This is a genomic window from Mesorhizobium sp. A556, assembly GCF_054489545.1.
On record NZ_JBTMXA010000008.1, the window covers coordinates 1 to 55,944 of the forward strand.

Consider the following 55,944-nt stretch of genomic DNA (forward strand, 5'->3'; position numbering starts at 1 on the left):
CGGCGGTGATGCCGGAGCATTTGCCGGCGGCGCCACCGGCGCGATTGCGGGTGCCATCATTGGTGGCCCGGTTGGTGCCGCAGTCGGCGGAGTGGCGGGCACCATCGCAGGTGGTGCGACCGGCACGGCCATTGATCCGCCCGAAAATGTGCGTGCTTATGTGGCCGCGCATCAGGAAGCACCGGTCTATCTTGATGGAGAGGTTGTGACGGGAGCGACCTTGCCTGACACAGTCGTTTTGGGAGATATTCCCGACTACGAGTACCGCTATGTGAATGTGAATGGTCAGCCAGTCTTGGTCGAACCGCAATCGCGTAGGATCGTTTATGTGATGCGCTAGCAGGGCCAACGACCAAAAAAGCCCACCGCTCCGGGGTACAGAGCGGTGGGCTTTACTTGGGGCGGGAATCAATACGAGGCCGCAGTCGCAATGTGGCTGGGGATGGTGAAAACTGCGTTAACGCAACTGATCTCAGCGATTTGTATCAAATACGGCTGTGGATATTTACCAACGCTTTGGGTGCCACTGCCATCCCACCAAAGGGCGCGGTGTGGCGCGGTCGGGAGGTGGGGCATCACTCGACTGAGCCGGTCTCTAGCAACCATCGCGCCCACCCCTCGAAATGAAAACGCCACCTGTCGGAATTTAATAAAAAGCTGCTGTGGATATTTGCACCCCGGTCACCGGCTGCTGCCACAACAGTAGGCGGGCACGACGGAGAGCGGATTTGACCAGCGACTTTTCAGCCGCCCGGCTGCACCTTGAGCGCGCCTATGACTATCTTCGTGGAAACGACGAAACAAGCCGAAAGGTTTGCGTCGCTCTGGACCTGTTGATCGAGGCAGTTGCCACGTCAGAGCATGCCCGCCCAAGCGGCCAGGTCGTGCAGTTCCGTAAGCACCCAAAGAAGCGCTCAGACGGCCGTTAGGATCAAAGCCCGCGCATCCATCAGGACACGCGGGCGATCAATATTGCTGGCGTCGGGAAGATGGTCAGGCGTCCGGTTGCGAATTGTGGAGGATGGGCGTTAGATCGGGGATGGTGAGCAACCCCCAAGATCCACGAGAACTGGCCGCCAGCGCTTTGTGCCGACGCCATGGCCGTCATCCGCCTCTACATCCGTCGCCGGGCCAGGTACGTGTGTGCGGCCAATGAATTTTACGTCGCGGCTAACCGGTTAATCGACACTCCAGAAACCCCGGACGATGTGCTGGATTTCATAGAGAAGTTGAATTATTCGATCAACCCATACACCGCGCTGGTGTTTGTCAGGGTTCTTCAGTCGAAGGAAAAGAGCAGCACACCAAGGCGTCCGCCGCTCAATCTGCGTACGATGCCCCCCCGAGTGTCATCGCAGATTTTGTGATTGCTGCTGACAAGTGGGTTGATGCGGTGGTCGCGCGATCACCCATGTTTAGCTGGATATTGAAGGTTTATCTAAACAGCAAGACCATCGAGCCGACCGCCACGACGCTGGCTAACAAAATACACCACAAGGCGCTACCGGCTGCAGCCTAACCGCCCCCCAACCCCGGCTCACCACCGGGGCTTTTTGTTTCAAAAATTCTCGAAGTCTGGCCGCCCGCATTCGCTGCTCTATGTCTCCACATATCCTGACGATCAAAGGATATGGAGGTTTCTATGGATCGGCGATCATTTTTAACCGGAATGCTCGGTATTGCAGGTGTCACGGCCCTTGTTGGCATAGCTCCGCCTGGTAGCGCGATGGCTGGCGTCATGCCCGGCGATGGTATTCGCGACGAACTGGACGAGCCCGCAACCGATTTATTCGATGGCGAAGGAAATCAGCCGGAGTTGGAGCCGGTCCAGTATCGGAGGGAGCGGGAGCGCCACTGGCGTCGTAATCATCGGCGTCATCACCGCCCACATAGACGGCGTGTTTGGAGAAGGGTCTGCCGAAGCTATTGGCGTCACGGCCGCCGCCGCGTTCGCTGCTTCCGCAAGCGTGTTTGGGTTTGGGGTTGAGCACGATCAAATATCGAGAGCCCTGCTTCGGCGGGGCTTTTTCTTGCACTACAGCCAGTAGACCGTAGAGACTACGCCTAGAAAGACAGCGACTGCGCACCAGGGCAGATGGCGCTTGATGAAACGAGCGCGGCGCTTTCGCCTTGTCTCGTCATCGAACTGGTATTTTCGCGCGCCCCGCCAATTCGCTGCATATTTGTCTTCGGCCATACCTGCCCATAGCAGTCGGGCGTTTCCAGCCCGTTTCCCCGTTCTGTAAATTGCCAGCGATCCTCGCTTCGTCGGGGCTTTTTGTTACGCGCGATAACGAATGGCTACACGCGGATAGTTCTCAATAATGAAACTATTACCTAGATGTCGTTCACTAATCGTTGACAGTCTGTGCCAATCCCCGGTCTGGCGATCAGCACTCCAGCCTACCATCTTCGTATTGTCCAAGCGACATCAACCGCCCTTCGCCAGTGAGGCTTGAAGGGCATGACAACGAAGATTTAGGAGTGTTTGACATGAACAAGATCATTTTTACCGCAGCCACTGCCCTTCTGGTTTCTGCTGGTGCCGCGTTCGCCGGTGGCAGCGGTCAGTTCCCCGCCTACGAGCCTGTCGCGACGGCGTCTATCGATTATGGCACGACGGCTTCGATCTCGGACGGTCAGAACAGCACTGTGAAGGTTCAAGATTCGGACCGGGGCGTTTTTGGGCGCTAAGCGCTTCTCTAAAATTATGAATAATTGAGACAAAAACGGCGGGGCATCGAGTGGCCCGCCGTTTTACTGTTTGTAGCGCCGCGTCGGCCCTAGACCGCTTCCTCACGTTGGACGAGGCCCCAGGCTCCGCCTACATCAAACCCACCCACCAAAAACAGCCGGCCGCAATCGCAAATCCGCAAACGGACAAAATGAGATCCCTACTGCTCGCCCGATTGTGCCGCTCCATCCCCGGCATTATGTCCGGGATGAATTTCGCGTAATCCCCTGGCTGCCAATCCGATGGTCCAATGTCCGGGCCAGGATCGCTGCCACGGGCGACTTTCTGCCGGCGGATGAATCGATAGGCGGCGGCAGTATCGTCGAAGAATGCGTGCCCGTTGCCCCGCGCGACGAACGCCGGCTTCACGCTGCATCTCCGTTAAGGAAGCCGATTACCTCGGCGATCCGCCCTGCATCGTCCAGTCGCACGACATCGGTGCCGCCCGCCACCACCGGGCCGTCGGATGGCGCCAGCGTCCAAGAAAAGCGCGCGAACCGGCCATGGCCGTCCGGGGTGCCGCGCAGGCTGAAGGCGTGGTCGGGGAATTGCGCACGCGCGCCTGCGATCATTTCGGCGATCCCATCGCGACCGTCACCCGCCATCATCGGGTCGGCATAGCGTGCATCGACGGCCCAGCCATCGGTCAGGCGTGTGCGGCGGGAGGCGTCGTCGGAGTCATTCCACAATTCAAGATAGGTCGTGGCAATGCTGGTGGGATCAATCATCATCTTATCTCCTTTGTTGATGCAAGAAGGATGACGCAAGTCGAAGAGCGATGCGATTACCTTGCAGGTAATGGCGTCGACGCGCCGTCCGGTTAGGATGCGCGATGGCTACCGAGGCTGAGCTGCTTGCATTGCCCCCCGCGAGCGCGCAATCGGCTGCTCCTCGCGGGTGGCTAAGTGGCCCCGTGCGCACGACGCACGGGCCGTTGCACCTACTTCAAGTATTCGTCAGCTTTGACGATCTTGCCGTAGGCGAAGCCCAGGGCAGACATGAACGCGGCGTGCACATGATCTGCCGGAACGGTCATGCCGTTAAACTCGGCGTCACGGGTTGCGGCAGCATCTTCGACGACGGTAACATTGTAGCCTTGGTCAGCAGCCGCACGCGCAGTAGCGTCGATGCACATGTGGCTCATTGCGCCGATGATAACGATATCCTTGACGCCCTCAGCGTCCAGCTTGGCCTTGAGGTCGGTGCCACGGAACGCGTTCGGGAAGTTTTTCACCACCACCTGTTCGCTGTCCCTGGGTGCCACAGCCTGGATGATCTCGGCGCCGTGCGAACCCACGACGAAGAACGGTGCGCCCGCGGGGTTCTCATGCCGGACATGGATGACAAGGAGGCCTTTAGATCGAGCATCCTCGATCACCTTGGCGGCATTCTGGACGGCGGCATCAACGCCGACAAGCGGCCAGGATCCGGAAGTGAGATAGTCGTTCTGGAAATCGACGACGACAACAGCTTGCTTGCTCATGGTTTTATCCTTTCGATAATCCTCTTATGGACGGCGAGCGGCGAACGTACCATTGGCGCAATCGACAAAAAGCGGGTTGGAAACGACACATGCCTGAATCTATCGACATCGGCCTGCTGGAATATCCTGGCGCTCAGGAGGCCGCTCTCTTCGGTCTGACGGACCTCTTCGAGATCGCTAATCGCCCTGATCGACCACGCCTATCGCCATCGCCCCGGTATTGGTAATGCGCCACCGCACGTCGCTGTCAGCCGGCACCATCTGGAACTTGTTGATACGGACGTCGAACCAGAGACCGCCGCGCGGGGGCAATGCCTCGCCTGAACTGATCCGATGTCCCCTGCCTGAATACTGGGACGCGCGATATTCGGCGAAGACCTGGACATTACGGGAAACGTATTCGGCGGGCTGCCAACGCAGGGCCTGAAACCGGACCCTTGCACATAGCCGTCGGCGCTGGCTGCGCCGACGCCCAACTTGTTGTCGTTAGCCATTGGCCCATTGGGCGGCAGCGTCCCTGGCGAAATCGCGATAGGAGCGCGGCGCATGGCCGAGCAAGGCGGTGAAGCGTCCGAGTTCGTCCGCTGTAGCGACCGCGCCGTCCGTCTGATAGCGGCCGACCATCAGGCGCAGGTCCAGAGCGTGCCAGGCTGGCATCGTCGACTTGAGGCGCTGCTCCATCGTTACGAGATCATCGCTGCCGTAGCGGATGGCGCGGCCGAGCGCCTCGCTCCAGATAGCCGCGATACTCTCACCCGTCAGGGCATCCGGCCCGGCCAGGGTATATATCTCGCGGGGCAGTGGCGTCGCGCTCCGTTCGCGGCGCATCAACTCGTTCGCCGCCGCCTCTCCTATGTCGCGGATGTCGACCATCGAAACACCCTTCGCGCCGATCGGCATACCGTAGACCCCGAACTTCAATAGCGGGTCCTTCAGCCGAATGTCGTTCTGGATGAAATAGGCTGGACGTAAGATCGTGGCGGGAAGGTCGAACGCCTCGATCATCCGCTCGACCGTGTACTTGCCGGCGAAGTGCGGCACGTCGGCATAGGCTTCGCCCTTGAAAACAGACAGATAGACGATGCCCTTGACGCCGGCTTCGCGGGCGGCGGTCAGCGCCAGCATGGCCTGGGTCAGTTCGTCGGCGACGGCGGGGACCAGCAAGAACAGCGTGCTCACGCCGTCCAGCGCCGCGCGCACGGTGTCCACGTCGGCCAGGTCGCCGCGAACCGGCACCACGCCCGAGGGCAGTTTGGCCGCATCGGGCGAGCGTGTGAGCGCGCGGACTTCCACCCCGCGCCCCTGCAGGCAACTGAGAACCTGGGTGCCGATGGTACCCGTGCTGCCGGTAACGAGAATGCTCATGTCGGCTACTCCTTTTGTGAGTTGCGGAGTTCCATCCGCCATGACGAGAAAGATAGATGTTCCATTATCGTAAAAAAGGTATCATGATTGGAACGCCTCGTCCCGAATTCGGAACAATCCTATGGATCTGCAAGCCTTGTCTGACTTCAATCTGGTCGCCGCCAATGGCGGCTTTGGCCGGGCCAGTCGCGTTTCAGACCGACCCAAGTCCACGCTGTCGCGCCGGGTCGCGGAGCTTGAGCAAAGCCTTGGTGTCCGGCTGATTGAGCGCGGGTCCCATAATTTGCGGCTGACAGAGGAGGGCCGTGCGCTGCACGAGCGCACTGCCGGGCCGCTTTCTGAAATCTCGGAAGCGGGTGAGGAGGTGGTGCTCGGCGCCTCGATCCCGCGGGGTCGGCTACGGGTCAGCGCCCCGGTCGTGATCGCGCATGTCGCGTTCGGCCGAATCGGCGCTCGTTTTGCGCTCGCCTATCCCGAAGTTCAGCTCGAGATCGTAGCAGAGGACCGTCAGGTCGATCCCGTGGAGGATGGCTACGATCTGGTCATCCGGGTCGATCCGTCGCCGGACGATCGTCTATTCGGCCGCCGCTTCCTGAACGACGAGCGCCTGGTCGTGGCGCATCCTGACCTGCCTCGGCCCAGGAACTGCCCGGACGATCGAGGCGATTCCTCGGTGAGGGCCGTCCTGCTGAGCAACACGCCGGCGGACGCTACCTGGCGCCTTCGAAGCGGCCAAGCAACTGACATCGTTCTCAAACCCGAGTCGGTGCTCCGTCTGTCATCGTTGTTGATGGTACGTGATGCCGTGCTCGCCGGCGCTGGGGCCGCGATGCTGCCCAGGCTGCTCGTTGCCGATGATGTCGCGGCGGGCCGGCTCATCCTTTGGGGCATTCAGGCCGGTCCTCCGGTTGAGCTTTGGGCGCTGCAAAGCTCCCGACGGCTCGTCGGGGCGAAAGTCCGCGCTTTCTTGAACGTGGTCGAAAAAGCCTTTCCCGAAAGGGCCTTCGTGCCACCGATTTGAAACGGCACCGAGAGTGACTCAATTCGGGAACCGAGACATGTACTGTCTAAGACCGGGGCGCGAAGCTGTCGGTCACGCGTCGGCTGACCCAACTTTCGCTACTCGGCCACCGAAAGCCGACAGGCAGGAAGCCACCCATTTGCGGAAATTCATTCGCCTGGGCCGAACTCACGCCCAGCGCCCAAGGCGGACTACCTCTACGTCGCGACGATTGTGACGACGGCGAGATAATTCTTGGCTGTTTTCTCGAAGCGCGTTGCAACGCGGCGGAACTGTTTGAGCTTTGAGAAGCAACATTCGATCAGATGGCGCTGAGTGTAGGCGCTGTCGGCGAAGAGGTGCTTGAGCCACGGCCAGCGCTTGCGCACGGTGTCGAGGGTCATCTGCGCGCCTGCACTGTCGGAGATGTCGGCGGCCGTGAGGTTGACCATCAAGAGACGGCCATCGGTGTAGACTGCAATGTGCCGCTTGCGTCCGGCAATCTTCTTGCCCGCATCGTAACCTCTTGTTTTCGCTTCCGGAGCTTTGACCGACTGGCTATCGATGGCGCCGCCTGTCGGGCTCGCCTCGCGTCCGACCCGTTCGCGATCCAGCATCAGCGCCACGTCGTGGATCGTCTGGAACATGAAACGCCGCACGAAGCATCGGAACCACCAGTAGACGGTTTGCCATGGCGGAAAATCCTTCGGCAGCATGCGCCAGCCGCCGCCCGAGCGGGCCAGGTACCGGATCGCGTTCAACACTTCGCGCAAATCCGACTCGACATGCCGACCGCTCTTCGATCCGACAGGCAGAAACGGACATATCCGTGCCCATTCGTCATCCGTCAGATCCGTCGGGTAGCGCTTCATCTTCTTCTCAATTTCGGCCATCCGGCCACGCGTCGCTGGGGTCCACATCCCAAGCTTGAATCACGTCCAGCCGACCCTTCAAGGCATTCTCAAACGGTCTCTAAGCTGTGCTTCGTATGGTTGGTGGAGACGTAACTTCATTCGGGGCTGGCGAGCCTGTAATCGCTTTTGGGCACGGCACGACACATGCGTTGAGCGATTCTATGCATCCATCTCAGCGAGCAGTGCTTCCACTGTAATATAGACGTCAAACAGTAGGCTTACTCCTGACCCCAGACACCAATGCGAATCAAGGCTGAAGCCGTCGGCGTCGGCCTCCTGATCGCGAGAGGGTTGGCTTGTGAAGATTACGATCATCGGCACCGGATATGTTGGATTGGTTTCAGCCGCCTGCCTTGCAAGCTGGGGACATGAGGTTGTCAGCGCCGACAAGGATGCAGGCAAGATTGCGGCGTTGCGGCAAGGTGTAATGCCGATCTACGAGCCGGGGCTGGACGCCTTGGTAGCTCAGGCAGTCGGGCGAGGGCGGCTTTCCTTTACGACCGACGCCGCACCCGCAATCGCGGCAGCTGATGTGGTGATGATTGCGGTGGGAACGCCGCCAAGGTTGCGGGACGGCGAAGCCGATCTTGCCTTTGTCTACGCCGCCGCAAAGGAGATTGCGGCTTCGCTCGATGGTTTCACCGTGGTGGTGACCAAATCCACAGTCCCGATCGGGACCGGCGATGACATCGAGCGGATCATTGCCAGGGCGCGTCCCGATGCTAGCTTTGCGGTCGCCTCAAATCCGGAATTCCTGCGCCAGGGCAGCGCCGTTGCCGACTTCCAAAAACCCGATCGCGTGGTGATCGGCGTCGACGACGATCGGGCGGCCACGGTGTTGCAGGAACTATACGAGCCGCTGCGGCTTCACGGCATCCCGGTGATGACGACGCGGCGGCGTACCGCCGAACTCATCAAATATGCCGCCAATGCCTTCCTGGCGGTGAAGATTGCCTACATCAACGAAATGGCCGATCTGTGCGAAAGCGTCGGCGCGGATGTGCGCGAGGTGGCGCTCGGCATGGGCCTCGACCGGCGGATCGGTACGGCATGCCTCAATGCCGGTCCGGGATATGGCGGCTCCTGCTTTCCCAAGGACACGCTTGCCCTGCTCCGCACCTCGCAGGACCATGGGGTGGCGCTGCGCATCATCCAGGAATCGATCGTCGCCAACGACGCGCGCAAGCGGCGCATGGCGCTGAAGGTGATCGATGCGCTCGGCGGGGATGCCGAAGGCCGCAGCGTTGCCATTCTCGGCCTGACCTTCAAGCCTGAAACCGACGACATGCGCGAGGCGGCCTCGATCCCGCTGATCGAGGCCCTGCAGCGGGTAGGCGCGCGGATACGCGCCCACGATCCGCAGGGCACGGCCAATGCGCGCGCGCTGCTGGACGATGTCGACTTCTTCGACGACCCCTATGAATGCGCCGCCGGCGCTGACGTCGTCGTGTTGATGACCGATTGGAAGGCGTTGAAGTCACTCGATCTTGGCCGGCTTTCATGCGTCGTGAGCAGCCGGGCCTTGGTCGATTTCCGTCATGCCTTCGATCCTGCCGAGGCGCGCACGCACGGCTTTTCGTTGAGCGCGATCGGCGTGCCGCCGGAAGCAGCCACCGACATGGCGAAGCAGGCCCCGCCCGTCAGCCGCGCCCGCTATCACACGCCTGTCATGGAGAGCAGGTGATATGTCGCCCATGGAAACTTCCGCAAACGACGATTCGACATTCAACCAGGAAGGCCGGAAATACCGGGCCTTGTTCATTTCGGACATCCATCTGGGCATGCGCGGTAATCAGGCCGAGGCGTTGCTGGAATTCTTGAGGCATCACGACGCCGAGACCATTTATCTGGTCGGCGATATCGTCGATGGCTGGCGGTTGCGGTCGGGCTGGCACTGGCCGCAAAGCCACAATGACGTCGTGCAGAAATTGCTGCGCAAGGTGCGCAAGGGCACGAAGATCATCTACATTCCCGGCAATCACGACGAATTCCTGCGGGAATTCTATGGCCTGCATTTTGGCGGCATCGAGGTGCAGGAGACGGCGGTGCACGAAGCAGCCGATGGCAAGCGCTACCTCGTCATCCATGGCGACATATTCGACGTGGTCGTACGGCATGCGCGGTGGTTGGCGTATTTCGGCGACTGGGCCTACGAGACCGCCCTTCGGCTCAGTACCTATATCAATTTCATCCGGCGCAAGCTGGGCTTCACCTATTGGTCGCTGTCTGCCTGGGCCAAGCAGAAGGTCAAGAACGCCGTCAACTTCATCGGCGATTTTGAAGAGACCTTGACTGCGGAAGCGCGGCGTCACGATGTTGACGGTGTGATCTGCGGCCACATCCACAGCGCCGCAATGCGCGATTTCGACGGCTTCACCTACATCAATACAGGCGACTGGGTCGAAAGCTGCACGGCGGTTGTCGAGCATGAGGACGGCCGGATGGAGGTCATCCGATGGGCCGCAATGAGCCGGCTGCTTAACGAGCAGAGATCGCTCGCAGTCGTGCCCTGGCGTCGCCGCGCGGCGTAAGCGGCCATGCGCATTCTTATCGTTACCGATGCCTGGCGTCCGCAAGTCAACGGTGTGGTGCGCACGCTTGAAAAGTTGGGCGAGGCGCTGGAGCAGCGCGGCATCGAGGTGGAGTTCCTGACGCCCGAAGGCTACCTAACCCTGCCGCTACCGTCCTATCGGGAGATCAGGCTTGCACTCGTCTCGGCGCGGCAGATCGCGCAGCGCATCGAGGCCGTGGCACCCGACAGCATCCATATCGCCACGGAAGGCCCGCTGGGATTTTTGGCGCGGCGCGCCTGCCTCGCCAGCGGAAGGACATTCACCACCAGCTATCACACAAGGTTTCCCGAGTTTCTTCGCGCTCGAACGCCGATACCGGAAAGCTGGAGCTACGCCTGCATGCGCCGCTTCCACAATGCCGGTCAAGGGACGTTGGTGGCGACGCCCTCGTTGGCAGCGGAACTGGCCGCAAAGGGCTTCACCAATCTCAGGCCATGGACGCGCGGGGTGGACACGGAATTGTTCAATCCGCGGAAAAAGGTCGGGCCGCAGAATAAACCCGAACTTGATCTGCCGCGCCCGATCTTCCTGTGTGTCGGCCGGGTAGCGGTGGAAAAGAACCTGCCGGCTTTTCTCGATCTCGACCTGCCGGGCAGCAAGGTGGTGGTGGGCGACGGACCGGACATTGCCCGGCTGAAGGCGCGCTACCCGGACGCGCATTTCCTCGGCACGCGCCTCGGCGAGGAACTGGCCGGTATCTATGCGGCCAGCGACGTCTTCGTCTTTCCCAGCCGCACCGACACGTTCGGCAACGTGCTGCTCGAAGCGCTGGCCAGTGGCTGCCCGATCGCGGCCTTTCCGGTGACCGGGCCAATCGACATCGTCGGCGAGACTCGATGCGGCATGCTGTCGGAGGATTTGCGCGCGGCCGCACTCGCAGCCCTTGATGTATCGCGAGAGAGCGCCCGCAATCGGGCCCTTGCCTATAGCTGGGCCGAATGTGCCTCGCAGTTTCTGTCTCATCTTCGGCCGATCACAGATCAGGCGGCAGCCTGAATTCCCCGAATTCAAAGAGAGGACACCCCCGATGTCAGGCGCTGTCACGCTTAACAAGGTCGCCATGGACCCGAGCGGACCTACAAGGCTCGACCACGCCGTGCGGCAGAACCCGCTATTTTCCAGGGCCGGTCTGTCCGAACGCCTTTTTGCCCATGTCTTCAAAGGGCTGGTCTATCCGCAGATATGGGAAGACCCCGATGTGGACATGCAAGCCCTGAAGATCAGACCCGGCGACCGCATCGTCACCATTGCTTCCGGCGGGTGCAACGCACTGTCCTATCTGATTGCCGATCCGGCGAGCGTCGAGGCGGTCGATCTCAACACCGCGCATGTGGCCTTCAATCGGCTGAAGCTTGCGGCGGTCGCCAATTTCCATGACTACGAGACCTTCTACCGCTTCTACGGCAGGGCCGACGATAGAGAGAATATCGCGGCCTACCAGCGCTTCATCCGACCGCATCTGGATGCGACAAGCCGCTCCTATTGGGAAAAGCGGAGCTTGTCCGGCCGACGCCGCATTTCGATCTTTTCGCGGGATCTGTACAGGCACGGACTGCTTGGCTTCTTCATCGGCTGCGGGCACCGCGTGGCGCGTTTTTATGGCACCGATCCCCGCGATATGCTCAAGGCCGGGACCATCGAGGAGCAGCGCCGCTTCTTCGACGCCGCAATCGCGCCCCTGTTCGAAAAGCGGCTGGTACGCTGGGCGACCTCGCGAAAATCCTCGCTGTTCGGCCTCGGTATCCCGCCTCAGCAATATGATGCGCTGGCGACCGCAGGTGGCGCAGGAATGGCTTCCATCCTGCGCGGGCGCCTTGAGCGGCTTGCGTGCGACTTTCCGCTTTCGGAGAACTATTTCGCCTGGCAAGCTTTTGGCCGGAGCTACAGCCATGCCGAGAAGGGGCCGCTGCCGCCCTATCTGTCGCGTGCAAATTTCCCGGCCATCCGCGCGCGCATCGGCCGGGCGAGCGTCGTCAATGCCTCCTATGCCGAATTCCTCGCCGCCAAGCCGGACGGCTCGGTCGATTGTTTCGTGCTGCTCGACGCGCAGGACTGGATGTCGGACGGGCAGTTGAACGAACTCTGGCGCGAAATCACGCGAACGGCGGCACCGGACGCGCGCGTGATCTTCCGCACCGCCGCCTCCGAAAACCTGCTGCGCGGCTGTGTCGAGCCGGCGATCCTGCAGCGCTGGGATTATCGCGAGGCCGAATCTCTGGCACTGCACGCACGCGACAGGTCGTCGATCTATGGCGGCTTTCACCTGCATGTGCTGAAGGCGAATTAGACATGGCGATGCAACTCGACCATGGCGGCCTGATGGACCGCGTCTATCGGCATCAGCGCCATGTATATGACGCGACGCGGCGCTATTATCTGCTCGGCCGCGACACGATGATTGCCGGCCTCAAGCCGCCCAGCGACGGCTGTGTGCTGGAGATCGGCTGCGGAACCGGCCGCAACCTGGTCAAGGCGGCGCAGCTTTATCCGCAGGCGAAATTCCATGGCATCGACATCTCGCAGGAAATGCTGGTAACGGCGGGGAAATCAGTCGCGCAGGCGCAACTGCAAGGGCGGATACGTTTGGCGTGCGCGGATGCGTCCCGCTTCGATCCGGTCAAGGTATTCGGTCGCGAAAAGTTCGACCGGATTTTCATTTCCTATGCGGTGTCGATGATCCCCGACTGGCAGGCGGTCCTGCGCGATGCGGTTGCACATTTGGCACCGGGCGGCGAACTTCACATCGTCGATTTCGGCGACCAGCGCGATCTCCCGAACTGGTTCCGGGCAGCGCTTTATACGTGGCTCGGCTGGTATCATGTCACGCCGCGCAACGAATTGTTCGAAGTCAGCACGAACATCGCCGTTAGCCTTGGCGCGACAACGGAGACGAGGCGTCTCTATCGCGGCTTCGCCTGGATTTCGATCATTCGTCGGTTATAGCCGGAAGTGTCCAGATGCGCGCCACGCCAGGGGTGCGTTCAAGTCCATGTGGTTTTTGCATGACAGCCATCGGCCACACGTTCGCCTTCCGTCAGGGCGAGCGGCTCGACTTCGAACTTCAGCCCGGTGTCAACGAGGTTTTTGCTTGCGCTTGTCGGGGACGCTTGGTCGTGAACGTATCGCGAGCAGCAGTGACGTTCGCCGGAATTTGCAATGCGTGATGACATGCCATGGCATACGAAAATTTCGCACCGAGCCAATAAAGCACAATCAAGAAAACTCCCATTGCCAGTCGTCATCGACCGCGCATGAAACTGTCATGCGACTGTTACATACGGACGCTATTGGCCTCAGCAGGCGCTCAAAGACGGGCGTCGAGAGATCATCTTCCGAACAGGAGCAGGCCACATGAAGAATTTCCTTCTTACAACATCGGTTGCGGCAATCGCGCTGGCAGCAACCGCCGGCTACGCCGCAGCCCGCGATCAGATTCAGATCGCCGGCTCTTCGACCGTGCTGCCCTATGCCAAGATCGTCGCCGAGAATTTTGGCGAGACATTCTCCGATTTCAAGACCCCAGTGGTCGAGTCGGGCGGCTCGTCGGGTGGCCTCAAGGAATTCTGCAAGGGCGTCGGCGAAAACACCATCGACATCGCCAATTCCTCGCGCCCGATCAAGGAGTCCGAAGTCAAGGCTTGTGCCGACGCCGGTGTGACCGACATCCAGGAAGTGCGCATCGGCTATGATGGCATTGTCTTTGCCACCGACATCAACGGTCCGGATTGGGCGTTGACCCCGGAAGACCTCTATAAGGGGCTCGCCGCGCAGGTAGTCGTGGATGGCAAGCTGGTGGCCAACACCGCCACCAAGTGGAACGAAGTCAATCCGAACCTGCCCGATTGGGACATTGCCGCCTATATCCCCGGCGAAAAGCACGGCACCCGCGAAGTGTTCGAAGAAAAGCTGCTGGCCGAGGGTTGCAAGAGTACTGGCGCGCTCGACGCGATCAAGGCGACTGGCCTTGACGACAAGGCTGCCGGCGCTGCCTGCATCGCCGTGCGCAAGGACGGCAAGGCAATCGACATCGATGGTGATTACACCGAGACGCTGGCGCGCATCGACTCCAACAAGACCGGCGTTGGCGTCTTCGGCCTCGCCTTCTATGAAAACAACGCCGACAAGCTGAAGGTCGCGACCGTCTCCGGCATCTCGCCATCGACTGAGACCATCGCCGCCGGCGAGTACCCGGTGTCACGTCCGCTGTTCTTCTACGTCAAGAAGGCGCATCTCGGTGTCGTGGCTGGCCTGAAGGAATATGTGAGCTTCTTCCTTTCGGACGAAATGGTCGGCCCTGAGGGTCCGCTTTCCGACTATGGCCTCGTCGCCGCGCCGGATGCCGAGCGTGACGCCCAGCGCGAGGCTTTCGACGCCGGCAAGACCATGTAATAGCCTGAAAAGGGCGTGGGATATGCCCACGCCCTTTCTATTGGAACCGATCACGCCTTTGAATTCGTCTTGAGTTCAATCTGGTGTGATCCAGGAAGTGCCGACATATGAGTGCAGCCTCCGTCTTCCTCATCATCCTCGTTATCGCGATCGCAGCATTCGCTGTCGCCTATCGGCGAGCCGGTGCTCTGCGTCCCGAAACGGGGCAGAAACTGCATTCGCGGGCGGGCTATCACGGCTCCTATGCCCTGATCATGGCAGTGCTGCCGGCCATTCTTTTCCTGGCGCTGTGGAGGGCGGGGAGCCCGGCCTATGTGGAAAGCTCCGTCTGGAAAAGCCTGCCAGAGCAGGCGCGTACAGCCACCGGCAGCAACGAGTCGCTGCTGATGGGCATGGTCACCAGCATCGGGGACGGCGTTCGCCGCCTGGACGATACCGAGTTGGAGCAGGCGAGGGGCGGCAGTGTCGACCTGCGCGAATTGTTTGCCTCCAAGGGCGTGGCGCTCGCCTCCAGCGGCGAACCCTACATGATCCCCGCCGCCGTCGCCTACAACGAGATGACTGACGCCTCGATCCGCTACTCGACCATCGGCGCCATCCTTCTGGCGCTTGGGGGCGCTTTCTACGGCCTCAGCGGCATCTCGGTACGCAGGCGCGCCCGCAACAATGTCGAACGCATCATGCTGTGGGGTCTGATGGCGGCCTCTACCATCGCCATATTGACGACAGTCGGCATCGTGCTGTCGATGCTGTTCCAGACGATTTCGTTCTTCAAGTCCGTCCCGCTATCGAATTTCTTCTTCGGCACGGTCTGGGACCCGCGCTTTGCTGCAGCTGGCTCGGGCGGCGCGACGGGACAGTTCGGGCTCATACCGCTGCTTGCAGGCACGCTCTACATCGCCTTGGTGGCGATGTTGTTTGCAGTGCCGATCGGCCTGTTTGCGGCTATCTACATGGCCGAATACGCGTCCAGGCGGGTGCGCTCGATCGTCAAGCCGGTGCTTGAAATCCTCGCGGGCATCCCGACCATCGTCTACGGCATCTTCGCGCTGGCGACGGTCGGCCCCTTCCTGCGAGACCTCAGTGCGGCCCTTGCCGGCGGCCAACCTTTCATCCTTGCGCAAAGCGTGCTGACGGCCGGTCTGGTCATGGGCATCATGCTCATTCCCTTCGTATCTTCGCTGTCGGACGATATCATTACCGCTGTGCCGCGCGCCATGAATGACGGTTCGCTCGGCCTTGGCGCAACCCGTTCGGAAACGATGCGGAGGGTGATCTTGCCGGCGGCACTTCCTGGCGTTGTCGGCGCGCTGCTGCTCACCGCCTCGCGCGCCATTGGTGAAACCATGATCGTGGTGCTCGCCGCGGGTGTCGCAGCGAAGCTCACCATCAATCCGGGTGAGGCGATGACGACAATCACCGTCAAGATCGTCAACCAGCTGACCGGCGATCTCGAATTTACCTCGCCGCAAACGCTTGTGGCATTTGCGCTCGGCCTCACGCTCTTTGCGATCACGCTCGCGATGAACGTCTTTGCCCTCTACATCGTCCGCAAATATCGGGAACAGTACGAATGACCGATCTGTCGCTTTCACCAGATACGGCGGTCCCGCGCGCAAGGCGCGATATAGGCCTGAAGCGGCGCTACGCAGCCGAATCCCGGTTTCGCATCTATGGGGTACTGGCGATTGCGCTCGGCATCTTCTTCCTGCTGGCGCTACTGTTTACAGTGTTCAAGGGTGGCTACACCGCGTTTTGGCAGACCTCGATCAATCTGCCGATCACCTTTAGCGCCGAGATCATCGATCCCGACAACCAACGAGCGACCGATCCGGCCAAGCTTGCCAGCGCAAACTACCCGCTGCTGGCACGCAACGCGCTAGCCGAGGCACTCGGCGTCGATGCAGAAAGTGCCAGTAGCGCTGACCTTAAACTGGTGTCGGGCATGATCTCGCAGGGTGTGCGCACGCAGCTTCGCGACATCGTTGTGGCCGATCCAACAGTGATCGGTACCACGCGAAATGTGTGGGTGCTTGCCGCTGCCGATGTCGATTCCGCCCATAAGGGCCAGATAGACCTTTCGGTGCCGGAGGCTAGACGGAAGGTCAAGGACCGGCAGGTCGAGTGGATGAACGCGCTTTCGACACAGGGCGTGATGGTCGAGCGCTTCAATAGCGGCCTTTTCACCCTTGGGGCGTCGAGCAGGCCGGAAACGGCGGGTATGGGCGTCGCACTCATCGGTTCGCTTTATATGATGCTGATCGTATTGGTATTGGCGCTGCCGGTCGGCGTGGCTGCTTCGATCTATCTGGAGGAGTTTGCGCCCAAAAACCGGATGACCGACCTGATCGAGGTCAATATAAATAATCTCGCGGCGGTCCCCTCGATCGTGTTTGGCTTGCTTGGCCTTGCCGTTTTCATCAACTTCGCCGGGCTACCCCGTTCAGCCTCGCTGGTCGGCGGGTTGGTGCTGACGCTGATGACCCTGCCCACCATTATCATCGCGACACGCGCCGCGCTGAAGGCTGTACCACCCTCGATCCGCTCTGCCGCACTTGGGATCGGCGCGTCCAAGATGCAGATGGTTTTCCACCATGTACTGCCGCTGGCGGCGCCCGGCGTCCTGACCGGTACGATCATCGGTCTGGCGCAGGCGCTCGGCGAGACTGCACCGTTGCTTCTCATTGGCATGGTGGCCTTTGTCGCCGATTATCCGGCGACGCCGATGGATCCGGCCACCGCGCTGCCGGTGCAAATCTTCATGTGGGCCAACGAGGCGGAGCGGGCCTTCGTGGAGCGCACTTCAGGCGCCATCATCATCCTGCTTCTGTTCCTGGCAGCGATGAACATTGTCGCCATCATTCTGCGCCGTCGGTTCGAACGCCGGTGGTAGTGGAGAATAAGGATATGAATATGCTGAAGGACGCTGCGATGGAACAGAAGCTTGCGCCGCCGCAGGCACAGCCGGTGATCAAAATGCGAGGCCGGTCCGTTACCGTTCACTATGGCGAGAAACAGGCGCTCTTCGGCCTCGACCTCGACGTGCGCGAAAATCAGGTAACGGCGCTTATCGGACCTTCCGGCTGCGGCAAGTCCACCTTCTTGCGCTGCCTCAACCGTATGAACGACACGATAGAGAACTGCCGGGTCGGCGGCGACATTTCGCTCGATGGCGAAAATATTCACGACAAGGCGATCGACGTGGTGGAACTGCGTGCACGCGTCGGCATGGTGTTCCAGAAGCCCAACCCGTTCCCGAAATCGATCTACGAGAACGTCGCTTACGGACCGCGCATTCATGGCTTGGCCAAACGCAAGGCGGATCTCGACGAGATCGTCGAAACCAGCCTGAAGAAGGCGGCTATCTGGAACGAGGTGAAGGACCGCCTGCATGAGGCTGGCACCGGCCTTTCCGGTGGCCAGCAGCAGCGCCTGTGCATCGCGCGCGCCATCGCCGTGTCGCCGGAGGTGATCCTGATGGACGAGCCGTGCTCCGCGCTTGATCCGATCGCCACCGCACGCGTGGAGGAACTGATCGACGAGCTGCGCCAAAACTACACGATCGTCATCGTCACCCACTCCATGCAGCAGGCGGCGCGTGTATCGCAGCGCACGGCGATGTTCCATCTGGGCTATCTGGTCGAGGAGGGTAATACCGAAAAGATGTTCACCAACCCCGACGACAAACGTACGCAGGACTACATTACCGGCCGCTTCGGCTGACGGCAGGGGAAGCATCATGAGCGAACACATCGTCACATCCTTCAGCGAAGATCTCCAGCAGGTGAGTAACCTTATTGGCGAGATGGGGATTCTTGCCGGCTCTATGGTCGGTGGTGCGACCAGAGCGCTGTTAACTTCCGACACGGCGCTGGCTATGCGGATTGTCTCCGAGGATACCCTTATGGATGCACGCCAGCACGAAACAGACGATCGGGCGATCACACTGATTGCGAAGCGCCAGCCGATGGCACAAGACCTCCGCGCCGTGATCGGCGCAATCCGCATGGCCGGCGACTTCGAACGCATTGGTGACCTTGCCAAGAATATCGCCAAGCGCGTCGGTGCGGTGGGGGAAAGTGGCGTGCCGCGCGGCCTGTCGCACTCGATAGACGGGATGGCGCAACTCGTGCTCGACCAAGTGAGTAGCGTCGCCGACCGCTACGCCGCGCACGACGCGGCCGGACTGGCGACACTCCGGGATCATGACGAGCAAATAGACGTCAAATACACCTCGGTGTTCCGTGAGTTGCTGACTTACATGATGGAAGACCATCGCAACATAACCGCATGCACGCATCTTCTGTTTTGTGCCAAGAACCTGGAGCGCATCGGTGACCACGTCACCAACATCGCCGAAAACGCCTATTTCGTGCTGACTGGCGAGCAGTTGCCGGCCAACCGGCCAAAGTTCGACGACACGGCCACGGCTACGCCGACGACGTGAAGGCGGGGAACTTGCAGAAAAGAGACGGGCGATGATCGCCCCCCGTGTCATGGTGGTCGAGGACGAGGAGTCGCTTGGCGTCCTCCTGCGCTACAACCTCGAATCCGAGGGCTATCAGGTCGAAGTGGTGACGCGCGGAGATGAGGCCGAAATCCGACTTCAGGAGAATGTGCCCGATCTGCTCGTGCTCGACTGGATGGTGCCGGCAGTATCCGGCATCGAACTATGCCGACGCCTGAGGATGCGCCCCGAGACAGAGCGGCTGCCCATCATCTTGCTGACGGCGCGCGGAGAGGAAAGCGACCGTGTGAGAGGCCTTGCGACCGGTGCCGACGATTATCTGGTCAAGCCATTCTCGACGCCGGAATTCAGGGCGCGGGTCAAGGCGCTGTTGCGCCGTGCCAAGCCGGAAGTTCTTTCCAGTGTGCTCAAGATCGGCGATATCGTGCTCGACCGTGAAACGCACCGTGTCTACCACAAGGATAGCGAGATCCATCTCGGACCGACCGAATTCCGGCTGCTCGAATTCATGATGCGTTCTCCTGACCGCGTATTTTCGCGCGGACAATTGTTGGACAATGTCTGGGGTGAGGCGATCTATGTCGACGAGCGCACCGTCGACGTTTATGTCGGACGCTTGCGCAAGGCGGTTAACGATGGCGGCGTGCAGAATGTCATCCGCACCATTCGCGGCGCCGGTTACGCGATACGCGAGGGGTAGAAATAGGCCACCAGACAATTAATTCTCTTTTCGTTTATGGGCTTCGCCTGGGAATTGAAAGAAGCGACTGGACGCCACTTACCCATGGCAAGCCTAGAATACCACGTTGACGACGGGGCGTGATCTCTCGGGACGCGCATGCGGCAGATCACCGAATGTGACCGGGCTGTATACTTATTGCGACCGAAGGGCCGCTTCCTGTTTGGTGCGCGGGATTACCCGATTTTGATGGGAAAGCTCGCGACGCCAAGTCTTATCGCGCAGGCAGTCTCACCATCGGTGGGCGCACTTTTGATTGACTATGGCGGTCCAGACCCGACTTTTGCGGTACTTGCCGCCCTGGCAATCGCCAATGTGTGCACCGTCTTGGCATTGCTTTGTGTATGCCGGTTGAGCGCCAAGTCCACAGTCCCGCACTTAGCAACGATCTACAGGAACAGGAACCCGCTCACACCTGCTACAAGCACCACGATCCAGGCCGGCGTCGTCCAGGCGCTCAGTGCGACGAAGGCACCCGCGGCGATTGCCATTGCTATAGGCGAGGTTATTCCTTGCGTGAAAACCGGATCATAGAGTGCTGCCGAAAGCAGGCCGACGACGGCCGCGTTTATTCCGAGCAATGCGCATCTTGCCAGATGTGCTGTTCGAAGCTTTTCCCAAAATGGCAGGGCACCCATGACAAGCAAAGCTGAGGGAAGGAAAATCGACAGCAGCGCCACGGAGGCGCCGACAAGTCCGGATGGAGGGGCTTGATACACGGTGCCAAGATATGCAGAAAAGCTGAATAGCGGGCCGGGGATCGCTTGCGCTGCACCATACCCGGCCAGAAACGCTTCCCTGCCCACATGACCCGTTTCCACTACCTCCGCCTGCAACAGCGGCAACATTATATGGCCGCCGCCGAACACGAGTGATCCCGAGCGGTAGAAGCTGTCGATCATGTCCAGCATAGGATTTTGGGTGACTGACGCGAGCGTTGGCAGGATGAACAGCAGCGTTGCAAAGCAGGCCAGATAAAGCGCGCCTTGTCTTTTGCTGATGACGATCGCGATCGTGTCATGCTCCATCCTTCCCGAAACGACAGGGCGCAGCCAGAGCAGCCCGGCAGCCGCACCGAGCGCGATGACGAGCACTTGTCCGATAGCGGATGGCATTAACATCGCGACGATCATGCCACCCACTGCTACGGCCGCCCGTTCTCGGTCGGGCGCCAGATTGCGTGCCATGCCGAGCACAGCGTTGGCGACGACGGCCACTGCGGCGGCTTTCAGGCCCTGGATCCAGCCGGTTGAACTTTCCGGCGCGAATGCGGAGAACCCATAGCCGAATGCCACGAGCAGAAGTACGGAAGGCAGGGTGAAGGCGCCCCATGCTGCCAGAAGTCCTGCATAGCCTGCCCGCTGCAATCCGATCGCCATGCCGACCTGGCTCGACGCGGCCCCCGGAAGAAACTGGCACAATGCCACAAGGTCGGCATAGGTGGCTTCATCGATCCATTTCCTGCGCACGACGAAAGCATCCCGGAAATACCCGAGATGAGCCACCGGGCCGCCGAACGATGTCAGGCCAAGGCCGAGAAAGACCCGGAACACCTCCAAGGCCGAGCCTTTAGGCGATGGGTTTTTACACAATTTGGGTTCCAGGCTTTGAAGCGATGGAGCGGATTGTGCCGACGCACAGATCAGCAGCGTCCTCCAGCGATCCGGAGTTGTCCAGCCGGTGCAGGGTCCAGTCGCCGACAGGAATATCCACCTCCAAGGCTCTGGCTAGACGGGCCTCGATCTCTGTCGAGGTTTCGCGGCCGCGCGCGAGGAGGCGTTTTCTCAGGGCAGCGGGCGAGGCCGTGATCTCGACGACGTGGAGGTTGGAGAATTTCGACGCGATGGCATCGAGTGCGCGCCGGGAAGCGTTTGCAACGACGGTGCGCCCCATTCGGTGGTCCTGCAAAAGCGTCGAAGGTAACCCATAAGATAGTCCATGTGCCCGCCATGTCACGCAGAAACGCCCGGCCGTCTCCGCTTCACGAAAAGCGTCTTCGTCAAGGCAATCATGATCCTCGGAACTAGGATCGGCTCTGCGGGTCACCACTCGGCGCGCGAAGACGAAACAATCGTCGTTGGCCAGGCGTTGGCGGGCGATCTCCAGCAGGCTGTCCTTGCCGGCCCCGCTTGGGCCGACCACGGCAACGAATGCAGGGGGACGCATCAGGCAATGCGTTCGCCGCAACGCCAGACGGAACGGACGATCGGCGGCATGCCCGCCTCCGCCTTTACCCGCGCGAGATCAGCCCGCTTGGCTGGCGCTATTTCGCCGCGATCGGCAAGTCCTGCCACCTCGGCCGGATGCTTGGAGATCAGGCGCACCGCGTCCGCAAGCCCGGCTTCTCCGCTGTCGGCCAGCACGAACGCGGATTGAAGGAGGCTGAAAGGTACATAGTCGGAGGAAAGCACGTCCAATGTCCCTTCGCGATACAGATCGAGTGCGGAAATATTGCCTGAATGCGAGCCGCCGCGAACGACGTTCGGAGCCCCCATCAGCACCTTCAGGCCGGACGCGGCGGACGCGCGCGCGGCTTCGACAGTGGTAGGGAATTCCGCGAGCGCCGTCCCCAGCGCCAGCGCTTCGCTCACATGCTCGTGCGTTGCGTCGTCATGCGAGGCGAGCACTATCCCCTCGGCCCGGCATCGCTCCGCGATGACAGGTCGGTTGCGCGGGGAATTCTCGCTAGACTGGAGCATACGCCTTTCGCAGAACATCTCGAATTCGCTATCGGAAAGCTTCATCTTGCGCTGGTAATAGGTCCGATACGTATCGAGGCTCGTGAATTGGCGCTGGCCGGGCGCGTGATCCATGAGCGAGGCGAGGCGCAGGCGCTCATTGTTCTGGATGCTCTCGAAGCCTTCGATCACGTCGCTTGCCGAAACTTCGCAGCGCAAATGGATGTAGTGATCGGCACGAAGCCGACCGCTCTGGACGGCAGACGCGATCGTGTCCGCCATTTCACGCATGTCGGGGCCGGTGATCCCTGCATTCTCGTCCGAGCCCACCCGCAGCGCATCGAAAACGGTGGTGATGCCGGACGCCGATACCTGCGCATCATGGGCCTGGATGGAAGCCATCTTGTTCCAGCGTACCTGCGGTCGCGGCAGGTAATGGCTCTCAAGGTGATCGGTATGGAGTTCTACGAGACCCGGAAGCAGATAGTCTCCGCCCATGTCCTCGCCCGATCGCGCGGCACCTTCGCCGATCTCGGAGATCATCCCGTCGCGTATGACGACATGGCCGTCCACCACCCGTTCCGCCAGGACGATCCTGGCATTGGTCAGTACCAGTTCGTCGGTCATGCGGCACCTGTTGGTATGGAAGAGTGGGCGGGTTGCAGGGGATGCCACGCGTGAATCCCAAAGGGTACGCCAGCTTCGTCTTCAACGAAGATCGCCAGCCCGTCGAAGATGAGCGGGGCATCGATGAAATTGGCAAAGCGTTCGCGAAGCCGCGCTTCGATATCGGCGGCATCCTGCGAGGCGATGTCGCCGGTCACGGTCATGTGGAAACGAAACTCGTCCAGCACATAGGGATAGCCCCAGTCGCCCAGATGCCGCCGTTGCCGGTCGGTAAGGAGGTCCGGACGGCGCCGTGCGGTTTCCGCTTCCGACAAGGGTGCGCGAAAAGGCTCGAAAGCATGCAGCGCGGCGCGTTCCAGCAGGGCGAGTGGCGGGCATGGCTCGCCGGGCACAAGGGCGAAGAAATTGCCGATGCGCGAGAGTGTCAGCGGGGGCAGCACGAAGCTTTCCTGCTGTGCAACGAAGGCCGTTAGTGCATCGTTCAGCATGGCGAGATTTGTGCCCTCCGTTAGCCGGAACGGTGCCTTCAGCGTGGCGTGAAAGCCGTAGCGGGCGGGTTCGCCTACCATAGCGTCGATCGCCGGATCGGGCGCGCGCGGCGGCGCTTGCACATAGGCGTCGCGGCCGAGCCATAACGCAGCGGCCTTCGTCAGCGGCGCATCTGGGGATGGCGTGAAATAGATGGCGGCGCGCATCAGATGAAGAACTTGCGCAACTGCTGGGAGAGCAGATCGGTCAGCGTGACGGTCGCCACCACCACGATGAGCATTGCGGATGCCTGTGGATAGTAGAAACCCCTGATCGACTCGAAAAGCACCTGGCCGATGCCGCCGGCACCAATCAGCCCGAGAACCGTCGCGGCGCGCACGTTCGATTCGAAACGGTACAGGACGAACGACAGCCATAGCGGCAGTACCTGCGGAATGACGCCGTACACGACCTCCTGCACGCGTGACGCACCTGTCGCGCGGATCGCTTCGACAGGGCGCGGATCGATCGCTTCCACAGCCTCCGAAAAAAGCTTCGCCAAGATACCGGTCGTGTGGATGAACAGCGCCATCACGCCGGCGAAAGGCCCGAGCCCCACGGCCACCACGAACAGGACCGCAAAGACCATCTCGTGGATGGCTCGGCACAAATCCATCAGGCGGCGTACTGGCTGGGTGACGTACCATGGCGCCATGTTGCGCGCCGACAAAATGCCGAAGGGCACGGCGAGCACGACTGCCAGGAATGTGCCCCACAGCGCGATCTGAAGGGTCGTTGCGGTCTCTGTGAGGTAGTAACGCCATTCCTCGAAATTCGGATGGGCGAAGCCCTTGGCGTATTGCTGCATGTTACCGGCATCGGTGAACAGATAGGTCCAGCGCTGCATTTCGGCCGGTGCCCAGCTCCATATCAGCAGCAGCGCCAACCCGCCCCATATCGCCGTATTCCAGATGCTGCGCGTCCAGTCGCGGCTGATCTCAGCGCGGAAGGCTGGTCGCTCGACGATGTCGGTCATTTCAAGGCCTCTGATTAGCGAGATCGCGCCGGCCGCAGTCATCATGACGGAACGGCCGGCGCGTTGAGTTCAATGCAGGATCGGTGCTTAACTCAGCTCTGGCCGTTCTTCTTGATCAGGTCCTCGTAGCCGGCTTTTTCGGCGTCGAGCTTTGCGATTGCTGCTTTCTTCTCGTCGGCACTCATCTTGTCGTCGCCTTCGATCTTGGCGATCGACTTGGAGAGTTCCATCACCCGGATCGGCAGCAACTGGTCGTTGGTGGAGGCTCGGAAAGGCGCCCAGTTGAGCCCGGCCAGGACTTCCTTTTCCTTTGCGGCGTCGCCCTTTGACTGGTCCGTTCCATAGGTCAGGAAGAAGGACTTGATCTTGTCCTTGGCCTCTTGCGGCAAATCATTACGCCAAACGATCGGATCGGACGGGATCAGCGGCGACTTCCAGATCACCTTGATCTTGGCGAAGGCTTCCGGATTGTTCTGTTCGATCAGCGCAAGGTTTTCGGTGTTGTTGGCCGCCGCATCGACCTGGCCATTGGCGACGGCCATGGCGTTGGTTTCATGGTTGGCGTTGGTGACGTTCTTGAAGCACTTCTTCGGATCGACATTGTTGGCGGCGAAAACGAAGGTGGTCGGCACCAGGAAGCCAGAGGTGGAGTTCGGATCGCCAAGGCCGAAATTCAGCGTCTGGTCGCACTTCAGCAGATCATCGACCGAGTTGAGCTTGCTGTCCTTCGGCGCAAGGATCAGTGACCAGTAACCGGGGTTGCCCGAGGAATCGACGGTCTGGACGAAGACCTCGCCATCGGCGCGATCGACCGCTTCCATGGCCGACTTGTTTCCGTACCAGGCGAGTTGCACCTTGTTGAAGCGCATGCCCTCGATCACGCCGGCATAGTCGGAAGCGAAGAATGGCTTGATGTCGAGGCCGGTCGCCTTTTCCATGTCGGCCAGGAAGGGTTCCCATTTCGGCTTCAGGTTCTGCTGGGATTCCGTGGAAATAATGCCGAAATTGAGTTCCTCGGCGTAGGCCGTGTGTGAAAGAGTAGCGGCCAATGCGGTAACCGCGATGGTCTTGAGTATGGTTTTCATGCCAATCGTCCCTGTGTTGACTGAGTTAATGGTCAGGCTGCGGCGAGGGATTGGGCGCCGGAGCGCACTTTCCCAAGCAGTCGCTTTTTTTCCGGCTTGGCCCGCGCGGCATCGGGCAGGATCAGTTCTTCGGAATTGGCTCCGTAGAGTTCCCTCAGAAAGTCGTTGGTAAGGGCTGTTGAGGGCCCATCGAACACCACGCGCCCGTCGCGCAACGCGATGGTGCGCGGGCAGTAGCGGCGCGCGTACTCCACCTGGTGCAGCGACACCACGCACGTGATCCCGTCATCCCGGTTGATGGCCGTAAGGACTTCCATGACTCGGCGGGCCGAGGACGGGTCGAGCGAAGCGATCGGCTCGTCGGCGAGCATGATGCGGGAGCGCTGGACGAGCATGCGCGCGATGGCCGCGCGCTGCTGCTGGCCACCCGACAGCGTCGAAGCCCGCTGCCAAGCGACCTCCGGGATGCCGACCCGGCCAAGAGCCTCGCGCGCGGCGCGCTTTTCTGCGGCGGTGAATAGGCCGAGCGTGCCGCGCCAGCCGGGAATGCGTCCAAGATTACCGATCAGTACATTGGTCAAGACCGGCAGGCGCGCCACCAAATTGAACTGTTGGAAAAGGACGCCGATCTCCCGGCGTATTTCGCGAGCGCCACGCGCGAGACAGCCATCTTGCTGGATGGGCTTTCCAAAAACCTCGACAGCACTGTCGGCATTGCGCGAGATATCCAGGCCGCAAATCTGGCGGATCAGAGTGCTCTTGCCCGAACCGGAAGCGCCGATCAGCGCCACCATCTCGCCCCGCCCAATGTTCAGGCTGACGCCGTCGAGGGCCATCTTCTTGCCGAAGCTTTTGGAAAGATTTCTCACAGATATGTCAGGCATTATTTCCTCGCTTGCACCAAGGGAACACCTTGCAGCTTCTAGATTTCTCGGATGACAGAGAGATGACTGGAGGACGACATTTCGACATCCTTTCCCTCAGGCGAGCCGTATTTGCCGAGAAAGGCTTCGCCATCGAGGTTGCGGAAATCGCCCAGCGCAAGACGAAGCCTTTCATGGCTCCAATCCCACCAGGCCAATGCGTCCATCCGCTTGCCAGCTTCCATCGAAAGCCTTTCCCGGATGAGGCGCGCCGGAACGCCACCGACGATCGCATAGGGTGCCACATCCTTCGAAACGACGGCTCCCGCGCCGATCACGGCGCCGTTCCCGACGCGCACGCCGGGCAAGATCGTTGCGCCATGGCCGATCCATACGTCATGACCAATGATGACGCGGTCGGCGCGCCGCCACTCGAAGAACGAGTCCTCATTGCCAGCGTCCTCGAAGTAGTCGGCGGCGCGATAGGTGAAATGATGGAGGCTGGCCCGCCAGGTCGGGTGCCGGGTGGCGTTGATGCGGACAGCAGCGGCAATATTGGCAAACTTGCCGATCTCGGCACACCAAATCTGACAATCCTGCATGACATAGGAGTAGTCGCCTAGTGTCGCCTCCGAGACGCTGCTGCGCTGAGCGACCTCGGTGTAGAGACCGAGTGCCGAGGCCGACACTTCTGCCGTCTCGTGTACCAGCGGCGTTTCCGATAGCCTGGTCATGCGGCGATCTTTTCGGGTGCGAAAGCGGTCACGTCGATGATCTGGTCGGCCACGGCCGCACGCATTTCGGCGTCGTGGAAAATACCAAGCAGAGCTACGCCGGCTCGCTTTTTCTCTGTGATAAGGCCTGCCACCACGTCGCGGTTTGCTGCATCCAGGGAGGCGGTCGGTTCATCGAGCAGAAGAACCGGATGGGGTGTTATGAAGCCTCGTGCTATGTTGACGCGCTGCTGCTCCCCGCCTGAGAAAGTGGCGGGTGGCAAGCCCCAGAGGCGTTCGGGCAGATTAAGCTGCGCCAGCAATTCGCCTGCGCGGGCGCGAGCCGCGGCTCGCGTTTGACCGAATGAAACCAGCGGTTCGGCAACGACATCCATCGCCGCAATACGCGGCACGGTACGCAGGAACTGGCTGACATAGCCGATTGTGTCGCGCCGCACTGCAAGCACGGTGCGGGGGTCGGCGGTTGCCAGATCGATGAAACGGCTTCCATGATTGATGAGAATCTGCCCGGTATCGACGGAATAATTGCCGTAGAGCATTTTCAGGATGGAGCTCTTGCCGGCGCCCGATGGGCCGCCAAGGACATGGCATTTACCGGACGTCAGCGAAAAGGAAACATCAGTTACGACAGGCACACGCAAGCCGCCGCGAAGATGCATGGTGAAGCTTTTCGAAACTTCCGAGACGACAACTGGCGTCGGCATGGCGCTTAGACCTGCAGGATTGAGGAAACGAGAAGCTGGGAGTAGGGCGCGTGCGGATCGTCCAGAACGCGGTCCGTCAAACCCGTTTCGACGACGTGTCCGTCCTTCATCACGATCATGCGGTGCGACAAGAGCCGCGCCACTGCCAGGTCGTGCGTAACCACGATCGCGGCAAGGCCAAGGTCGGCGACAAGACCGCGCAACAGGTCGAGCAGGCGCGCCTGCACGGAAACGTCCAGCCCTCCAGTCGGTTCGTCCATGAAAACGAGGCGGGGGCCGGTTATGAGATTGCGGGCGATCTGCAGGCGCTGGCGCATGCCGCCGGAAAACGCACGCGGTTCGTCGTCGACACGCTCTCCGTCGATCTCCACGCGCGATAACCAGTCGAGCGCGGAACTGCGGATGTTGCCGTAGTGGCGATCCCCGATCGCCATCAATCGCTCGCCGACATTGGCGCCGGCGGAAACGGTCATGCGTAGTCCGTCGGCGGGGTTCTGATGAACGAACCCCCAGTCGGTCCGCATAAGAAAACGGCGTTCCGCCTCGCTCATCCGGTAGAGGTCACGAACAGTACCGTCGCGCATACGGTAGGAAACCGATCCCGATGTCGGCAGGATGCGTGTCGAGAGGCAATTGAGCAATGTCGTCTTGCCGGACCCGGATTCGCCGACGACCGCAATCACTTCTCCCGGCCACAAGTCGAAGGAAACGCCTGTGCAACCGATCCGCGAGCCGTAGAATTTTGACAGGTCGCTAATGCGAAGTAGGGGTTCGTCTTTCATTCCGCAGCCCTTCGCGCGTCGGGCGACAACTGACCGTGAAATCCGTCAGCTTGTCTCTTTTCACAATGATCCGTGTCGGAGCAGACGAACATACGATCACCCTGATCATCGAGGACGACTTCGTCGAGATACACGCCTCTTGCGTCGCATAGCGCGCATGGATGGTCGAAGGTCTGGACCTCGAAAGGGTGGTCCTCGAAATCGAGGCTGACCACTTCGGTGAAGGGCGGTATGGCGTAGATGCGCTTCTCACGGCCCGCGCCGAAAAGCTGGAGTGCCGGCGACATGTGCATTTTCGGATTGTCGAATTTTGGCGTAGGGGAGGGGTCCGTGACATAGCGGCCCGCAACCTTGACCGGGTAGGCATAGGCGGTGGCAATGCGGCCGTTTCGGGCGATATCCTCGTAGAGCTTCACATGCATCAGGCCGTATTCCTGAAGCGCGTGCATCTTGCGCGTTTCGGTCTCACGCGGTTCGAGAAAGCGCAGCGGCTCGGGGATAGGCACCTGATAGACCAGCGTCTGCCCGGCCTCGAGCGGCTGTTCGGGAATGCGGTGGCGTGTCTGGATAATCGTCGCCTCGGCTGTTTTCGTTGTCACCGCGACATTGGTCATCTTGACGAAGAAGGCGCGGATCGAGACGGCGTTGGTAGTGTCGTCCGCGCCCTGGTCGATGACCTTGAGTACGTCGTCAGGCCCGATGATGGAGGCGGTCACCTGCACGCCGCCGGTACCCCAGCCATAGGGCATCGGCATTTCGCGCGACGCGAACGGTACCTGGTAGCCTGGAATGGCGATGCCCTTGAGGATCGCGCGGCGGATCATCCGCTTGGTCTGCTCATCGAGATAGGCGAAATTGTAGGCTACGGTTTCTTCGCAGGGCGCGACGTCATCGTTGGGCGCGTTCATTGTGCGGCCTCGCGTTGCACGTCATCCTGCTCGGCGCGCATCCGACGCACGAGATCGAGTTCGGCCTGGAAATCTACATAATGCGGCAACTTCAGGTGCTCGACGAATCCCGTCGCCTGGACATTGTCCGAATGAGAGATGACGAATTCCTCGTCCTGCGCGGCAGCGACGATGTCTTCGCCCAGTTCTGTTGCCCGCAGCGCACGATCACAAAGAGACATGGCCATGGCCTTGCGCTCGCTCTGTCCGAAGACGAGGCCGTAGCCGCGCGTGAATTGCGGCGGGCTCTTCGCTGATCCCTTGAACTGATTGACCATCTGGCATTCGGTAAGGCGAATGCGGCCGAGGGTGACTGGAAAACCAAGCTCGGGAACGTCGAGTTCGATCTCGACTTCACCGATCCTGATTTCGCCGACAAATGGATGACTGCGGGCATAGCCGCGCTGCGTCGAATAGGCGAGCGCCAGCAGGAACCCTTCGTCGCCTCGCGATAGTGCCTGCAGCCGGCTGTCGCGGCGTAACGGAAACTGCAGCGGTTCGCGCGTAATGTCGCCGGTCACATGCCCGTCAGGCAACTCGCCGTCGGCCTCGATCAATCCCTCGCCCGCCAGAATATCGGAAACTCGGGGAAAGGCCTCGAGCGGCTCATCGCGCAGCGCGGGCTCGGCCACGGGCAATTCCTTGCCGAGTTCGGGATCGAGCAGGCGGTGGGTATAGTCGAAAGTGGGGCCGAGCATCTGCCCACCCGGAAGATCCTTGTAGGTGGCCGAAATCCGCCGCTCCACCTTCATCGCGGCGGTATCGACCGGGAGCGTATAGCCGAAACGCGGCAGTGTGGTGCGAAAGGCGCGCACCAGGAAGATCGCCTCGATCAGGTCGCCGCGCGCCTGGACAATGGCCAATGCCGCGAGTTCCGCATCGTAGAGCGAGCCTTCGCTCATCACGCGATCCACGCCAAGCCCCAACTGCGCGACGATCTGGTCGAGCCGCAAAGCAGGCACATCGCGGCTTCCACGCCTGCGATCGGCCAGAAGCCGGTGCGCGTTGCTGATGGCCGCCTCACCGCCCTTTACGGCGACATACATCCTATGGCTCCATCTATGGCTTGGGGCTGATGCGCGTGGTGCGCGGCAGGCAGGCAACGGCGTCGGGCGCCGCCAGAACAAGATCCACGCCGCGCGGAAAGCGTGCATGGTTCTGCTTCCATTGCTCGACGAAATGGCGCGGCATGGGTGCGGGTGCGATCGTGGCATCCCGCTCTATACCTGGTCCTTGAAGCACGAGATTGCCGCCGGATGTGAGGCTCGACACCTGAACGATCAATGTCATCGAGCGGTCGGGGTATTCCTGGGTGCCTTGCGCGAAATTCTCCAGGCTGATCAGGTTTTCCGGGTCGGCCACAAGCGCGAAATGGGCGTCAGCCGGCGTGTGTGCAAAGGGAGCGGAGGTGTGGAAGGACAGCCAGTCCACGACCGCAGCCGCCCTGCGCAGCGGCGGATCGAGCCAGACTGGCGTGTCGTGATCGCACAGCGTCAAGGCCACTGCGGCCGCTGTCGGAGACAGGGGCAAGGGCGGTTGTACGAGGACGGCGACTGGCTGCATGGTCCCAGGGCGCGCCATCGCGTCCATCACTGCGTGAAAAACCGCTTGCGCGTCAAAGACGGGCGCACGAAATCCGCCGACGATATGGTCGAGTTCCGGCATCAATCCTCTCCGCGTACCATGGTGAAGAAGTCGACCTTCGTCGCGGCCGTTTCGGCGTGCCGCTTCCTATCGGCCGCCCCCGCCTTTTCCAGAAGCGGGGCGACGATCTTGCTTTCGACACAAGCGCGCGTCGATTCCTCGCACCAGTTGCCATCGAGGATCGCAGCCAGACGCACTTTTTCCTTGTCGCGGCCGAGCGCGTAGGCATGGCCGATCTTCCCCGACGGCAGCCGTATCGTCGCGCGCGTCACGGTTGCCTCACCCATATTGAACTGCGCCCCGCCGCCGCCGATGCGACCACGCACGGTCACAAGCCCGGTTTCAGGCCCCCGTAGAGTTTCCGCGTCGAGGGCTATCCCTGCCTGTACCGACAGCGTGTGGAGATCCTCGCGGGAGGCAGAGGCGAATGCCGTCATCGCGATCTTGCGCGCGGCGTGTACGCTCTCTTCTCTGGCCTGATCGGGTTCCATTTCAGCCTGCCTGCAAAATTGTCTAGTGTTCTATACAACTAGATGACATATGCTTACAGCTACCGGCGTTTGATGACGTCCCGATGACATTGCGAGAGAAAATGGCCGCCAGACCCAACAATCATCAGAAGGATATGAGGGCGCGGCGCAGCGGCGTTGCGCTATGGCGGCAGATTGCCGATCAGCTTCGCCGTTCCATCAGCGAAGGCGCGTTCGGGCAGAACGACAGGCTGCCCTCCGAAACAAGTCTTGCTGAACTGTACGCCGTCAACCGCCATACATTGCGCGCCGCGATTGCCGCGCTGGTGCAGGAAGGCGTACTGCGCGCCGAACAGGGTCGCGGCACCTTTATCGAAAGGCGCGGACGCCTCTCCTATCCGATCGGCGCGCGGACCCGCTTTTCCACCGGACTTGGGGATCAGGTGCAGGACACGCGCGGTACTCTGCTCGACCATGCCCACGAAGCGGCCGATGCACACAGCGCCGAGGCTTTGGGAATTGCGGTTGGCGCGCCCGTCATTCGCCTCGAGACACTGAGCGAGGCGAACGGACGGCCCGTCTCACGTTCCACCAGCGTGTTCGATGCGGCGCGTTTTGAGGGGATCCAGCGCGCCTACCGGAAAAGCGGGTCGATGACGGCCGCGCTTCGCGAACTGAACGTGGCCGACTATGCGCGCCGCTCGACATTGATTTCTGCGCGACACGCGAGTGCGGCTGACATAGCGGACCTGCGTCTTTCGCCCGGCGCAATCGTCCTGGTCACCGTCTATGTCAATGTCGATGAGGCAGGCGCGCCTATACAGTTTTCTCAAACGCGCTTCGCGGCAGATTGCGTTGAATTGTCGGTCACCTAACGGTGTGTACGGTGAGAAGGAGAGGCGGCAACGGTAGCAATCGACCATAAAATGGCGAGCAACAGAGTGGTGCGCTCGACAGGGTTCGAACCTGCAACCGCCAGACTAGAAGTCTGGAACTTCTATCCTGTTGAGCTAAGAGTCGGTTCGGAAAGTTATTCAGCTTGAACAGAGCTTTCGCAGCATGAACCTCCTCCTCAATCTCGATAGGCGTTCTGTTGGCATGCCATTTTAGGAACGGGCGGGTGGTTCACCAAACCAGCGTCGCCGTGCTTCCGATAGGCTTCACGCCAACGGTAGAAGCTGCTGCGACAGACCCGGCAGGACTTCGCAAGGTTGTGTTGCAAACTCTTCGGTAACGGTCGGCTGGCATGAGGACATCTCCGTTTTCTGGAGAACGCTGTATGTTCAAAGGCCGACATTTCGACTGATCGGTGATCTTGCTGTGCGTTTGCTGGTATCTGGCATATGGCTTGAGCCTGCGGGATATGAAGGAGATGATGGCTGAGCGCGGCATCAGCATCGACCATTCAACAATCCATCGCTGGGTCGGAGATGGGATTGAAGTCGCTGTCGGGTCAAAGAAATACCGCTCGCCAGGCGAGTTCTGCAAGGCTTCTATTTCTTGCGCTGGACCAGAAACGCAGCCGTTGCCAGCACCACCGATGCGATCATGATCAGGGTCGAAATGGCGTTGAGCTGGGGTGAGACGCCCTGCTTGATGAGAGAGAAGATATAGACCGGCAAGGTCGTCGCGCCGCCGGAATTCAGCAGGTTGCTTGTGATGAAGTCGTCCATGGAAATGACGAAGGCAAGCATCGCGCCGCTGAACACGCCCGGCAGGATCAACGGCAGCGTCACGCGCCGAAAGGCTGTCCAGCTCGACGCGTAAAGATCGCGGGCGGCATCTTCGAGGTCGCTTTCCATGCCCTGCAGCCGCGCCCGGATCGGGAGAAACGCGAAGGGGATGCAGAAGGTGGAATGCGCGATGGTCAGCTTCAGCAGGCCGTTGGAGATGCCAAGCTCGGAAAACAGGATGAGAACGGCCACGGCGACGACGATTTCCGGCAGAAGCAGCGGCAGGTTCACCACCGTTTCCGAAATGCGGCGGTAACGCACCTGCTTGCCGCGCACTAGAACGAGCGCCGCCATCAGTGCGATGATGGTCGAGACCACCGTCGCGATCGTAGCGACGAATAGCGAGGTTTTTACCGCGTTGAGCAGCGCCGTGTTGGACAGGGCCTCCGTGTACCAGTGCAGGGAAAAACCGCCCCAGACGGAGACGATCCGGTTGGAGTTGAACGAATAGAAGATGACTACCGAGATCGGTAGATAGAGGTAGACAAAAAACAGCAGGCTGAATAAGCCCAGCCCCGGATAGCGCCTGACATCGGTTTTGGAGGTCATGCCGTGCGCTCCCGACCTTCCTTGTGCACGGCGCGCAGCCCGCGCCACAGCAGGAAGATCATCACCGCCGCCATCAGCACGATCGAGATGGCCGCTCCAAGCGGCCAGTTGCGAGCCGCGCCGAACTGCATCTGAATGAGCGTGCCCATCATCATGGTCTTGCCGCCGCCGAGGATCAGCGGTTCGAGCACCGCACCGAGGCACGGCACGAAGACGAGGATCGACCCGGCCATCATGCCGGGCTGGCTCAGCGGCAGGATCACCCGGCGCAACGTGGTCCACCGGCTGCCATAGAGATCGTGCGAGGCCTCCACCAGCGCAGGATCGAGCTTTTCGATCGAGGCGAAGATGGGCAGGATCATCAGCGGAATGTAGCTGTAGACGAGCCCGACCTGCATGGCGGTATCGCCATGCAGCAGGCTGTCCATGTCATCGACCAGGCCGAGGAAGCGCAGCGTTTTCTCGATGACGCCGTCGTTGCCAAGAATGATGATCCACGAATAGACCCGCACGATCATCGAGACCCAGAAAGGCAGCGTGACCAGATAGATCAGCATGACCTTCAGCGACGACTTCTGCAGCGAGATGAAATAGGCGACCGGGAAGCTGAGCAGTAGGCAGATCAGCGTCGTCACGGTCGAAAGAACCAGCGTGCGTCCAACCACGATCAGATATTGCGGGTTGAACTCGAGTTCGCCCGTCCAGCCTTCGTTGAACAGGATCTGCTTGTAGGGTGCGGTGGTGAAGACATAGTCGAAGCCGCCATACGGCCCGCGCGTCGAGAACGACACCACCACGATGATGGCAATCGGGATGATCAGGGTGAACAGCATCATCAGATGCGTCGGCAGAAGCCCCAGAACGTTCCAGCCCGGTATTTTGGGGCGAGGGATTTTGAAGCGACGCATCATGCGCCCAGTATCCGGGCTGATTCAGCGGCAAAGCTGACCTTGATCGGCTGGCCCGGTTCCAGCATGCGGTTGCCGGTGGCGTTATTGCCCTTGGAAAGGCGCAGCTTGGTATCGCCGATGTCCACGACATAAAATGTATGGCCGCCGAGATATTTAGCGTCGACGATGGTGCCGTCGACGGATATCTGGCCCTCCAGCGAGGGAAGGTTGATTTTCTCCGGACGGAGCGACATCACGGCCGCACGGCCGACAGCGGCTTGCCTGTGCGGCGCCTTCAGCGTCAGCCCAAGCGGTGTTGTCACCGTTGCCCAATCGCCGTCGACCTCCACCACCTCGGCCTCGAGGAAGTTGGTTTCGCCGATGAAATCGGCGACGAAGCGGTTGGAGGGTTCCTCGTAAATCTCCGAGGACGTTCCTAGTTGCTGGATTTGGCCATCGCCCAGCACGCAGATGCGGTCCGACATGTCGAGCGCCTCCTCCTGGTCGTGGGTGACGAAGACGAAAGTGATACCCGTCTGCCGCTGCAACGTGCGCAGTTCGTCGCGCATCGCCTGCCGGAGCTTCAGGTCGAGCGCCGAAAGCGGCTCATCGAGCAGCAGCACTTCCGGTTCGGGCGCCAGCGCCCTTGCCAGGGCGATACGCTGGCGCTGGCCGCCGGACAATTGCTGCGGCTTGCGGTCGGCGAATTTCTCCATATGGACGAGGCGCAGCATGTCGGCCACGCGCGCGTCGCGCCGGTCTTTCTTCCAGCCGAGGTTTTCCAGCCCGAAGCCGATATTCTGCTCAAGGGTGAGATGGGGAAAGAGAGCATAGCTCTGGAAGACGGTATTGACCCGCCGCTTGTGCGGCGGAAGCCCGTGGATGTTCGATCCGCGCAACGAAATCTCGCCTGTCGAAGGCTGTTCGAAGCCGGCGATCATGCGCAGCAGCGTGGTCTTGCCGCAGCCGCTGGGGCCGAGCAGCGTGAAGAACTCGTTCTCGTAAATGTCGAAGGTGACCGGCTTCAGCGCCTGGTAATTGCCGAAAACCTTGGAGACGCCCTTGATCTCGACTGCCTTGCCCTGCCGAGGCGCGTTGCTGCTGACCATGGGGCTACTCGCAATGGTGGGATCGGAGGGCGGGCGTGGAAAAGCCCGCGCCACCGTGAGGCAGCGCGGGCAGGTTGTACAGGTTACATATCAACCCATTTACCGTCGCGAACGACGTGCAGGTCGATTTCGACAGCCATCTGGGTCTGGCCGTCGGCGTCGAAGGACACCTCGCCCAGAATGCCGTCGTGATGGATGTCACGGATGGCCTTGCTCAAGGCTTCCTTGTCCTCGGTGCCCTTTTCCTTGATGACTTCGAGCAGGATCTGGGCTGCTTCATAGGCATATTTGGCGTAGGAGCCAGCGGGGTCCGCATAGCCCTTGGCGTCATAAGCCTTTTCGAAATTGGCAAGCTTCGTGTTGGTTTGCACGGCAGGCGTTCCGACGATGGTGCCTTCCGCCGCAGCGCCGGCGATCTCGATGAACTTCGGATCGTAGATGCCGGAAATGCCGTACATCGGCAGCGAGCCCATGCCGAGATCGGCCATCTGGCTGCGCACCAGCGCCGCTTCGGTCACGACGCCGCCGAAATAGATCGCGTCCGGCGAGGTCGCCTTGGCCGTGGTCAGCATAGCGCGGAAGTCGGTCGTGCCGACAGCGGCTGCGTCGGAGGAGACGATTTCGCCGCCCGCTTCCTTGAAGAATTCGCTGAACCATTTCGTGTTCGCCGCGCCGTAGTCGGTAGTGTCGGAGATGATCGCGATCTTCTTGACCTTGCCTTCCTTGGCGATGGCGTCGGCAAGCGGCTTGTTCTCGTTGACCAGCGTCGGCGTCACGCGCGTGACGTTGGGAAAATTCTGCTCGGTGATCTTGGGGCTGACGGCGCCCCAGACGATGAACGGCATCTGCGCGCGATTGAACACGGGGATCGTGGCCAGCGCGACCGAGCTGTTCCAGTGGCCGGTAGCTGCAATGACCGCCGGATCGTTGACCAACTTCTGCGCGGCCGACACGCCGACAGCTGGATCGGAAGCGTCGTCGAGGACGACACCCTCGACCTGATGCGGATAGCCGCTCGCATTGGCTTGGTCTATCGCCAGCAGGAAACCGTTGCGCGCGCCGAGCCCCTGTTGCGCGTTGCCGCCGGAGAGAGGCCCGATGAAGCCGAGCTTGATCTGGTCGGCCTGCGCCTGGGCGGCGCCTAGCGCGATGACCAGAAAGGAGCCGGCCAGAATGGACGATACGCGGAGAAGCACACTGCGCCTGTTAAACATGGTTCCACCTCAAAACATTGTTGTCCGCCAGCGTAGCGGCCCGGCCGATCCTGTACGTCGGTTGCATCAAGTGTATTTGCGCATCTTGCGACACGAAATTCGGAAATTGCTATTCGTGACTTCGGAGATTCATTATGTGCGGACTCAGGTGACGCTGATAGTCGTTTCGGCTCAAATCGAAAGAAGGATAGAATGGCGGAACTGCTTGTCCAGCAGCTGGTCAACTGGATTACCCTTGGCTGCATCTACGCGCTGCTGGCAATCGGCTTCAGTTTGATATTCGGCGTTCTCAACGTCATCCACTTTTCCCATGGGGATGTGGCGATGACCGCGCCCTTCATCGCTCTGGCGCTGGTGCAGGCGTCGATGGCCGCGGTCGGCGTTTCCGCGCCCGCCGGGCTTGTCATCGGCGTGCTGGGCGCGGTGGCCGCGGTCGGGCTGATCGGCGTCGTTCTCGACAAGGTGGTCATACGACGCTTCCGCGATGCGCCGGCGATGATGGCGCTGGTTGCGACTGTCGCGCTTGGTATCGTCATACGCGAACTGATCCGGCATCTTTACCCCCAAGGCTCCAATCCGCATGCATTCCCCCGCCTCGTTTCCGGGGTGGCGTTTGAAATCGGCGCGGTGCCGATCAACTGGTTTGCGCTGCTGGTCGTGGTCCTGACGGTATTTTTGGTGGCGTCGTTGTTCGTCTTCCTGCGGTTGACGCCGCTCGGCCTTCGCATTCGCGCCGCCTCGGAGGACCGCATCGTGGCGCGCATGATGGGTATCAAGGACGCGCGCGTCTTCCGTGCGACCTTCTTCATCGCGTCGGCGATAGGCGCGATTGCCGGCCTGCTTTTCGCAAGCTACGCCGGCGTGACCCGGTTCGACTTCGGCATCATGGCCGGGCTCCTCGGGTTCTCGGCGGCCGTTCTCGGTGGCCTTGGGTCGATGCCGGGAGCCATTCTGGGCGGCCTGATCATCGCCGGTATCGAGGTGTTCGCCCAGACCTTCGTGCCTGACGGCGCATCCTACCGGCTGGTCTTCGTCTTCGTGCTGGTGATCGTGGTGCTTGTCTTCCGCCCCGCCGGTCTTCTCGGCCGCACCGTCATGGAGAAAGTATAGCATGGTTGGCGCTGCTTCTCCTTCGGAGCCGGGCAAGGTTGCTGCTGCCGCTTTCACGATTTCGCTGCAGCTTTGTGGCGCGGCCTTCCTGTTCCTCATCCTGAAGGCAGAGGGCACCTGGCAGGTGGTCGGGCTGCTGGTCCTTTTGGCCGCCGGTTTTTTCGCTCTCGAGAAGATGCCGTGGATCGCCGACTACGCGTCCGCCAGCATGGCGCGCGTACCGCTGTTTGCGATGGTCAGCGCTGTGGTCGTCGTCCTGGTGTTTCCGTTTGTCGTCGGCTCCAACACCTATATCCTGCATCTGCTGATCGTCGCCCAGCTCTACGCCGTGCTGGCGCTGGCGCTTAATTTCCAGCTGGGCAGCGCCAATATCCCGAATTTCGCGACCGGCGCGTCCTATGGCATCGGCGCTTATGTGTCGGCGCTGCTGGCGATCAATTTCGGCCTGAGTTTTTGGCTGACGCTACCTATCGCTGCCCTTGCGGCAACGCTGTTCGGCTTCATCATCGGTATCCCGTCGATGCGGACGCGCGATACCTATCTCGCGCTGGTCACCATCGCCTTCGGCGTCGTGGTGCAGCAGCTGCTCAACAATTTCGAGTTTACCGGCGGCCCCAACGGCCTTGTCGGAATTCCCGCGCCGAGCCTGTTCGGCCATTCCTTCGCCGACCCGCTTTATATCTTCGGCTGGAAGCTGCCGAGCCAGGCGAATTTCTACTATCTGGCGGCCGCGCTCGTGCTGCTCGCCATCGTCACCGCGCATCGGCTGCATGGCTCGCGCATCGGTCTTGCCTGGAACGCGCTGCGCGCCGACGAGATCGCGGCCAAAGCGCAAGGCATCAACGTCGCCTGGTTCAAGGTGCTGGCGTTTGCCGTGGACGCGTTTCTCGCCGCCTTCGCGGGCACGATCTACGCCTTCTACGTGTCCTACATCTCGCCGGACAATTTCACCTTCCTCGTCTCCGTCACCATCATGACCATGGTCATCGTCGGTGGCATGGACAATATCCTGGGGGTGATTATCGGCGCGTTCCTGTTGACGATCCTGCCCGAGAAACTGCGCGCCTTTGCCGACTACCGCCTGCTGTTCTTCGGCGTCGTGATCATCGGCTTCCTGATGATCCGTCCGCAGGGCCTCTTTCCGCAACGGATGCGCCGCTATGGGGGCAAGTCGTGAGTGTGCTGCTCAAGGTAGAAAACGCGACCATGCGCTTCGGCGGGCTGGTCGCGCTGAACGACGTCAGTTTCTCGCTCGACAAGGGCGCGGTGCTGGCGGTGATCGGTCCGAATGGTGCCGGCAAATCGACCCTCTTCAACGTCGTGACGGGCGTCTACAAGCCGACCTCGGGCAAGGTGATGCTGGACGGTTCCGACATCACCGGCCTGCCGACCTATGAGATCGTCGAACGCGGCATCGGCCGGACATTCCAGTCGTCGCGCCTGTTTTCGGATTTGAGCGTGCTAGACAATGTCATCATCGGCATGCACACGCGCACCACCACGGGCGTGCTCGACGCGCTGTTTCGTCCGGGCAAATCGCGGCGCGAAATGGCGGCGTGCGTGGAAAAGGCCGAGACCTTGCTCAAGGTAGGCTCCGGCGACTTGTTCGAACAGAGATACCGCCCGGCGGGCACGCTGGCCCAGGCCGACAGGCGGCGGCTCGAGATCGCTCGCGCTCTTGCCTCGCAGCCGAAACTGATCCTGCTTGACGAACCTTCGGTCGGCATGGACGACACGGAAACCGACGGGCTCATTGCGGATATCGCAAGGCTGCGGGCCGACGATCCGGAACTGTCGGTCATCCTCATCGAGCACGACATGCGCGTGGTGTCGGCATTCCCCGAACATGTCATGTGTATCGATTATGGCAGCCGGATCGCGGAAGGCAGTTTCGAGACCGTGCGTGCCGATCCGCGCGTGCAGGAAGCCTATCTCGGAAAGGCGGTTGCACATGCTTGAACTGAAAGACGTCGACACCGCCTACGGTGCTGTCCCGATGCTGCGCAATGTCGTCATGAGCGTGCGCGCCGGCGAACTGGTGTGCCTGCTTGGGCCGAACGGCGCGGGTAAGACGACAACCTTCATGACCGTCTGCGGCGTGGTACGGGCGCAGCGCGGCAAGGTCGAAGTCATGGGCAAGGACATGGCCCAGCTTGGCACCGAGAACCTTGCTGCGTTGGGCGTCGGCCTCGTGCCCGAAGGCCGCCGTCTGTTTCCGGGCCTGACCGTCATCGAAAACCTGCGCCTCGGCTATGACGCCGTGTCCGGCAAGGGGCCGAATTTCGAGCGCCAGCTCGACAAGATGTCGAACTTGTTTCCGCGCATCCGCGAGCGGCTGCGGCAGGTGGCCGGAACCCTGTCCGGCGGCGAGCAGGCGATGGTGGCGCTGGCCCGCGCGCTGATCGGAGAGCCAAAGCTGGTGATCATGGACGAGCCGTCGCTCGGGCTTTCGCCAAAGCTGATCGGCGAATATTTCGAAATTACCCAGGAAATCCACCGAGCCGGCACGACGATCCTTTTGATCGAGCAGAATGCCGAAATGGGCCTCGGCATAGCCGACCGTGGCTATGTGCTGGTTAAGGGGCGGGTGGCCCAGGAGGGCGCCGCCAAGGAGCTGTTGTCGTCCAAGGTCGCAAAGAGCCTGTATCTCTGACTGCGACACCGTCGAGTTCGCGTAGGGGTCGGCTTTTCCTAATCAGCACATCGGGTGAATTGAATTTATCCTCCGTAGCCGTTTGCTATCGTCGCATCCGACAATGAACGTGGAGGGGAATGTTATGACGATAAAAAACCGCATGCAGGCACTAGCCGGCGCGTGCGCAATCGGTCTTGCCTTGACCGTGTCAGCAAACGCCGATGGCAACTTATCGATCTACGCATGGGCCGATTCCATCGCGCCGGATGTGGTTGCCAAGTTCGAGAAGGAAAGCGGCATCAAGGTCACGGTCGATGCCTTTTCGTCCAACGAAGACCTGCTGACCAAGCTGCAGGCAGGGTCGTCCGGCTACGATATCGTCACGCCGTCCCAGCATTTCGTGAAGATCATGGTCGACAGCGGCCTGCTTGAGGACATCGGCGCGAGCGAGATGCCGGCCTTCCAGCAGATCCTGCCGGAATGGCAGAAGCCTTGGTGGGATCCGACCGGCAACTATTCCGTCCCGCTCGCCTTCGGCAATGCCGGCTATACGGTCAACCGCGATCTCTACAAGGGACCGGTCGATAGCTGGAAGACCTATTTCGAGCCCCCGGCGGAATTGCAGGGAAAGATCGCCAGCCTGGCGCAGGCCGACGAGGTGATCCCTGCGGCGCAGAATTATCTCGGCATCGAATATTGTAGCGAGGACCCGCAGAAGATGAAGCAGGTGCTTGATCTGCTGCTGGCGCAAAAACCCCATGTCGCGGTCTATTCCAGCGACAACATCGAAAACCGCATTGGCAGCGGCGAAGTCGCGATGCATTTCTGGTGGGACGGCAACACGATGCGCGTGCGCCGCAACGATAAGGCCAATGTCGAATACGCCATGCCGAAGGAAGGCCTTGTCGGCTGGCTGGATTCCTACGCCGTGGCGAAGGGTGCCCCCAACGTCGAAAACGCCAAGAAGTTCATCAACTTCATGGCCGAGCTGGAAAACGCCACGGAGCAGTACAACTACTACGGCCACTCCTCGCCGATGAAGATCGACGAGAGCAAGGCGCTCTACAACAAGGAAAATGCGCCGGAACTGTTCCCGACCGTGCCGGTCAAGATGGGCGAAGCCTGTTCGCCGGCGGCGCAGGAACTCGTCACCAAGGTCTGGACGCAGCTCCTCCAGTAGAAAAACTCTCTTGGCCGGGATGTACGCATCTCGGCCATTTTTGTCTCTTTTTTGCAGAAATGACCATGCCGCACGATAGCTATGACTATATCGTCGTCGGAGCCGGCTCGGCCGGCTGCGTCGTGGCCAACCGCCTGAGTGGGAACCCGTCCAACAGGGTGTGCCTGATCGAAGGCGGCGGCAGCGACAACAGCCTGCGTGTAAAAGTGCCGGCCGGCATCCTCTCGCTCTATGGCAACCCGAATTTCGACTATTGCCATGTCGGCGTTCCGCAGCCCCACCTCAACAATCGCAGGCTACCCGTCAACCGCGGCAAGGCGCTCGGTGGTTCGACGTCGATCAATTCGATGATCTACATTCGAGGTGCTGCGCGCGACTATGACGAATGGGCCGAACTCGGTTGCGCTGGCTGGGCGTATAATGACGTGCTGCCCGTATTCAAAAAGCTTGAACGCAATCTGCTCGGGCAGGACCCGCGCTATCACGGGACGAGCGGCGAACTGCTGGTCGACAACCCGCGCGATCCGAATGTGTTGTCGACGATGTTCATCAAGGCTGGCGGCAACGCCGGTCTTCCGCCGAACAAGGATTTCAATGCCGGTAGCCAGTTCGGTCTTGGCATCTACAATGTCACGCAGGATCGCGGTCAGCGCTTCAGCAGCTATACCGCCTTCATCCGAAACCTGAACCGCGCCAACCTTACAGTCCTCAGCAAATGCGAAGTGATCGATCTCGTCGTGACCGCCGGCAGAGCGATAGGCGTGCGCGTGCGAGAGAACGGCCGGACAAGGACGCTTGCCGCCTCGGCGGAAATCGTGCTTTCGGCAGGCAGCATCGCCTCGCCCAAAATCCTGATGAGTTCCGGTATCGGCCCGGCCACCGAATTGCGGCAGATCGGGATCGAGCCGGTTCTCGATCTTCCGGGCGTGGGCAAGAACCTGCAGGATCATGTTGACGGCATGATCACCGTGCGCTCGTCGAGCAACAAGACGCTCGGCCTGTCAGCGCCCAATCTGTCGAGCATGGTGGCCGCACCCTTCCAGTATTTCATGCGCCGCAAGGGAATGCTGACGACGAACTACGTCGAGGCGGGCGGCTTCGCCAAAACGAAATATGCCGATGGCGTGCCGGATATCCAATTTCACTTCGTGCCAGGCTATCGCAGCCATCGCGGCAGGCTGATCGAATACGGCCATGGTTATGCGATTCACACCTGCGTGCTGCGGCCGAAAAGCGTCGGCGAAATCCGGCTGTCGCAAGACGCGCGCCGGGATGTGTTGATCGATCATCGCTTCTTCTCCGACGCGCACGATGCCAAGGTGCTGGTCGAAGGCATCAAGATCGCGCGAAAAATCTTTGCCTCGCCCGAATATGACGGGGTTCGCGGCGTGGAAATGCTTCCGGGCAAGGATGTTCGCAGCGACGATGAAATTCTTGCCTATCTGCGGGCCGAGGCGCTGACGGTCTATCACCCTGTCGGCACCTGCAAGATGGGCACGGACGGCATGGCCGTCGTCGATCCCGGCACCTTGAAGGTGCGCGGCATTGATGGCCTGCGTGTTGCGGATGCCTCCGTCATGCCGACCCTGATCGGCGGCAACACCAACGCGCCCAGCATGATGATCGGCCAACGCGCCTCGGATATGATCCTCAACGCGTAAGGCGCATCGACGCCGCGCCCGAAGCCGGTGGCTTCGCTTAATCCGCCGCCAGCGCCGTCACTTCACGCCGGAAGGGCAGGGCATCGCCGATATCCGGCGCGTCTAGTTCGCGTGCGAAGCGATGGCCGGCATAGGTCGCCCAGGCGATCGGGCCAGGGGCTTCCGCATCGCCGATCACTTTGATCGAGCGGATGCCATTGTCCAGCCACTCGTCCTTGCGGGCCTTGAGGTCCCGCCATACGCCATCGTCCTGGTCGCGCGAGGTCACCAGCACGACCGCATCGGCGGCCATGTTCTGCTCCATGCCGGTATAGCTGCAGGCGGTCGTTACGCCGGTCGCCTCGATGCGGGTGACGGCTCGATTGAGCACGATTTCGACGCCTATTTCGATGAGGTGGCGGTGGATGGTGGCTTGCTCGAGCGTGTTGCGGGTCCAGTCCGACACATAGGCGGACGGCGTCACCAGCGTCACCTTCACCCCCTGCCTGACCATCAGTTCGGCCAGCACGCCGCCCATGTAATAATGGTCGTCGTCGAACAGGACGACATTGCCGGTCGGCACTTTGCCCGCCATCAGATCGTCCGGCGTGTAGATCGGCATCGCCGCATCCATCGGCATCGACACGACATGGGCGCGCGCCACGCCGTCACGCCGCCAGGTCGAGCCGGTGGCGATCGCCACATTGTCGAAGCCGAAGCCAAGGATGTCGTCGGCGGAGAGCCGGCTGTCGAAATAGATATCGACATTGGGCATCTGGCTGATCTGATACTGGCGGTAATCGCGCACGCGCCCCCATGCGGAAAGCCCCGGCAGGCGGCATTCGCGCGCCACGCGTCCGCCAAGCTCGGTTCCCGCCTCGGCAAGCGCTACTTTGTAACCGCGTGCGCCAAGAGCCCGTGCCGCCTCCAGCCCGGCAGGGCCGGCGCCGACGATCAGTATGCTCTCGCTTTCACCCTTGGCCTGCATCCGCTCCGGGTGCCAGCCCTTGCGCCATTCCTCCATGAAGGTCGGGTTCTGCGTGCAGCGCGAGATCGACATGGTCATGTCGCCGGTGATGCAGATGTTGCAACCGATGCATTCGCGGATGTCCTCGATGCGGCCTTCCTCGATTTTCCGGGGCAGGAACGGGTCGGCAATCGAGGGTCTGGCGCAGCCGATGAAGTCGAGCGTGCCGGACTTGATCATCTTCACCATCACGTCGGGCGAGGTGAAGCGGCCGACGCCGACGACCGGCTTCGAGGTCAGCTTCTTGATGCCGGCGACAAGGCTTTCCTGCGCGGCCTCTTCCTTGAAGCGCGACGGCCCGGAGCAGTCCTCCCATGCGCCATGGGCAAGATCCCAGAGATCGGGCAGGTCGGCGTGCATCTCGATCATGTCGCGCACTTCCGAATTGGCGAAGCCGAGTTCGCCGATCATTTCGTCCAACGACAGCCGCAGCGTCAGGCCGCAGGTGTCGCCGATGGCGTCGCGCCCTTCCTCGATCAGTTCGCGCATCAGCCGCGAGCGGTTTTCCAGCGAGCCGCCATATTCATCGGTGCGCTGGTTGGTGGCGGTCGATAGGAAATGCTGGATGATGCCGAAGCCATGCGCGCCGTACAGGCAGACGAGGTCGAAGCCCGCCTGCTTGGCGCGCTTGAAGGCGTTGCGGTGCCAGCGGCGCAGGTCGCGTATGTCCTGCTTGTCCATGGCGCGCGCCTGCACCGGGTCGTTGGTGAATGTGCGGATCGGCAGCGCGGACGGCCCGCGCGGCACTTCCTTGGTGTAGAGATTGGGTCCGTTGATGCCGGAATAGGCAAGCTGAACGCCGGCCAGCGCACCATACTCGCGCATGCCCTTGGCCATCTTGGCCAGCATCGGAATATCGGCGTCGTCCCACAGCCGGAGTTCGATGAAGGGCGTGATCTCCGAGGTGTGGTGCATCTCGGTCTGCTCGGTGAAGATGACACCCCAGCCGCCTTCCGACTTGACGCGGCGCATTTCGGCAGCCGCGGAGGGGTCGCGATAGCCGCCGCCATTGCAATGCGGCACCTGATAGAAGCGGTTCTTGGCCGTCACCGGACCGATCTTCATCGGCTCGAACAGGATGTCGTAACGTGGATCGCGCATCTAAGTCCCCTCCGACGACCGCATCCCGTTGCAGCGATGGGCCGTCCGTCAGTCTTAAGTCTAAGCGCAAGTTGGAAAATTACTGATTTCTTCTTCACCGATTAGGAACTGCCTAACCGGCCTCGTAAATTCGCAATGGCCGATGCAGGGCTGAGCCAAATGAAACTTCAATGCAGTCGGCATAGGGTGCTATCAAGCGGCAAAGTAATGAGGCGAATTTTGTAATGGACAGCATAGAAATCCTTGAAAAGCTGATCGCGTTCCCAACCGTGAGCCGGGACTCAAATCTCGGCCTCATCGATTATGTGACGGAACTTCTGGGAGCGCACGGCATAGAATGCCAGATCATCCGCAGCGACGATGGCCACAAGGCCAACCTCTTTGCCACCGTCGGCCCGGCCGGCATCCCCGGCATCATGCTGTCAGGCCACACCGACGTGGTGCCGGTTGATGGCCAGGACTGGACGCTGCCGCCTTTCGCGATGACCGAGCGCGACGGCAAGCTTTACGGACGAGGTGCTGCCGACATGAAGGGTTTTGTCGCCTGCGCGATCAGGACCTGTGTCGCGGCATCAACGATGCCGTTGAAGACGCCCCTGCACCTTGCGCTTTCCTATGACGAGGAGATCGGCTGCATCGGCGTGCGAAGCCTGGTCGAGATGCTGCGCGCCGCGCCGCATCAGCCTTTGTTGGGCATCGTCGGCGAACCGACCGGCATGCAGGTCGCAACCGGCCACAAGGGCAAGATCGGCGCCCGCGCCTTCTGCAAGGGCCGCGAGGGCCATTCCGCGCTGGCGCCATTGGCGCTCAACGCCATTCATCTGGGGTGCGATTTCGTCGCTGCCCTACGCGCCGAGCAGGACAGACTGGCCAAGGACGGCGCGCGCGACGGCGACTACGACATTCCCTATACGACCGTTCATGTCGGCAAGTTCAATGCCGGCGTGGCGCTGAACATTGTTCCCAATCTGTGCCAGATCGATTTCGAAATCCGCAACATCGCGGCCGACAATCCCGACGAAATCCTCGACCGGCTCAAAGGCGAGGCCGCGCGCATCGCGGTGCAGGCCGCCTCCACCGCGCCGGAGGCGGCGATCGATATCGAGATTTTCAATACCTATCCGGGTCTCGACACGCCCGCCGCCTCGCAGGCGGTCGCCTTCGTCAAATCGCTGATCGGAGCAAACGGCACGATCAAGGTTGCGTTCGGCACGGAAGGCGGGCTGTTCAGCCGTGATATCGGCACGCCGACGGTGGTCTGCGGGCCGGGCTCGATGGCGCAGGGGCACAAGCCGGATGAATTCGTCAGCATCGAACAGCTGCGCCGTTGCGACGAGATGTTGGAAAAGCTGCTGAACCGACTGACCGAAGTTGCGCCGCTGGCGCTGTGACGTCTATTCCGCCACGCGTTCGGTGCCGAAGACACCTTGCTCGACGACAAAACGCTGGCAATGTTCGATGAAAGCCTGCACCGTCTGCGTTCGATGCTCGGCCTGCGGCAACGCCACCCCAAGGGTGAGTGGGCGCAGGTCGCCGGCCAGGGGAACGAAGGCCATCGGCTTGCCATCAGGGGCCAGCGTGTTGAGCGGCCGCATATTGGCAATGCCGTAGCCGAAACCGTTCGCCACCATGGTGCGCATGACCGCGATATCGGCTGTCCGCTCGGCGATATTGGGCCGGATGCCGCGCTGGTGGAACGCCGACAGGAAATATTCCCGGCTGAACGGCAGGTCGAGCAGGACCATGGGCTCGTCTGCCAGTTCCTCGGGCGTAATCACCGCCTTGCCGGCAAATTTATGGTCGTGCGGTAGCATCACATAGGCCGGAACGAGAATCAGCGGCTCGAAGGTCAGGTCCTGCGAGAGTTCCAGATCATAGGTCAGCGCGACATCGATCTCGCCGCGCTGGAGCATTTCCAGCAACTGGCTTTGATTGCGCTCGAATTGCCTGACCCGCACGTCGGGGCAAGCACGTTCGAACTTCATGCGCAGCGACGGCAGCATGATTTGCGCGAAGGTCGATAGGCAACCGATGGCCAGCGGCCCGCGCACCTTCTCGGCGAGGTCGCCGGCAATGTCGTGCAGCGCATCGGCGCTGTTGAGGAAGCGCGAGGCTTCTTTCAGAAAGACCCGGCCGCCGGAGGTGAGCGAGAGGCCGTGCGAATGCTTGCGTACGAAAAGCTGCACGCCGAATTCGGCTTCCAATTGTGCGATGGAGGCCGAAATCGACGGCGGCGATACGTTGACCAGTTCGGCGGCCTTGGCAATGGAGCCGGCTTCGCCCACGGCAACGAAATATTCAAGCTGTCTGAGCGTAAAGCGTAGGGGCATGGACAGCTATGTCACCCGTTTGAACGTTTAGATCAAGCCTACGTACCGCTCAGTACTTGATCCAGGTCGTTTTGAGCGCGGTATATTTGTCGAACGCATGCAGCGACAGGTCGCGACCGAAGCCGGACTGCTTGAAACCGCCGAACGGCGTCATCGGGCTTAAGGCATCGACTGTGTTGACCGAAACCGTGCCGACGCGCAGCCGGCCGGAAATGCGCAGCGCCCGCGACAGGTCGTTTGTCCACAGCGATGCCGCCAGCCCGTAAATGCTGTCATTGGCGATACGGACCGCTTCTTCCTCGTCATCGAACGGAATGATCGACAGGACAGGCCCGAAGATTTCGTCGCGTGACAGCGGATCACTATGCGAGACATTGTCGAATATGGTCGGTTGCACGAAGCTGCCACGCCCGTCGACGCTGACCAGTTCGCCGCCGGCGACAAGCCGCGCCGATTTCTTGCCCGCCTCAATGAAGCGCATGACATTGGCCGCATGGTTGGCATCGACCATTGCGCCCATCTTCGAGGCCGGGTCGAGCGGGTCTCCCGGCTGCATCACTGCTGCGCGCGCGACGAGCTTTTCCACCAGCGCATCCTTGATATCGCGCTGCACGAGCAGGCGCGAATTGGCCGAGCAGACTTCGCCCTGGTTGAAGAAGATGCCGAAGGCGGCCATGTCGGCGGCGGCATCGAGATCGGAACAGTCGGCAAACACGAGGTTAGGGCTCTTGCCGCCCGTCTCCAGCCAGACCTGCTTCATGTTCGACTGGCCGGAATATTGCAGGAACAGCTTGCCGACGGCGGTCGAGCCGGTGAAGGCAAGGCAATCCACGTCCATATGACGCCCGAGTGCTTGCCCCGCCGTTTCGCCGAGGCCGGGAACCACGTTGAGCACGCCGGCGGGCAGGCCCGCTTCCATCGCCAGTTCCGCCAGGCGCAATGCCGAGAGCGGCGACTGTTCGGCCGGCTTCAGGACGACCGAATTGCCGGCCGCCAGTGCGGGGGCGCATTTCCATGTCGCCATGTCGAGCGGGAAATTCCACGGCACCACCGCGCCGACAACGCCGAGCGGCTCGCGCCGCACCAGAACGAGGTCGCCTTCGGCGGACGGCGCCACTTCGTCATAGACCTTGTCGATGGCCTCGCCATACCACTGGAAGATGGCGGCCGCTCCGGGCACATCGACCGTGGCGGCATCGTTGACCAGCTTGCCCATGTCAAGCGATTCGAGCAGGGCAAGTTCGTGCAGGTTTTCCCGCAGCAGATTGGCCAGCCGCAACAGCACTTCCTTGCGGTGCGCCGGGCTGGAGCGCGACCAGACGCCGGATTCGAAGCTGCGCCGCGCCGCCGCGACGGCAATGTCGATATCCTCTTCGCCGCAGGAGGCGATCTGGGCCAGCGTTTCCCCGGTCGCGGGGTTGACGGTGGCAAAGGTCCGGCCGGAGCGCGCCGGCACTGTGTTGCCGTCGATGAACGCCTTGTCGCGAAAACGGAGCGCCGCCGCCTTGGCGATCCAGTCCTTGTTGCTGAGTTCGGTCATCGCGGGCTCCTGCCGTGGTCGGTTATTCGTCGCCCGGAACGCCGTAGCTCGGGGCTTCGGACGGATCGAGGGCGCGTGTCACATAGGCGTCGAGCTGGGGCTTGTAGAGGTCCCACAGCGCGGCCAGTTCCTCGATCGGACAGGCTTCGGTCCAGTCGCAGCGCAAATCGGCCACCGGCCAGGCGACATCGCGCACCAGCTTCATGCCGGCCGAACGAACCGGCCCGGCCTCGCCGCCGGCCCTCAAGGCTGCCCGCATCGTCGCGATGATGCGGTCGCCGAGGTGCCCTTCTGAGGCGAGGAAAGCGTTGACCATCGCCTGCGGCACGCCGTCATTGGCCAGGAGATTGCCGCCACAGGCAACGTCGGTTGCCCGCGCTTCGGACCAGGTGCCGAGCGCCCTGGGGCCGGAATGGATGGCGGTGATGCCGTTCGCATCGACGGCCAGAACCTGCCGGTAGTCGATATGAGTGCCGGTCCGCTTCAAGATGGCGATCGTTTCGGTAGCGGATGCTCCGCGCGCCATCAGTTCGAGCCCGCGCGTGCCGAGCGTCGGATCGGTGATGTTCTGGCTGGCGACCGCGCCGACGCCGGCCTGCGCATAGGCGCAACGCGCCGCAACGGCGGGCGACGAAGACGACACCGCGACCCCGAACATGCCTGTTTTCGCGCAGCGCGCGACAACGGAGAAGGTCATGGCGCTCAGTCCGGAATGACGGCGGTGCCGTCGATCTCGACCAGCCAGTCCGGTCGCGCCAGAGCGGAGACGACCAGGCCGGTCGAAACCGGATGCACGCCCTTGATATATTCGCCCATGGTCCGGTAGACCGCTTCGCGATGGCGGACGTCGGTGACATAGACCACCACCTTCACCAGATGCTCCATGGTGCCGCCGCACTCTTCGATGAGCTGCTTGATATTCTGCATGACCTTGTGGGTCTGCTCGACCGGGTCGTGGCTGTCGATGTTCTTGGCGGTGTCGAGATCCTGCGGGCACTGGCCGCGCAGATAGATGGTCTTGCCGCCCTGCGTGACAACCGCCTGACACAGATCGTTGTCGAGCTTCTGCTCGGGATAGGTGTCCTTGGTGTTGAATTTGCGAATTCGGGTATGCGCCATCTAGGTCTCCATCAGGTCGGGCTCGAAGTCCTCAGCGGACCCGCGCTTCTCGGTAAATATTCACGGCGTGGGCAAGCTTCGAAAGAAGTGTCTTTCTCATCCTTGCTAAGGACGTTCCTAATCAGGATTTAGAGGCCCGCGCAGGGTGTTTTTCAGATTGGGGCGTGGGCAATCATACGCCCACGCCAGCCGATTGCCGTTCGCTACGCCTCCTGGGGCTCGCGGTGTGCGGCCACATGATATTCCAGATATTTGCGCTGGGTGGCAATGTGGTCCGCGACGTGCCTTGCGTCGTGCCAGACACCCCAGATGAAGCTGGAACCCCTGCGCGATTGCCACGGCAGGCCCAGGAAATAGATGCCGCGTTCGGCCGAGACACCGCGCTGGTGCTTCGGTTTTCCCTTTTCATCGAGCACATCCAGCTTCAGCCAGCTGTAATCGGCGCTGAATCCCGTCGCCCATATGACGGAGGTGATGCCGGCCTCGGCCAGGTTCAGGTCGAGAATGGGATCGGCCACGCACGGCGCGTCCGGTTCGACCTTGCGCGCCTCGGGCTCTTCCGGAAGGTCGAGGCCGTTGCGGGCGATATAGGCGTCGGCCTCGTCCAGCAGCGACATGTAATTGGCATCACCGCGCCCGATATTGTCGCGGAGGTCGGGTGCGAAGACCAGAGCGCCGTCCTTGTAGGCTTCGGTGCGGCCGACCAGCGTCATGCCCTGATTGGCGAGACGCCGGAAATCGATCGTGCTGCCGCCGCGCGCGCCGCTGACCGCGATGGTGACATGTTCCGTGCCGGGCGTCGGGGCTACGGCGTCCCACTTGCCGAGAACACCGAGCCACCAGCAGAAGTCACGCTCGCGATAGGCGCGGGGAGGGCGGTCGTGCGGGCCGACCGACAGATAGACGCGCTTGCCCGAACGCAGCAGTTCATCCGCGATCTGCACGCCCGACGAACCCGCGCCGATCACCAGCACCGCGCCCTCCGGCATCTGGCCGGGATTGCGATAGGCGCTGGAATGAATCTGCAGCAGGCCTGCATCTTCGGGAATGACGGCCGGGACGATAGGGCGCTGGAAAGGGCCGGTGGCGGCAACCACATTGTTGGCCTCAATGACGCCTTCCGAGGTTTCGACACGGAAGCCGGGCCGGCCGACATGGCGCTCCACCGACTTCACCTCGACGCTGCAGCGAATGGGCGCGGCGATCATGTCGGCATAGGCGACAAAATAGTCCGCGACCTTGTCCTTGGCGACAAAGGCGTCGGGACCGGCACCCGGAAACTCCATGCCCGGAAAGCGGTCGTGCCAGGCGGGGCCGTTGGCGACCAGCGAATCCCATCGCTCCGAGCGCCAGCGTTCGGCGATGCGGTTCCGCTCAAGAACAAGATGAGGCACGCCGCAGTTGCTCAAGTGCTCGCTCATAGCCACCCCCGCCTGGCCCGCGCCAACAACGAGGGTGTCTATCTTTTCAACTGCCATTTCTGCGTCCTTTTCTGGCTATCCGGGAGGCTCTCGGATGCGACGGAGGTTCTGATCGCTGGTTTACTGGAGGGGCAGGGTTCGGAAAATTACGATTTCACGTGGCAATGGTTAGCTTGTCCCTAAATGCTGGGAGAGGGCGCTGGCGACTAGAAGTGCGGGGCGTAGTGTTCCGGGATCATCGCATGTGCGACAAAGCGACTGGTTGAAAAAGAGGGTTTTGTTGCAACGGCTTACTGGAAGCGCAAGAGGCCTGATCCGAGGCCATTTATGCGGCAAGAATTGCGAACTGTTCGGCCAGGGAAGGATTCGGATTGAAGGCGTATCTCGCGCCTGTCGCTTGCGCATCATGTGGACCATCTCGATGCCGGACAGAGTGATCGCGGCTGATGCCTGCGACAGCGCCAATAGTCAAAGCTGAACCAGGCTTCTCCAGAAAGTACTGGTCGGGGACCTCATCGAACTCGAGCCCTTGCAGGGTAAGCGTTAATCGTGGGAGCCTTGATCCTGCTGCTGATGCCAACCAACCTGATGCTCGGAACCTACAAAATCTTCGCCATCCTGTCCTATACGCTGTTCAACCGGGGGCTAGCCTCCCATGCCACGCCATCGAAAGACGCCGCGCCTTTGAACCTGCCGTCCTGCCTCTATCGAGGCTTTGATCGTCCGATTGTTGTTGTCCGCTTCACACGATATCAGAATTAGCTTGGCAATTTTGCGCTGGCCTGTTTGTTGAGGCGGGGGCAAACGCTGCATTGGAATCGCGCCGAATGACGAATCCAGCACTTTTCGCGGGCAGCCTGATCGTCTTGGCGCTCGCTCTCACGGGATGCGACGACACGACATCGAGTCGATCTGCAACAAGCACGGACAGTTCCGTTGAGGTTGGCGTGGTGACACTCACCAGCCAGTCCGTAAAGCTCACCAGCGAGCTTCCCGGCCGCGTCCTGGCCTCTGCAACCGCCGAGATCCGCCCACAGGTAGACGGGATCGTGAGAAAGCAGGTCTTCAAGGAAGGTTCCGAGGTCAAGGAAGGCGACGTCCTCTACGAACTGGATGCCGCGAAATTCAAGGCCGCACATGACGCCGCCGCCGCCGCTTTGCAGGGAGCACAAGCGGCTCAGGCCGGCGCGCAGGCCAAATTCGACCGAACAGAACAACTGGTGACGTCCAGGACGGCCAGCGCTCAGAGCCTTGACGACGCCAGGGCAGAACTTCTCCAGGCGAAGGCCAATGTTGCGTCCGCTCAAGCGGCGGTCGAGACGGCGCAGATCAATGTCGACAATACCGTCATCAAGGCCCCGATCCCCGGCAGGATCGGAACTTCCGCGGTCAGCGTTGGATCGCTGGTCACGGCAAACCAGACGGACGCGCTTGCGACGATCCGCCAGATCGATCCGGTCAATGTCGATCTGGTCGACAGCAGCGCCAACCTTTTGAGGCTTCGTGCGCAAGCGCAGGCAGGCACGATCGGCAGGGATGAGCAAGGCCCGCCCAAGGTGACGCTTGTCCTGGAAGACGGTTCTACCTACAGCGAGACCGGAAAGCTCTCGCTGGCGGAACTCGTCGTCAGCCAGACGACGGGCAGTTTCTCGTTGCGCGCGGTCTTTGCCAATCCTCACCGCATCCTCAGGCCCGGCATGTTCGTGCGCGCCACCGTCGCCATTGGCAGCACGCCCGGCGCGTTTCTGGTTCCGCAACGCGCCGTCACCCGCAACGAAGCTGGAAAGGCCACGGCATACTTCGTGACCGATGACAACAAGGCCAAGATGAGAATACTCACGGCGGGGCGCGCAGTCGGCAATGACTGGCTTGTCACGGCAGGTGTCGCCGACGGTGACAGACTGATCGTCGACGGTCTTCAGATGATTTCGGATGGAAAGGCTGTCACGCCGGTCGACGTCACAATCGATAAGGACGGCGTCGTCAAGCAAACGATCGGCAATCCCGGAAACGCCGACGCCAAGGCGCCAGCGAAGAGCGCGCCACAATGAGCATGACCGCCCAATCCGGGCCTTCGGCATCGGCGCCCAGGGCCTCGCTCGCGAATTTCTTCATCGCCCGCCCGATTTTCGCGATCGTACTTGCGATAGCGACGATGCTCGCTGGCGTCATGGGCATCTATTCGCTGCCGATCTCGCAGTATCCCGAGATCGCGCCGACGACGGTTCGCGTCAGCGCATCCTATCCCGGCGCCACCGCAGAAGCGGTCGAGAACTCCGTGACTGCGGAGATTGAATCAGCCATGACCGGGCTCGACGACCTGCTGTACATGGAATCGTCCTCCAGCACCGGATCGGCTTCGGTAACGCTGACCTTCGGAAATTCAGTCGATGCCGACATCGTTCAGGTCGATGTCCAAAACAAGCTTTCCCCCGTGCTTCGGCGGCTTCCGGAATCCGTCCAGCGCGAAGGCGTGCGCGTGTCGCGTTCCTCCTCGGAAATATTGATGATCGGCAACATCATTTCGACCGATCGGAAATACACCACCTTCGAACTCTCCGACATCATGTCGAACCAGATCGAAGACATCATCGAACGTGTCGAAGGTGTCGGCGGTCTGCAGGCTTTCGGGACCGGCTACGCCATGCGCATCTGGCTCGACCCGCTGGCACTGCAGCAATTTCAGCTAACCCCTAACGACGTCACCGCCGCCATCAAGGTCCAGAATGTCCAGGTTACGGCGGGCGCCATCGGTGCCTCGCCGACCGTGCCAGGCCAGCAATTGAAGGCCAACATCACCGCCCAGAGCCAATTGAAGACGGCCGACGAATTCGGAGCCATCATCCTGAAATTCGCCCAGGATGGATCTACCGTGCGACTGCGTGACGTAGCCCGCGTCGAACTCGGTCTTAACTCCTATGGGCGGACCTCCACCTTCAACGGGCTGCCGGCCGCCGGCTTCGGCGTGCAACTGGCAAGCGGCGCCAACGCGATCACGACCGCCAACGCTGTTCATGCCGAGTTCGACCGGCTGGCCAATATTCTGCCGCCCGGCGTGGAGATCGCCTACTCCTACGAAACGACACCCTTCGTCAGGCTGTCGATCGAGAAGGTGGTGGCGACACTGATCGAGGCCATCGTACTTGTATTTCTGGTGCTGCTTTTATTCCTGCAGAACTGGCGCGCGACGCTGATCCCCATGATCGCCGTACCGGTGGTCCTGCTCGGCACCTTCGGCATGCTGGCCGTGCTTGGCTATTCCATCAACATGCTGACCATGTTCGCGATGGTCCTTGCCATTGGCCTTCTGGTGGACGACGCCATCGTCGTTGTCGAGAACGTCGAGCGCATCATGACCGACGAAGGTCTGCCTGCGCGCGAGGCGACCCAGAAATCGATGGGCGAGATCACCGGTGCGCTGATCGGCATCGCGCTTGTGCTCACCGCCGTGTTCATTCCATGGCCTTCTTCTCCGGCTCCGTCGGCGTCATCTACCGGCAATTCTCGGTCACTATCGCGACCGCCATGGTCCTCTCCGTACTGACGGCCGTCATCCTTACGCCTGCGCTCTGCGCGCTCATGCTGAAGCCGACAGGGCATGGCGCCGGCAGATCGAAGTGGTTCGGCTGGTTCAATCGCGGCT

54 protein-coding genes and 5 pseudogenes (1 of these 59 only partly in view) are annotated in these 55,944 nt (G+C 61.3%); 27 read left to right on the plus strand and 32 right to left on the minus strand.

The window, feature by feature from the left end; genetic code table 11:
• Window positions 1-205 precede the first annotated feature (205 nt).
• The 3 genes from ACX3P0_RS16150 (at window position 206) to ACX3P0_RS16160 (ending at window position 2,694) form a co-directional block, all read left to right on the plus strand.
• Window positions 206-340, plus strand: a complete 135-nt coding sequence (locus tag ACX3P0_RS16150) for a DUF1236 domain-containing protein (protein ID WP_459090318.1) — start codon at window positions 206-208, stop codon at window positions 338-340.
• A gap of 757 nt (window positions 341-1,097) precedes the next feature.
• Window positions 1,098-1,367: a hypothetical protein gene (locus ACX3P0_RS16155; RefSeq protein WP_459090003.1), complete on the plus strand. Its 270-nt coding sequence runs from the start codon at window positions 1,098-1,100 to the stop codon at window positions 1,365-1,367.
• 1,126 nt (window positions 1,368-2,493) lie between these two features.
• A complete protein-coding gene (locus ACX3P0_RS16160; RefSeq protein ID WP_459090004.1) occupies window positions 2,494-2,694 on the plus strand; it encodes a DUF680 domain-containing protein in 201 nt (66 codons plus the stop codon).
• Between the two features lie 130 nt (window positions 2,695-2,824).
• Here the strand turns inward: ACX3P0_RS16160 and ACX3P0_RS16165 are convergent, their stop codons facing one another.
• The 5 genes from ACX3P0_RS16165 to ACX3P0_RS16185 form a co-directional block, all read right to left on the minus strand.
• On the minus strand, window positions 2,825-3,103 hold the full coding sequence (locus ACX3P0_RS16165; protein WP_459090006.1) for a hypothetical protein: 279 nt from the start codon (window positions 3,101-3,103) through the stop codon (window positions 2,825-2,827).
• Window positions 3,100-3,465: a nuclear transport factor 2 family protein gene (locus ACX3P0_RS16170; RefSeq protein ID WP_459090008.1), complete on the minus strand. Its 366-nt coding sequence runs from the start codon at window positions 3,463-3,465 to the stop codon at window positions 3,100-3,102. Before ACX3P0_RS16170 ends, ACX3P0_RS16165 begins: the two co-directional genes overlap by 4 nt.
• Before the next feature lie 209 nt (window positions 3,466-3,674).
• On the minus strand, window positions 3,675-4,217 hold the full coding sequence (locus ACX3P0_RS16175; protein WP_459090010.1) for a cysteine hydrolase family protein: 543 nt from the start codon (window positions 4,215-4,217) through the stop codon (window positions 3,675-3,677).
• 177 nt (window positions 4,218-4,394) lie between these two features.
• Window positions 4,395-4,529: a hypothetical protein gene (locus ACX3P0_RS16180; protein ID WP_459090012.1), complete on the minus strand. Its 135-nt coding sequence runs from the start codon at window positions 4,527-4,529 to the stop codon at window positions 4,395-4,397.
• 174 nt (window positions 4,530-4,703) lie between these two features.
• On the minus strand, window positions 4,704-5,582 hold the full coding sequence (locus ACX3P0_RS16185; protein WP_459090014.1) for an NmrA/HSCARG family protein: 879 nt from the start codon (window positions 5,580-5,582) through the stop codon (window positions 4,704-4,706).
• A gap of 121 nt (window positions 5,583-5,703) precedes the next feature.
• On the opposite strand from ACX3P0_RS16185, the gene ACX3P0_RS16190 reads away from it, so the two are divergent.
• A complete protein-coding gene (locus tag ACX3P0_RS16190) occupies window positions 5,704-6,603 on the plus strand; it encodes a LysR family transcriptional regulator (protein WP_459090016.1) in 900 nt (299 codons plus the stop codon).
• Window positions 6,604-6,899: 296 nt separating this feature from the next.
• Here the strand turns inward: ACX3P0_RS16190 and ACX3P0_RS16195 are convergent.
• Window positions 6,900-7,502 (minus strand): annotated as a pseudogene (locus tag ACX3P0_RS16195) (IS5 family transposase); the annotation flags it as partial.
• A gap of 292 nt (window positions 7,503-7,794) precedes the next feature.
• Between ACX3P0_RS16195 and ACX3P0_RS16200 the strand changes: the two are divergent.
• The 11 genes from ACX3P0_RS16200 (at window position 7,795) to phoB (ending at window position 19,626) form a co-directional block, all read left to right on the plus strand.
• Window positions 7,795-9,180 carry a UDP-glucose dehydrogenase family protein gene (locus ACX3P0_RS16200; RefSeq protein ID WP_459090018.1) on the plus strand — a complete coding sequence of 462 codons (1,386 nt, stop codon included), beginning with the start codon at window positions 7,795-7,797 and terminating at the stop codon, window positions 9,178-9,180.
• A 10-nt stretch (window positions 9,181-9,190) separates the two neighbouring features.
• Window positions 9,191-10,027 (plus strand): UDP-2,3-diacylglucosamine diphosphatase, encoded by an 837-nt coding sequence (locus ACX3P0_RS16205; protein WP_459082702.1) that lies wholly within the window; start codon window positions 9,191-9,193, stop codon window positions 10,025-10,027.
• Between the two features lie 6 nt (window positions 10,028-10,033).
• Window positions 10,034-11,065 carry a glycosyltransferase family 4 protein gene (locus ACX3P0_RS16210; protein WP_459090020.1) on the plus strand — a complete coding sequence of 344 codons (1,032 nt, stop codon included), beginning with the start codon at window positions 10,034-10,036 and terminating at the stop codon, window positions 11,063-11,065.
• 31 nt (window positions 11,066-11,096) lie between these two features.
• The gene (locus ACX3P0_RS16215) at window positions 11,097-12,356 is read left to right on the plus strand and encodes a BtaA family protein (protein ID WP_459090022.1); all 1,260 of its coding nucleotides are present in this window, start codon (window positions 11,097-11,099) and stop codon (window positions 12,354-12,356) included.
• A 2-nt stretch (window positions 12,357-12,358) separates the two neighbouring features.
• Window positions 12,359-13,012, plus strand: a complete 654-nt coding sequence (locus ACX3P0_RS16220) for a class I SAM-dependent methyltransferase (RefSeq protein ID WP_459090024.1) — start codon at window positions 12,359-12,361, stop codon at window positions 13,010-13,012.
• Between the two features lie 408 nt (window positions 13,013-13,420).
• Window positions 13,421-14,458 carry a PstS family phosphate ABC transporter substrate-binding protein gene (locus ACX3P0_RS16225; protein WP_459090026.1) on the plus strand — a complete coding sequence of 346 codons (1,038 nt, stop codon included), beginning with the start codon at window positions 13,421-13,423 and terminating at the stop codon, window positions 14,456-14,458.
• Window positions 14,459-14,565: 107 nt separating this feature from the next.
• On the plus strand, window positions 14,566-16,035 hold the full coding sequence (gene pstC / locus ACX3P0_RS16230; protein WP_459090028.1) for a phosphate ABC transporter permease subunit PstC: 1,470 nt from the start codon (window positions 14,566-14,568) through the stop codon (window positions 16,033-16,035).
• Window positions 16,032-17,351 carry a phosphate ABC transporter permease PstA gene (pstA, locus tag ACX3P0_RS16235; RefSeq protein ID WP_459090030.1) on the plus strand — a complete coding sequence of 440 codons (1,320 nt, stop codon included), beginning with the start codon at window positions 16,032-16,034 and terminating at the stop codon, window positions 17,349-17,351. Before pstC ends, pstA begins: the two co-directional genes overlap by 4 nt.
• Before the next feature lie 20 nt (window positions 17,352-17,371).
• Entirely contained in the window at window positions 17,372-18,181 is an 810-nt protein-coding gene (gene pstB / locus ACX3P0_RS16240) for a phosphate ABC transporter ATP-binding protein PstB (protein WP_459090032.1), read from the plus strand.
• Window positions 18,182-18,197: 16 nt separating this feature from the next.
• Entirely contained in the window at window positions 18,198-18,905 is a 708-nt protein-coding gene (gene phoU, locus ACX3P0_RS16245) for a phosphate signaling complex protein PhoU (protein ID WP_459090034.1), read from the plus strand.
• Between the two features lie 31 nt (window positions 18,906-18,936).
• Window positions 18,937-19,626: a phosphate regulon transcriptional regulator PhoB gene (gene phoB, locus ACX3P0_RS16250; protein WP_459090036.1), complete on the plus strand. Its 690-nt coding sequence runs from the start codon at window positions 18,937-18,939 to the stop codon at window positions 19,624-19,626.
• Window positions 19,627-20,054: 428 nt separating this feature from the next.
• Here the strand turns inward: phoB and chrA are convergent, their stop codons facing one another.
• The 14 genes from chrA to phnG form a co-directional block, all read right to left on the minus strand.
• On the minus strand, window positions 20,055-21,218 hold the full coding sequence (gene chrA / locus ACX3P0_RS16255; RefSeq protein ID WP_459090320.1) for a chromate efflux transporter: 1,164 nt from the start codon (window positions 21,216-21,218) through the stop codon (window positions 20,055-20,057).
• A gap of 31 nt (window positions 21,219-21,249) precedes the next feature.
• The gene (gene phnN / locus ACX3P0_RS16260; RefSeq protein WP_459090038.1) at window positions 21,250-21,831 is read right to left on the minus strand and encodes a phosphonate metabolism protein/1,5-bisphosphokinase (PRPP-forming) PhnN; all 582 of its coding nucleotides are present in this window, start codon (window positions 21,829-21,831) and stop codon (window positions 21,250-21,252) included.
• A complete protein-coding gene (locus ACX3P0_RS16265; RefSeq protein WP_459090040.1) occupies window positions 21,831-22,970 on the minus strand; it encodes an alpha-D-ribose 1-methylphosphonate 5-triphosphate diphosphatase in 1,140 nt (379 codons plus the stop codon). The genes phnN and ACX3P0_RS16265 overlap by 1 nt, the downstream gene beginning before the upstream one ends.
• Window positions 22,967-23,665, minus strand: a complete 699-nt coding sequence (locus ACX3P0_RS16270) for a DUF1045 domain-containing protein (protein WP_459090042.1) — start codon at window positions 23,663-23,665, stop codon at window positions 22,967-22,969. The genes ACX3P0_RS16265 and ACX3P0_RS16270 overlap by 4 nt, the downstream gene beginning before the upstream one ends.
• Window positions 23,665-24,474, minus strand: a complete 810-nt coding sequence (gene phnE / locus ACX3P0_RS16275) for a phosphonate ABC transporter, permease protein PhnE (RefSeq protein ID WP_459082626.1) — start codon at window positions 24,472-24,474, stop codon at window positions 23,665-23,667. Before phnE ends, ACX3P0_RS16270 begins: the two co-directional genes overlap by 1 nt.
• Before the next feature lie 92 nt (window positions 24,475-24,566).
• On the minus strand, window positions 24,567-25,559 hold the full coding sequence (gene phnD, locus ACX3P0_RS16280) for a phosphonate ABC transporter substrate-binding protein (RefSeq protein ID WP_459090044.1): 993 nt from the start codon (window positions 25,557-25,559) through the stop codon (window positions 24,567-24,569).
• Between the two features lie 32 nt (window positions 25,560-25,591).
• Window positions 25,592-26,443 (minus strand): phosphonate ABC transporter ATP-binding protein, encoded by an 852-nt coding sequence (gene phnC, locus ACX3P0_RS16285; RefSeq protein WP_459082622.1) that lies wholly within the window; start codon window positions 26,441-26,443, stop codon window positions 25,592-25,594.
• Between the two features lie 38 nt (window positions 26,444-26,481).
• On the minus strand, window positions 26,482-27,156 hold the full coding sequence (locus ACX3P0_RS16290; RefSeq protein ID WP_459082620.1) for a DapH/DapD/GlmU-related protein: 675 nt from the start codon (window positions 27,154-27,156) through the stop codon (window positions 26,482-26,484).
• Window positions 27,153-27,860: a phosphonate C-P lyase system protein PhnL gene (gene phnL, locus ACX3P0_RS16295; RefSeq protein ID WP_459082618.1), complete on the minus strand. Its 708-nt coding sequence runs from the start codon at window positions 27,858-27,860 to the stop codon at window positions 27,153-27,155. The genes ACX3P0_RS16290 and phnL overlap by 4 nt, the downstream gene beginning before the upstream one ends.
• A gap of 5 nt (window positions 27,861-27,865) precedes the next feature.
• A complete protein-coding gene (gene phnK, locus ACX3P0_RS16300) occupies window positions 27,866-28,642 on the minus strand; it encodes a phosphonate C-P lyase system protein PhnK (protein ID WP_459082616.1) in 777 nt (258 codons plus the stop codon).
• A complete protein-coding gene (locus ACX3P0_RS16305; protein WP_459090046.1) occupies window positions 28,639-29,550 on the minus strand; it encodes an alpha-D-ribose 1-methylphosphonate 5-phosphate C-P-lyase PhnJ in 912 nt (303 codons plus the stop codon). Before ACX3P0_RS16305 ends, phnK begins: the two co-directional genes overlap by 4 nt.
• Window positions 29,547-30,635 (minus strand): carbon-phosphorus lyase complex subunit, encoded by a 1,089-nt coding sequence (locus ACX3P0_RS16310; RefSeq protein WP_459082612.1) that lies wholly within the window; start codon window positions 30,633-30,635, stop codon window positions 29,547-29,549. The genes ACX3P0_RS16305 and ACX3P0_RS16310 overlap by 4 nt, the downstream gene beginning before the upstream one ends.
• A gap of 13 nt (window positions 30,636-30,648) precedes the next feature.
• Complete coding sequence (gene phnH / locus ACX3P0_RS16315; protein ID WP_459082610.1) at window positions 30,649-31,254, minus strand: phosphonate C-P lyase system protein PhnH; 606 nt, start codon at window positions 31,252-31,254, stop codon at window positions 30,649-30,651.
• Window positions 31,254-31,724, minus strand: coding sequence for a phosphonate C-P lyase system protein PhnG (gene phnG, locus ACX3P0_RS16320; RefSeq protein ID WP_459090048.1), 471 nt, complete (start codon window positions 31,722-31,724; stop codon window positions 31,254-31,256). Before phnG ends, phnH begins: the two co-directional genes overlap by 1 nt.
• Window positions 31,725-31,825: 101 nt before the next feature.
• Here phnG and phnF point away from each other — a divergent pair, with 101 nt between their 5' ends.
• Complete coding sequence (gene phnF, locus ACX3P0_RS16325) at window positions 31,826-32,578, plus strand: phosphonate metabolism transcriptional regulator PhnF (RefSeq protein WP_459090050.1); 753 nt, start codon at window positions 31,826-31,828, stop codon at window positions 32,576-32,578.
• Window positions 32,579-32,765: 187 nt separating this feature from the next.
• Here phnF and ACX3P0_RS16330 read toward each other — a convergent pair.
• Window positions 32,766-32,916: pseudogene (locus ACX3P0_RS16330) on the minus strand (helix-turn-helix domain-containing protein); the annotation flags it as partial.
• Between the two features lie 96 nt (window positions 32,917-33,012).
• Here ACX3P0_RS16330 and ACX3P0_RS16335 point away from each other — a divergent pair.
• A pseudogene (locus ACX3P0_RS16335) lies at window positions 33,013-33,129 on the plus strand (IS6 family transposase); the annotation flags it as partial.
• 67 nt (window positions 33,130-33,196) lie between these two features.
• Here ACX3P0_RS16335 and ACX3P0_RS16340 read toward each other — a convergent pair.
• The 4 genes from ACX3P0_RS16340 to ACX3P0_RS16355 form a co-directional block, all read right to left on the minus strand.
• A complete protein-coding gene (locus ACX3P0_RS16340; RefSeq protein ID WP_459090052.1) occupies window positions 33,197-33,985 on the minus strand; it encodes an ABC transporter permease in 789 nt (262 codons plus the stop codon).
• Complete coding sequence (locus tag ACX3P0_RS16345) at window positions 33,982-34,896, minus strand: ABC transporter permease (protein ID WP_459090054.1); 915 nt, start codon at window positions 34,894-34,896, stop codon at window positions 33,982-33,984. The genes ACX3P0_RS16340 and ACX3P0_RS16345 overlap by 4 nt, the downstream gene beginning before the upstream one ends.
• On the minus strand, window positions 34,893-35,984 hold the full coding sequence (locus ACX3P0_RS16350; protein WP_459090056.1) for an ABC transporter ATP-binding protein: 1,092 nt from the start codon (window positions 35,982-35,984) through the stop codon (window positions 34,893-34,895). The genes ACX3P0_RS16345 and ACX3P0_RS16350 overlap by 4 nt, the downstream gene beginning before the upstream one ends.
• Window positions 35,985-36,067: 83 nt before the next feature.
• Window positions 36,068-37,198 (minus strand): branched-chain amino acid ABC transporter substrate-binding protein, encoded by a 1,131-nt coding sequence (locus ACX3P0_RS16355; protein ID WP_459090058.1) that lies wholly within the window; start codon window positions 37,196-37,198, stop codon window positions 36,068-36,070.
• Between the two features lie 192 nt (window positions 37,199-37,390).
• On the opposite strand from ACX3P0_RS16355, the gene ACX3P0_RS16360 reads away from it, so the two are divergent.
• The 6 genes from ACX3P0_RS16360 (at window position 37,391) to ACX3P0_RS16385 (ending at window position 43,784) form a co-directional block, all read left to right on the plus strand.
• The gene (locus ACX3P0_RS16360; protein WP_459090060.1) at window positions 37,391-38,308 is read left to right on the plus strand and encodes a branched-chain amino acid ABC transporter permease; all 918 of its coding nucleotides are present in this window, start codon (window positions 37,391-37,393) and stop codon (window positions 38,306-38,308) included.
• A gap of 1 nt (window position 38,309) precedes the next feature.
• Window positions 38,310-39,485 (plus strand): branched-chain amino acid ABC transporter permease, encoded by a 1,176-nt coding sequence (locus ACX3P0_RS16365; protein WP_459090062.1) that lies wholly within the window; start codon window positions 38,310-38,312, stop codon window positions 39,483-39,485.
• Window positions 39,482-40,267 carry an ABC transporter ATP-binding protein gene (locus ACX3P0_RS16370; RefSeq protein ID WP_459090064.1) on the plus strand — a complete coding sequence of 262 codons (786 nt, stop codon included), beginning with the start codon at window positions 39,482-39,484 and terminating at the stop codon, window positions 40,265-40,267. The genes ACX3P0_RS16365 and ACX3P0_RS16370 overlap by 4 nt, the downstream gene beginning before the upstream one ends.
• A complete protein-coding gene (locus ACX3P0_RS16375; RefSeq protein ID WP_459090066.1) occupies window positions 40,260-40,961 on the plus strand; it encodes an ABC transporter ATP-binding protein in 702 nt (233 codons plus the stop codon). Before ACX3P0_RS16370 ends, ACX3P0_RS16375 begins: the two co-directional genes overlap by 8 nt.
• Before the next feature lie 124 nt (window positions 40,962-41,085).
• The gene (locus ACX3P0_RS16380; RefSeq protein ID WP_459090068.1) at window positions 41,086-42,123 is read left to right on the plus strand and encodes an extracellular solute-binding protein; all 1,038 of its coding nucleotides are present in this window, start codon (window positions 41,086-41,088) and stop codon (window positions 42,121-42,123) included.
• Between the two features lie 65 nt (window positions 42,124-42,188).
• Window positions 42,189-43,784: a GMC family oxidoreductase gene (locus ACX3P0_RS16385; RefSeq protein WP_459090070.1), complete on the plus strand. Its 1,596-nt coding sequence runs from the start codon at window positions 42,189-42,191 to the stop codon at window positions 43,782-43,784.
• Window positions 43,785-43,821: 37 nt separating this feature from the next.
• Here ACX3P0_RS16385 and ACX3P0_RS16390 read toward each other — a convergent pair whose 3' ends face one another.
• Window positions 43,822-45,891, minus strand: a complete 2,070-nt coding sequence (locus ACX3P0_RS16390; RefSeq protein ID WP_459090072.1) for an oxidoreductase — start codon at window positions 45,889-45,891, stop codon at window positions 43,822-43,824.
• 224 nt (window positions 45,892-46,115) lie between these two features.
• Between ACX3P0_RS16390 and argE the strand changes: the two genes are divergently transcribed.
• The gene (gene argE, locus ACX3P0_RS16395) at window positions 46,116-47,282 is read left to right on the plus strand and encodes an acetylornithine deacetylase (RefSeq protein WP_459090074.1); all 1,167 of its coding nucleotides are present in this window, start codon (window positions 46,116-46,118) and stop codon (window positions 47,280-47,282) included.
• Between the two features lie 3 nt (window positions 47,283-47,285).
• Here the strand turns inward: argE and ACX3P0_RS16400 are convergent, their stop codons facing one another.
• The 6 genes and pseudogenes from ACX3P0_RS16400 to ACX3P0_RS16425 form a co-directional block, all read right to left on the minus strand.
• On the minus strand, window positions 47,286-48,221 hold the full coding sequence (locus ACX3P0_RS16400) for a LysR family transcriptional regulator (RefSeq protein ID WP_459090076.1): 936 nt from the start codon (window positions 48,219-48,221) through the stop codon (window positions 47,286-47,288).
• Between the two features lie 49 nt (window positions 48,222-48,270).
• Entirely contained in the window at window positions 48,271-49,761 is a 1,491-nt protein-coding gene (locus ACX3P0_RS16405; protein ID WP_459090078.1) for an aldehyde dehydrogenase, read from the minus strand.
• A gap of 22 nt (window positions 49,762-49,783) precedes the next feature.
• A complete protein-coding gene (locus ACX3P0_RS16410) occupies window positions 49,784-50,458 on the minus strand; it encodes a DUF1028 domain-containing protein (protein WP_459090080.1) in 675 nt (224 codons plus the stop codon).
• Between the two features lie 5 nt (window positions 50,459-50,463).
• Entirely contained in the window at window positions 50,464-50,880 is a 417-nt protein-coding gene (locus ACX3P0_RS16415; RefSeq protein ID WP_459090082.1) for a RidA family protein, read from the minus strand.
• A gap of 203 nt (window positions 50,881-51,083) precedes the next feature.
• Window positions 51,084-52,358 (minus strand): flavin-containing monooxygenase, encoded by a 1,275-nt coding sequence (locus ACX3P0_RS16420; RefSeq protein WP_459090084.1) that lies wholly within the window; start codon window positions 52,356-52,358, stop codon window positions 51,084-51,086.
• A 268-nt stretch (window positions 52,359-52,626) separates the two neighbouring features.
• A pseudogene (locus tag ACX3P0_RS16425) lies at window positions 52,627-52,757 on the minus strand (IS6 family transposase); the annotation flags it as partial.
• A gap of 93 nt (window positions 52,758-52,850) precedes the next feature.
• Here ACX3P0_RS16425 and ACX3P0_RS16430 point away from each other — a divergent pair.
• The 3 genes and pseudogenes from ACX3P0_RS16430 to ACX3P0_RS16440 all read left to right on the plus strand — a co-directional run.
• Window positions 52,851-53,063 (plus strand): hypothetical protein, encoded by a 213-nt coding sequence (locus tag ACX3P0_RS16430; protein ID WP_459090086.1) that lies wholly within the window; start codon window positions 52,851-52,853, stop codon window positions 53,061-53,063.
• A 65-nt stretch (window positions 53,064-53,128) separates the two neighbouring features.
• On the plus strand, window positions 53,129-54,352 hold the full coding sequence (locus tag ACX3P0_RS16435) for an efflux RND transporter periplasmic adaptor subunit (protein WP_459090088.1): 1,224 nt from the start codon (window positions 53,129-53,131) through the stop codon (window positions 54,350-54,352).
• 2 nt (window positions 54,353-54,354) lie between these two features.
• Window positions 54,355-55,944: pseudogene (locus ACX3P0_RS16440) on the plus strand (efflux RND transporter permease subunit) (it continues 1,550 nt past the right edge of the window).

What these genes read in the sequence shown, in the direction of transcription:
- ACX3P0_RS16205 (WP_459082702.1), top strand. Translation starts at nt 9,191, where the DNA reads ATGGAAACTTCCGCAAACGACGATTCGACATTCAACCAGGAAGGCCGG.
- ACX3P0_RS16435 (WP_459090088.1), top strand. Translation starts at nt 53,129, where the DNA reads ATGACGAATCCAGCACTTTTCGCGGGCAGCCTGATCGTCTTGGCGCTC.
- ACX3P0_RS16420 (WP_459090084.1), bottom strand. Translation starts at nt 52,358, where the DNA reads ATGGCAGTTGAAAAGATAGACACCCTCGTTGTTGGCGCGGGCCAGGCG.
- ACX3P0_RS16415 (WP_459090082.1), bottom strand. Translation starts at nt 50,880, where the DNA reads ATGGCGCATACCCGAATTCGCAAATTCAACACCAAGGACACCTATCCC.
- phnD (WP_459090044.1), bottom strand. Translation starts at nt 25,559, where the DNA reads ATGAAAACCATACTCAAGACCATCGCGGTTACCGCATTGGCCGCTACT.
- ACX3P0_RS16355 (WP_459090058.1), bottom strand. Translation starts at nt 37,198, where the DNA reads ATGTTTAACAGGCGCAGTGTGCTTCTCCGCGTATCGTCCATTCTGGCC.
- phnK (WP_459082616.1), bottom strand. Translation starts at nt 28,642, where the DNA reads ATGAAAGACGAACCCCTACTTCGCATTAGCGACCTGTCAAAATTCTAC.
- ACX3P0_RS16270 (WP_459090042.1), bottom strand. Translation starts at nt 23,665, where the DNA reads ATGCGCGCCGCCATCTATTTCACGCCATCCCCAGATGCGCCGCTGACG.
- ACX3P0_RS16405 (WP_459090078.1), bottom strand. Translation starts at nt 49,761, where the DNA reads ATGACCGAACTCAGCAACAAGGACTGGATCGCCAAGGCGGCGGCGCTC.
- ACX3P0_RS16350 (WP_459090056.1), bottom strand. Translation starts at nt 35,984, where the DNA reads ATGGTCAGCAGCAACGCGCCTCGGCAGGGCAAGGCAGTCGAGATCAAG.
- ACX3P0_RS16305 (WP_459090046.1), bottom strand. Translation starts at nt 29,550, where the DNA reads ATGAACGCGCCCAACGATGACGTCGCGCCCTGCGAAGAAACCGTAGCC.
- ACX3P0_RS16400 (WP_459090076.1), bottom strand. Translation starts at nt 48,221, where the DNA reads ATGCCCCTACGCTTTACGCTCAGACAGCTTGAATATTTCGTTGCCGTG.
- ACX3P0_RS16360 (WP_459090060.1), top strand. Translation starts at nt 37,391, where the DNA reads ATGGCGGAACTGCTTGTCCAGCAGCTGGTCAACTGGATTACCCTTGGC.
- phoB (WP_459090036.1), top strand. Translation starts at nt 18,937, where the DNA reads ATGATCGCCCCCCGTGTCATGGTGGTCGAGGACGAGGAGTCGCTTGGC.
- ACX3P0_RS16160 (WP_459090004.1), top strand. Translation starts at nt 2,494, where the DNA reads ATGAACAAGATCATTTTTACCGCAGCCACTGCCCTTCTGGTTTCTGCT.
- phnF (WP_459090050.1), top strand. Translation starts at nt 31,826, where the DNA reads ATGGCCGCCAGACCCAACAATCATCAGAAGGATATGAGGGCGCGGCGC.
- pstB (WP_459090032.1), top strand. Translation starts at nt 17,372, where the DNA reads ATGCTGAAGGACGCTGCGATGGAACAGAAGCTTGCGCCGCCGCAGGCA.
- phnN (WP_459090038.1), bottom strand. Translation starts at nt 21,831, where the DNA reads ATGCGTCCCCCTGCATTCGTTGCCGTGGTCGGCCCAAGCGGGGCCGGC.
- ACX3P0_RS16155 (WP_459090003.1), top strand. Translation starts at nt 1,098, where the DNA reads ATGGCCGTCATCCGCCTCTACATCCGTCGCCGGGCCAGGTACGTGTGT.
- ACX3P0_RS16225 (WP_459090026.1), top strand. Translation starts at nt 13,421, where the DNA reads ATGAAGAATTTCCTTCTTACAACATCGGTTGCGGCAATCGCGCTGGCA.
- ACX3P0_RS16380 (WP_459090068.1), top strand. Translation starts at nt 41,086, where the DNA reads ATGACGATAAAAAACCGCATGCAGGCACTAGCCGGCGCGTGCGCAATC.
- phoU (WP_459090034.1), top strand. Translation starts at nt 18,198, where the DNA reads ATGAGCGAACACATCGTCACATCCTTCAGCGAAGATCTCCAGCAGGTG.
- ACX3P0_RS16265 (WP_459090040.1), bottom strand. Translation starts at nt 22,970, where the DNA reads ATGACCGACGAACTGGTACTGACCAATGCCAGGATCGTCCTGGCGGAA.
- ACX3P0_RS16210 (WP_459090020.1), top strand. Translation starts at nt 10,034, where the DNA reads ATGCGCATTCTTATCGTTACCGATGCCTGGCGTCCGCAAGTCAACGGT.
- phnL (WP_459082618.1), bottom strand. Translation starts at nt 27,860, where the DNA reads ATGCCGACGCCAGTTGTCGTCTCGGAAGTTTCGAAAAGCTTCACCATG.
- ACX3P0_RS16375 (WP_459090066.1), top strand. Translation starts at nt 40,260, where the DNA reads ATGCTTGAACTGAAAGACGTCGACACCGCCTACGGTGCTGTCCCGATG.
- ACX3P0_RS16220 (WP_459090024.1), top strand. Translation starts at nt 12,359, where the DNA reads ATGGCGATGCAACTCGACCATGGCGGCCTGATGGACCGCGTCTATCGG.
- ACX3P0_RS16385 (WP_459090070.1), top strand. Translation starts at nt 42,189, where the DNA reads ATGCCGCACGATAGCTATGACTATATCGTCGTCGGAGCCGGCTCGGCC.
- ACX3P0_RS16390 (WP_459090072.1), bottom strand. Translation starts at nt 45,891, where the DNA reads ATGCGCGATCCACGTTACGACATCCTGTTCGAGCCGATGAAGATCGGT.
- ACX3P0_RS16340 (WP_459090052.1), bottom strand. Translation starts at nt 33,985, where the DNA reads ATGACCTCCAAAACCGATGTCAGGCGCTATCCGGGGCTGGGCTTATTC.
- phnC (WP_459082622.1), bottom strand. Translation starts at nt 26,443, where the DNA reads ATGCCTGACATATCTGTGAGAAATCTTTCCAAAAGCTTCGGCAAGAAG.
- ACX3P0_RS16290 (WP_459082620.1), bottom strand. Translation starts at nt 27,156, where the DNA reads ATGACCAGGCTATCGGAAACGCCGCTGGTACACGAGACGGCAGAAGTG.
- argE (WP_459090074.1), top strand. Translation starts at nt 46,116, where the DNA reads ATGGACAGCATAGAAATCCTTGAAAAGCTGATCGCGTTCCCAACCGTG.
- ACX3P0_RS16345 (WP_459090054.1), bottom strand. Translation starts at nt 34,896, where the DNA reads ATGATGCGTCGCTTCAAAATCCCTCGCCCCAAAATACCGGGCTGGAAC.
- ACX3P0_RS16365 (WP_459090062.1), top strand. Translation starts at nt 38,310, where the DNA reads ATGGTTGGCGCTGCTTCTCCTTCGGAGCCGGGCAAGGTTGCTGCTGCC.
- ACX3P0_RS16170 (WP_459090008.1), bottom strand. Translation starts at nt 3,465, where the DNA reads ATGATGATTGATCCCACCAGCATTGCCACGACCTATCTTGAATTGTGG.
- ACX3P0_RS16190 (WP_459090016.1), top strand. Translation starts at nt 5,704, where the DNA reads ATGGATCTGCAAGCCTTGTCTGACTTCAATCTGGTCGCCGCCAATGGC.
- pstC (WP_459090028.1), top strand. Translation starts at nt 14,566, where the DNA reads ATGAGTGCAGCCTCCGTCTTCCTCATCATCCTCGTTATCGCGATCGCA.
- ACX3P0_RS16215 (WP_459090022.1), top strand. Translation starts at nt 11,097, where the DNA reads ATGTCAGGCGCTGTCACGCTTAACAAGGTCGCCATGGACCCGAGCGGA.
- phnG (WP_459090048.1), bottom strand. Translation starts at nt 31,724, where the DNA reads ATGGAACCCGATCAGGCCAGAGAAGAGAGCGTACACGCCGCGCGCAAG.
- ACX3P0_RS16185 (WP_459090014.1), bottom strand. Translation starts at nt 5,582, where the DNA reads ATGAGCATTCTCGTTACCGGCAGCACGGGTACCATCGGCACCCAGGTT.
- pstA (WP_459090030.1), top strand. Translation starts at nt 16,032, where the DNA reads ATGACCGATCTGTCGCTTTCACCAGATACGGCGGTCCCGCGCGCAAGG.
- phnE (WP_459082626.1), bottom strand. Translation starts at nt 24,474, where the DNA reads ATGACCGACATCGTCGAGCGACCAGCCTTCCGCGCTGAGATCAGCCGC.
- phnH (WP_459082610.1), bottom strand. Translation starts at nt 31,254, where the DNA reads ATGCCGGAACTCGACCATATCGTCGGCGGATTTCGTGCGCCCGTCTTT.
- ACX3P0_RS16175 (WP_459090010.1), bottom strand. Translation starts at nt 4,217, where the DNA reads ATGAGCAAGCAAGCTGTTGTCGTCGTCGATTTCCAGAACGACTATCTC.
- ACX3P0_RS16410 (WP_459090080.1), bottom strand. Translation starts at nt 50,458, where the DNA reads ATGACCTTCTCCGTTGTCGCGCGCTGCGCGAAAACAGGCATGTTCGGG.
- ACX3P0_RS16310 (WP_459082612.1), bottom strand. Translation starts at nt 30,635, where the DNA reads ATGTATGTCGCCGTAAAGGGCGGTGAGGCGGCCATCAGCAACGCGCAC.